Source organism: Vibrio sp. ZF 223, assembly GCF_003050585.1.
Lineage (GTDB): Bacteria > Pseudomonadota > Gammaproteobacteria > Enterobacterales > Vibrionaceae > Vibrio > Vibrio crassostreae.
In genome coordinates this window covers 1-57,671 of the sequence record NZ_PIGB01000017.1, presented here as the reverse complement: position 1 = coordinate 57,671, position 57,671 = coordinate 1, and the positions used below count along the sequence as shown (strand labels likewise).

Below are 57,671 nucleotides of genomic sequence, written 5' to 3'. Positions count from 1 at the left end.
TTAAAACACGGTGCTGACGTCACCAGTGTATGGAACTCACCATCTTCTCCACATGGGTCGACGTGACTTGGCAAACTGTCTATTAGTTCAGGCGTGTATTCTTTCCCGCAATAGCTCATATCTAGTGCATCTCTATCAACTGTGACGAGTAAGGTTTCGATTCCTCTGTTTATTATCTCACTAGCAAGAGCCTGGCTACTCTCTCCCATTAGTGGAAACACACACTCCCAGCCAGCCGGTTCTATATAGCTTTTTCTATAGTCGGCAATGCCATTGCAAAACATATCGCCAAATGCGACCGCATCAATTGATAAGCAAGACCCTTCCAATGCTGAGACAATCGTACTTTGGTAAATCTCATTGCTCGGGAACACTTCAGGAAGCTCTATGGTGATGAGTGGCAAACCGATTAATTGTGCCTGCATGGCAACGACATCAATAGGAGTTACCTGGAAAGGGACTTCATCTCCAACATAGGTAGTATAAAGAGCAACAACTTCATACTCAGCACTCTCAAGCAAACGCTCTAGGGTTAAGGTAGAGTCTTTACCTGATGACCAGCTTATGACGACTTTCTTTTTCATTGATATACCCAATAAGAAAAACCGCCCGAAGGCGGTTTAGGTGTAAATTAGAATTGGTAAGTAGCATTTACGTAATATGTACGCTCTGGTGATGGGTATCCACCAGCAGTCTCGTACTCTTCGTCAGTTAAGTTATCCACTCGACCATTTAAAGTAAGGTTTTCATTCGCATAGTAATTCACCGAAACATCAAACAGACTATACGCTGCAAGATCTTCAGAGAAGTCCGGTCTCTCACCTACATATTGGTAGCCTAGCGAAACATCAACCTCATCGAAACTAGCCACTGCATTATACTTGTAAATCTTCTTAGCTCTGCGTATCAATTGATCACCAGATTGATCTTCTGGGTCTTGAAAGTTAGCGCTCACTTGATGATTAATAAAGCTAGTATCAAATCCAACGACCATTTCCACACCACGTAGTTGGCTTTCGCCATCGGTATTGTAGTACTTGCTTGTCGCGTAGTTGTAATCAATTAAGTCTTCGACGTTCGTGTCATAGCCAGTAATCGACCAATCAACATCCTTGATTAAGCCACCAAAAGTCAGCTCGAATGAATCTGCCTTTTCAGCTTCTAACTGTGCATTACCGTAGTAGCTGTATAGTTGATATAAGTTAGGTGCCTTGAAGGATGTGCCATAAGCTGCTTTCACGACAAGCCACTCAGCATAACGATAGCCTAACCCTGTGTTGTAAGTGGTTTCGGTACCAAACTGTTCATTGTCATCCACACGGACGCTCAGCTCGCCAAACACTTTATCCGCATCTGCATTTAATGCAGCGAAGTACGCAACATTCGTTCTGTCGTATTCAGTATTCGAAGGCTTAACAATATAAGCCTCATCACGCCAATCTACACCGCCACTAAGAGTCAGTGCCGAAGTTAGTTTGTATGAATTAACCCATTGAACATTTAACTGTTCAAGTTCATCAGATGTTGCTGACGCCGAGTTCTTGCCTAAAGACTGTTCGTAGTTCCAGTTATCTTGATTCTGATAGTTAACTAGGAAATCAGACTTAAGTTCACTGCCACTATATTTAACACCAGTAGCAAAGGTAGAATTTTGAACTTCAGCTTCTTTGTAAGAATGGACTGGGTTACCGGTATTAAAATCAACATACGAACCATCATATTGAGAAATGGTTTCAAACATGCGGAAGTTCGCAAAGCCACTCCACTGTTGGTCGAAGTTATGTACGTACCCAATCAAAGCATTACGTGATTCAAACCCATGACGGTCGCCATCGTTTACTCCGGGCATGGGGTGAACGTTATAGCCTTCATCAGAATCGTAACCAACCGATACATTCAAATGACCATTTTCGCCAACTTTGGTACCACTAACAAAACTTAACTCTTCATAATCACGGCTGCCTAATCCCGCACTCACTACCGTTTCTTCATTGTCAGAACTGGCAACTGTAATGATATTAATCACACCACCAATAGCTTCTGAACCATACATAGCAGCACGAGCGCCTCGTACATACTCGACTCGTTCAACAAATGTGATTGGCAGCTGGCTGAAATCGACACCACCTTTTGCAGCGCGAGCAAAACGAATGCCGTCAATTAACACAAGAACCTGATCAGAGTTAGCACCTCGAACAAAGATCGAAGCTTGCTGGCCTCTACCACCATTCTGTGTAACTTGAATGCCCGTTAATCGTTTGAATACATCAGTTAGTGACTTAGCTTGAATACGAGCTATATCTTGACGTGTCACAACCTCAACTTGAGCGACAACACTTTCGGTGCTTTGCTCAAAACGGTTAGCCGTAACCACCATGGTTTCGTCGGCAGAAGCTTGTTGGGCGTGTAAATTGGAGATAGGTGAAAGCAGCGATGCTACAGCAACCGCTAAAAGGGATTTGTTCATGTTGTGATCCTAAATCGCGTAAAGTCCTACCAAACCACATCTTATGGCTTGGCCGCTGGCAGGTATTCGGACTCAAGAGCACAACCTTATGGTTACCTTGTATTCGACTTCCCACAAAAAGCTATTTGCAGTGTCTTATGAATACTCGTTCTCTTATACCGCTGCGCGTCAGTTCTGGGTTCGCACCAGATTCCCTCTTCAGCCATCTATACATCTAAATGGCACCAGCTTGCCGAAGATAGTATTGACCTCTGAATCATTTGTCTAGTCTAAGATAGTTATAAGCTATAGTTTTCATGGCCTATTTACACTGATTGGCTCTCAACACTGGACAAGCGCCTGTGATTGAATAAAATCTGCGCTCTTGATTTAAAAGCACGACAGCAAAAGGCATAACAATGGCGAATTTAGATGTAAACCCGCAACGCTACCAAGAACAACTGGCAGAAAAGACTGAGCGTCTTACTGAAATGTTCTCAGAATATAATGTGCCTGAGCTGGAAGTGTATGAATCTCCAGAACAACACTACCGCATGCGTGCTGAGTTCCGTGTGTGGCATGAAGGTGACGATATGTATTACGTCATGTTCAACCAAGAGACTAAAGAAAAATATCGCGTAGACCAGTTCCCTGCTGCTAGCCGTCTAATCAATGACTTGATGCCTCTATTAGCGGATGCAATGAAGGACAACCACTCTCTACGCCACAAACTATTCCAAGTAGATTTCCTTTCTACATTAAGCGGCGAGATTTTGGTGTCACTACTTTACCACCGTCAATTAAGCGAACAGTGGATTCAAGATGCTAAAGTACTTAAGCAGCAATTAAACGATGAAGGTTTTAACCTAAACCTGATTGGTCGTGCGCGTAAGATGAAAATCGTACTGGACCGTGACTACGTTATTGAAAAGCTTGACGTGAATGGCGATAGCTACATCTACCAACAAGTAGAGAACAGCTTTACTCAACCAAACGGAAAAGTAGCAGAGAAAATGTTGGAATGGGCTGTCGACTGTACTCAAGACAGCAAAGGCGACTTGCTTGAGCTTTACTGTGGTAACGGTAACTTCTCATTAGCGCTGGCACAAAACTTCGAGCGTGTACTGGCAACAGAACTGGCGAAGCCATCAGTGGAATCTGCGCAATACAACATTGCAGCGAACAAGATTGATAATGTTCAGATTATTCGTATGTCTGCGGAAGACTTTACCGTAGCAATGGAAGGCAAGCGTGAATTCCGTCGTCTACAGCAAGCGAACATCGATCTTAAGAGCTACAACTGCAACACTATCTTTGTTGATCCACCGCGTTCAGGTATGGATGTAGATACTTGTAAGATGGTTCAAGGCTACGAGCGTATCATGTACATCTCTTGTAACCCTGAAACGTTGAAAGAGAACCTAGAGATCCTAAGCGAAACACACAATATCACTCGTTTTGCTCTGTTTGACCAGTTCCCTTACACCCACCACATGGAAGCGGGTGTATTCTTAGAGCGCAAAGCATAAGTCTCGCTTTCTCGGTCTAAGGCAAACAGCAAATACAAAAAAACGAGCCCATTGGCTCGTTTTTTTAATTTCTAAATCAGCTTAAGCCGTTTTGCCGATAAAGCCGAGTTTCTTACCTACCCATGCAAGAAGCAACATCGCGACAATAATCGCAAAGAAGTTTGAGCCAGCATCAGGGTGTTGTGCCTTCACGAAAGCCGAGTGACCAAATGCACCCACGAAGAAACAAGCTAAACCTACTAATGGAATATCTTCAGATACTGGGTTAGTTAGGTATTCTTGGTAAAGCGCTTGTACAGCCAAAACTAAAGCGATAAGCGGAAAAATAGAGAAGCCCACTTCGCTCATTGTTACCCAAGATAACAATGCATCACCACACACACCGGCTACAACAGCAAGTACGAGTGTCTTTCTTTCAGAACCACGGTTTACAGTATTATTTTCATTCGACATTATTCAATCCCGCCTTTTAATCGGTTACGTTCACGTTCTTTACGATACCAAAAAGCTCCTTTGGCCATCATTCGCAATTGCATGATCAAGCGTTCAGCCAATTCATCTCGCTGACGTCGATCTAAATCTAATGCTTCTGCCCCTGAGTTGAAGACTAAGATGACCGAGGCTTCAGCTTGAGTGAAAGCTTCGTCCCTTGTCATGCCAGTCGTTATCAAATATTCGGTTAACTCAGCAGAGAAGTGCTGTATCTCACGAGCTACCGCTGCACGAAACTCAAATGAAGTTCCTGAGCGCTCTCGCAATAACAGTCTGAATACGTTAGGGCTGCTTTCAATGAATTCCATAAAGGTTTCAACCGATGTACGAATCACACTGCCTTCTTTTACTATGCGCTGCCTAGCTTGACGCATTAACTGGCGCAACAGTAAGCCACCTTCATCAACCATGGTTAAGCCAAGCTCATCCATGTCTTTGAAGTGACGATAAAAGGAAGTCGGTGCTATTCCAGCCTCACGAGCGACTTCTCTCAAGCTTAGATTGGAAAAACTACGATCAGCGCTGAGTTGGCTAAATGCAGCATCGATTAAGCTGCGACGAGTTTTTTCTTTTTGCTGTGCGCGAATGCCCATTGGTTTCATACTTTATCAATTTCTTCTTTTACAGCCTAAACAGGCATGTCTAATACTCTGTTCAATATAACGCGAATCACTTATTTATATAAGGCACTCTGGTTATATAAGACACTAAACATACCTCTTTGTTCACGTACCGAAGTAAATACGTTCAAAGAAAAAATTTCAATATCCACACTGTCATTTGGAGACATACGACATACCAAATATTATTTTTTCGATAACACTGCGTGATCCCACCGACTCTCTGATGCCCTTTTCATGTACCAAAGAACAGAATCAGTTAAAATCTCGCTAAAGCAATGTTAATTAAATATAACAAGGAAGATATCTATGCCGCACTCCAACCACTTTGATGTAATCGTAATTGGTAGTGGCCCCGGAGGAGAAGGGGCAGCGATGGGATTAACCAAAGCCGGGTTGAACGTTGCAATCATTGAGAAAGAGAGCAGTGTTGGTGGTGGTTGTACTCACTGGGGAACCATTCCTTCCAAAGCACTGCGTCATGCCGTAAGCCGTATTATCGAATTCAACAACAATCCACTGTTTTGTCAGAACAACAAAAGCATTCACTCAACGTTTTCCAACATTTTGGGTCATGCTAAATCCGTAATCGACAAGCAGACTCGATTACGCCAAGGCTTCTACGACCGTAACCAATGCACACTAGTATTTGGTACGGCGCGCTTCATTGATACCAACACTGTCTCAGTAATGCAAAGCGATGGCACTGAAGAACATTACAGTGCAGACAAATTTGTTATCGCTACGGGTTCTCGTCCTTACCAACCAGATAATGTCGATTTCCTGCATGAACGTATTTACGACAGCGACTCGATTCTTTCTCTTAAACACGACCCGCAACACATCATCATCTATGGTGCTGGCGTTATTGGTTGTGAATACGCGTCGATTTTCCGCGGTTTAGGCGTAAAAACCGATCTTATCAATACTCGTGATCGTCTGTTGTCATTTCTAGACAATGAAACCTCAGATGCACTTTCTTATCACTTCTGGAACAGTGGCGTCGTGATTCGTAACGATGAAACCTTTGAGAAAATTGAAGGCACTGATGATGGCGTGATTATTCACTTAGAATCTGGCAAAAAGATGCGTGCTGATTGCCTGCTGTATGCTAATGGTCGAACGGGTAATACCGATAAACTGAACCTTGGCGCTGTTGGCTTAGAAGCGGACTCGCGTGGGCAAGTCTCAGTAAATACTAATTACCAAACCAATATTGACCATGTTTACGCTGTCGGTGATGTGATTGGCTACCCTAGCCTAGCGAGCGCGGCTTATGACCAAGGTCGATTTGTTGCCCAAGCTATTGTCAAAGGCGAAGCTGAAGGTCACCTAATTGAAGACATTCCAACCGGCATCTACACCATCCCTGAGATCAGCTCAGTAGGTAAAACCGAGCAAGAGCTTACCGCAGCTAAAGTACCGTACGAAGTGGGACGTTCTTCATTCAAACACTTAGCTCGAGCTCAAATCGCCGGTAAAGATATTGGTAGCTTGAAGATCCTATTCCACCGTGAAACCAAAGAGATTTTGGGTATCCACGTGTTTGGTGAGCGTGCCGCTGAAATCATCCATATCGGCCAAGCGATTATGGAGCAGAAAGGTGAAGCAAATACCATCGAGTACTTTGTAAATACCACCTTTAACTATCCAACGATGGCAGAGGCTTATCGTGTTGCCGCTCTTAACGGCCTTAACCGTTTGTTCTAAATAAAGAACTAACAGGAGTATTTGACCACCCTTAGGCTAAATACATAGACAGCAAGCCATGAGCTTGCTGTTTTCATTTAAGCCATTGAAAAATATAGCAACTAAAGTAATTAGATCATGATGTTCTAAATGCCATTTAGTCTGTACATCTTCTATTTGTACCCGTTAGAACTAAGCGAGGAATTCGCCCTTCTTCCACTGAGAAACAAATAACACACCAAGACCAATACCACGCATTGCCATAAAACTCAGCATCGCAAGCCACAGAGAATGATTTTCTAAACTGGACGCTAGGAAGAAAATAGCAAAGAAGCTGCAGGTCGCGACAAACATACTATTACGCATGTCCTTGCCTTTAGTTGCTCCAACAAAAATACCATCGAGTAAGAAGCACCACATTGAAACCAGTGGCATTGCGATCAACCAAGGTAGGTACACCTCAGCTTGGCTTTTTACATCTGGGATTGTCGTGATCATATTAATCAAGCTAGAGCCAGCGATTGCGAACACTATGGTCAACACCAAACAAATATTAAAGCTCCAGAAGAAAGTACCAATCAACGACTGATTTAACTCATCTTTATCTTTCGCTCCTATCGCCTTACCGACCATCGCTTCCATCGCGTAAGCAAAGCCATCCATCCCATAAGAGATGATCATCAAAAAGCTCATCAATACCGCATTAGCCGCCACGACATCATCGCCAAAGCTTGCTCCTTGGAAAGTCATGAAAGTGAAAGTAGCTTGCAGGCACAATGAACGGAGAAAGATATCGCGATTCAATTTTACGAAACGACTCAAGCCTTGACTGGTTTTCTTAAGCAAATCCCATGGCGAAGGCAGTTGTCTCTTAATCCAGATTCGATAAACACAAATCAAGCCAAATGTTAGACCGGCATAATCGGCCATTACAGACGCCAATGCTGCACCTTCCACTTGCCACCCTAAACCGATAACAAAAACGATATCCAAAACGATATTGGTGATATTGGTGATGATCACCATCCACATTGGCGCTTTGGCATTTTGGGTTCCAAGTAGCCAACCTAGAATCACAAAGTTAGTGAGCGCAGCAGGTGCACTCCAAGCGCGAATTGAGAAATATTGCTGACCATAGTGCTTAACTTGCTCACTGGCGCTACTCAATGAGAAAACTAAATCGGCGACTAGACTGTGTAAAAGCAAGAAGACACCAGCAAACCCTAAGGCCATGGTCACGCCTTGCACGAAGACTAAGCCAAGTTGCTTTCCATCATTCGCACCATAAGATTGTGCGGCTAGCCCTGTTGTCGACATGCGTAAGAAACCGAGCAGCCAAAAGGTCACGCTGATCATTGTGCCACCTAATGCCACACCACCGAGATACCAAGAATGCTCTAAGTGACCGATAACCGCCGCATCGACTAAGCCCAGCAGTGGAACAGTAATATTAGAGAGAACCATCGGGATCGCGAGCAACAGCACTTTTTTGTGCATCGCCTGATTGGATAGAGTTTGAAAAATAGTTTGGGGATTAAATAGCTTCACGATCACCTCTTAGATTAGAGGCGATAGTTTAACCTAGTGGGTGGGCTTTCACTATGTTGTGGAATTTTACTTATACCGGCTATGTACTCAATTACTCGAAATACAGAACCACTAGGTTTACCACTTAACGAGTACTAACTGCGGCGTTAAACGTTTTTTGACCTGAGAGATCTTACAAAGAAGTCGCTGCCACAATTTCCAACGATTGCATTGCTGGTCTAGTGGAGAAAACGCTTTTACCCATTGCGTCCATGGCAGCCAATTAAGAACGCTGTCTACCGGAGAAGATAGGCCATGCGCATACTTTCCAGAACCGAGCTTTTGCCCAAGAGCGCTAGAGCTTTTATCTCCAGCTAATACTAAACACGCATGTGCATGAGTAAAGTAGCGGCTGAGAGACTGAATAAAGTTCGCCGTCTGTTGTTCATTACAATCCAGCAAAGCATGTTCACATACCACCATCACCGACGCTTGCTCTGGGATGTTAAGTTCATCTAACCAAGTTAAGTCATCAACAGAGCCACACTCCAAACGATAGCGTTCATTTTTGTGGAACAAACGTTGTCGCCAAAGCAGATTCTCGGTCACATCGAGCTCAACCCAATGACAGCGGCCATTATCTAAACGGTAGAAACGGGTGTCGAGCCCAGCCCCAACATTGATGATCCAAGCATCTGGGTTGTGAGATAGAAATTGTTGAACTTGAGAGTCACAAAGTTGAGTCAGTGTTGCGTAGAGAAGTTGTTGCTGATCGAGCTCACCAGTAAGACATTCTGGTGCGAGCTGGCAACGCTTGCAGGCTTGAGCTGCGATAGGATCATAAACGAGACCGTCATCGGCTAGGCTTTCACGACTACGAAACCAAAGATGTTGAACGAGATTGGTCGGAACTTGGAATTCTTGGTGTGCAGACCCTTGTTCAGAAGAAGCCTTTTGAACAGAGGAGCGCGGCTTACGAGCAAGCAGCTTCATTTGAGGTTTGGTTGGGTTTGGCATCATCATCTTCCTTGTATCTCGACAAAGAAGATGATAATGAATATCAATTACAATAACAAGTTATTGAGAATGAATATCAATAATCTATTTGTAATGGCTACATCCAGTCGGTGTTACGAATGATACCAACCGCAAGGCCTTCAATAGACAAGTGTTGAGATTCAAGATCGACATGGATTGGAGAAAATTCTTCATTTTCAGCATGTAACAGAACCGTTGAACCTTTACGTTCTAGGCGCTTTACCGTTACATCATCATCGACACGAGCCACGACAACCTGACCATCACGAACATCTTGAGTTTTATGAACAGCCAATAAATCACCATCCATAATACCGATGTCTTTCATACTTTCGCCATTCACACGAAGTAAGAAGTCAGCTTGTGGTTTAAACATGCCTGGGTCAACTTGGTAATGCATTTCTACATGCTCTTGAGCCAGAATAGGCTCACCTGCGGCAACCTGACCTATTAATGGTAAACCTTGCTCTTCGTTTGCTGCATCTTCAAGCAAAATACGAATACCGCGAGACGCACCCGGGATAATCTCAATCGCTTCTTTACGAGCAAGAGCTTTCAAATGTTCTTCTGCAGCATTAGCAGAACGGAAGCCTAGTTCACGCGCGATTTCTGCACGTGTCGGTGGCATACCGGAATCTTCGATCTTACCTTTAATAAGGTCAAAGACTTGTTGCTGGCGGGGCGTTAACGGCTTCATGATTCACCTGTCTTTTTATACAGTTGACTGTGAGTATATCCAGTAACTGAACAAAAGCAAAGCAATTGGTTGTTTTTAGTTCATTTTTAACGAATTACAAAAACAAGATATCAAGCCACACATAACCTGCTAGTGCTAAACAGATGAAAACCGCCGCCGAACCGACATCTTTTGCCATCCCAGAAAGCTCATGATGTTCACTTCCGATTCGGTCGACTACCGCTTCAATCGCGGTATTGATTAGCTCAACAACCATCACTAGCACCACCGATGAGATCATCAAGATTCGCTCAACTTGGCTTACATCTAAGTAAAATGCCAACGGAATAAGCACCGCCGCCATGAACACTTCTTGTCGAAATGCAGCCTCGTTTTTAAACGAACTCGTAATGCCTTGCCATGAAAAGCCTGCTGCTTTGATGATGCGTTTGAATCCGGTGTTTGATTTTTTGGTCATTTTTAACCCTATACTCAATCAGTCGATGAATGATTTTCCACAAACTTAACGGCAATATGACTATTTCCATTAAAAGGTTAGACCAGTTTCTGGTATTCTTGCATCGATTAAATTTACGCCTAGGCTTATCCCTATTTCACTCATAGGATTTATCCTTTTTATCATAGAAATAGAGATACGCTTCAGCACATTGAAATAACTATTGAGGCAGTGAACCTATATGTCTTCTGGACAATCTTTTTCACGTTCATTAATGAAGCTACCTTTATCCCTATTGGTAAAGGGCACATCAATTCCTTCAAACCCTGTTGAGGATTTGAACATTGATTTGAGCAAACCGATTGTATACGCCTTACCGTTTCGCTCAAGCGTAGACATTCTTACATTGCAAAAACATGCACTTGAATTAGGCCTACCTGATCCGTTGAGCAAGCTTGAAATCAACGGCAAATCACTGCAACGCTACGTTTTCATCTCTTCTCGCAAAACTCTGCTGCAAGACGATGATTATGTACCAAGCTCTTCAATTGAAGTGTTCTCTGAATTGCTTTCACTGCACGCTGACGACTCTGAACTCGATGTTCAAGTTATCCCTGCTACAGTGCTGTGGGGACGTAAGCCTGGTAAAGAGAATAACCAGAAGCCTTACCTACAGGCAATGAACGGCTTAGAGAAATCAAAAGCTGTATTGCTAGCCGGTCGTGACTGTCTGGTTCGTTTCAGCCCAGTGGTTTCTCTACGCTACATGGCTAACTCGCACGGCACCGACAGCACCATCGCGCACAAATTGGCGCGCGTGGCACGTATTCACTTCTCTCGCCAAAAGCTTGCTGCATCAGGTCCTAACCTGCCAAGCCGCCAAGCTCTGTTTGATCGCCTATTAAAATCAGAAGCGATCAAGAAAGCGATTGAAGACGAAGCACAAGCAAAGAACATCTCGATCGAGAAAGCGAGCAAAGAAGCTCAAGACATCATGGACGAGATTGCTGCGAACTTCTCTTATTCGCTGATCAAGCGTGGTGAGAAGATTCTCGGTTGGCTATGGAATAAGCTGTACCAAGGCCTGCATATCAGCAACGCTTCAACGGTTCGTAAGTTGGCTCAAGATGGTCACGAGATTGTTTACGTGCCTTGTCACCGTAGCCACATGGACTACTTGCTGCTTTCTTATGTGCTTTACCACGAAGGCATGGTGCCTCCGCACATCGCTGCGGGTATCAACCTGAACTTCTTCCCTGCCGGTCCTATTTTCCGTCATGGTGGTGCGTTCTTTATTCGTCGTAGCTTCAAAGGCAACAAGCTGTACTCGACGATTTTCCGTGAATACCTAGCGGAATTGTTCGCTAAAGGTTACTCCGTAGAGTACTTCAGTGAAGGTGGTCGTTCTCGTACAGGTCGTCTATTGCAAGCGAAAACGGGCATGCTAGCGATGACAATCCAAGCAATGCTGCGCGGTATGAACCGTCCGGTGACTTTGGTTCCTGTGTACATTGGCTACGAGCACGTTATGGAAGTAGCGACTTACGCGAAAGAGCTTCGAGGTAAGCGTAAAGAGAAAGAAAACGCGAGCTTGGTGATTCGTACCATTCGTAAGCTGCGTAACTTTGGTAAAGGCTACGTGAACTTCGGTGAGCCGATTCAACTGAACCAATACCTGAATGAGCACTCACCAGAGTGGACCAAAGACATCGATCCAATGGGCACCAGCAAGCCACAATGGATGAACCCAGTGGTTAATGACTTAGCGACCAAAATGATGACGCACATTAACGATGCGGCAGCAACCAATGCCCTGACCCTTTGTGCAACGGCACTATTGGCTTCAAGACAGCGCGCATTGTCTCGTGACTCTTTGGTTTCTCAGATCAATTGCTACCTGTCTCTGCTTAAGAACGTTCCATATTCGGCAACGTTCACAGTGCCAAAAGACAGCGCTGAAGAATTGGTAAAACATGCTGAATCACTTAACAAGTTCTTGATTGAATCAGACTCAATGGGCGACATCATTTCACTAGACCGTCACCAGTCAATTCTGATGACCTACTACAGAAACAACATCATTCACTTGTTTGCTCTGCCATCGTTAATTGCACAGATGACCATTCGTCAGCGCGGTTTATCGATTGACGCGATTCAAGAGAACGTTGCTGCTATCTACCCGTTCTTGAAGAAAGAGCTATTCCTAAGCTACGAAGAAGATAAGCTTGAAGGCGTGGTTTCTAACATCATTGAAGAGCTGGTTAACCAAGGTATGCTTGTGATTTCTGATGACGAAGTCACCATCAACCAATCAAACAGCCAAGCACTGATGCTATTAGGTCGTACGATTTCAGAGACGCTACAGCGCTACTCGATTGCTCTAAACCTGTTGGCAGAGAATCCTGACCTGGATAAATCCGATCTTGAACAGAAGAGCCAAGACATTGCACAGCGACTTGGTCGTCTACAAGGCATCAATGCACCAGAGTTCTTCGATAAAGGCGTGTTTGCATCGATGTTTGCAACTCTGAAACAGCAGCAATATCTGGATAACGATGGTAACTGTGATTTAGAAAAGACTCAGCAATTCGCTAAGCTTCTCTACTCAATGCTTTACCCAGAAGTACGTTTGACGATTCAAGAGAGTATCCACCAAGCAGAGTAACAATCCGTTTGGCGTCGCTTTCATAGCAAAGCGAAACACGATCAAAAAAGGCACCCACTGGGTGCCTTTTTCTTTAGCGTTCGTTAACTCGAAAAGCTGATGCTTACCAGAAGGTAATGAATAAGCCTACAGTCACTGCCATTCCAACATAATTATTGTTGAGAAATGCTTGGAAACAAAGGTCTCGATCACGGTGGCGCATCAGGTGTTGTTGATACACAAACAAGCTTCCCGCTACCAACAATGCCCAATAGAAGGTATCACCTAGTTGGTAATGCATGCCTAACGCAATCAGCATCGCTAGGGTGACGAGTTGCAAAGAGCCAACAATCAGTTTATCGAAGCGACCAAATAAAATCGCCGTCGATTTAATACCAATCTTCAGGTCGTCATCTCGATCAACCATCGCATATTGCGTGTCGTAAGCAATCGTCCACAACGCATTAATCACGAATATAAACCACACAATGCTTGGCAGTTCATTGGTTTGTGCCGCCCAAGCCATTGGTATCGCCCAACTAAACGCTAAGCCGAGAAACAACTGTGGAAGATGCGTAAAACGCTTCATGAAAGGGTAAATGAACGCCAGACCAACACCAATAAATGAGAGCTTAATGGTCAGTGGATTCATGGTCAGTACCAGCAAGAAGGAAACCACGGCTAGCACTAAAAAGAGCAGAATCGCTTCCTTACTGGAAACCAAACCTGAAGGTAATGGACGCTGCTTGGTACGTTTAACATGACCATCTACTTTACGGTCAGCAAAGTCATTGATCACACAGCCAGCCGAACGCATCAACACCACACCGAGTACGAAAACAACCAAGACATCAAAATCAGGCATACCTTGTGCGGCGATAATCAGTGACCACAAGGTCGGCCAAAGAAGTAACAGGGTACCAATCGGGCGATTCATTCGCGTTAATTGCCAATACGCCTTCGCTTTGGTGGCAAGCATTTACACACTCTCCTTAGAGTAAATGGGTGATGTTGGTAAAAACAGTTCAGCCACAAGCATCGGTTTATGGTTCATCCATAATCGAGAACGACGTGCGAGTAATTGCTCATCGCCCACGATAACCCAACCGACTTGCAGCGCATCTCGCTCCACGTTCTCAGCACTGAAAACGGTCAATCCAAGCGGGACATTACCTTGTTGAGAAAGGTCAGAGTGCTGATGATCTTCTAGCGTGACTCGGGGAATCAAGGTTCGACCTAACACCCACGGTTCATCATCACCCTTTAAAATCACTTTACGCAGTAAGCAATCAAACGATGATAAAAGATGTTCCTCGTCTTGTTGTAGTCTTGAGCGTTCTACAACTTGATTATGAAGCAACTCAACAGACAGGTGCTGACAGCTCTTACCCAACTTGCGGGAAAGAGAACCTTGCTCCATAAGCCACTCTTTGGTGGTTTCATTAGGAAAATCAAATGTTTCTGTACTTTGCCAATCTACATTCATTAACGAATTAAGATACAGCGATATTGGCTGATTCATACTAGTATTCAATAGGTGACTTTACACGTACAATAAAGCTTCAACTTTCGAACAAAATTAAAGCGCTCTTCGAATTGTAAACGTATTTAGATTTAGACCGCTCATTGTAACAAGACTAATGCGTTTCGAATATCGCGAATAAACTAAAGAAAAGTCACAAATATGCACAAACGTTATGTAGCCCAAATAATTCTTGCGATTACCCTACTCTTTTCAGCATCAAGTTTCGCTGAAGAGGAATTGGCACCCAAACTAGCCTACTTCACGCTAGAGCCAGACCTGACCACCAATTTTTACACTAAAGGTAAAAAACTGGGCTACATTCAGGTTCGCCTCGATATTATGGTTGCGAACAGCAATGACCTAGCTGCCATTGAGCATCACCAACCATTAATCCGCGATGCCGTGATTGAATTACTTGGTAAACAAAACGAAGAAACGATTAAGTCTCTGTCTGGTCGTGAAGATTTGAGAAAGACTTTGGTTGAACACCTCAACAAGATTCTTCTGCCTGAGACGGGCAAAACCCTGATTGCTGACTTACTGTTTACCAAATACCTTTATCAGTAATGATGTAAAAACGAATCCTAATAAAAAAGCGGCTCATCTGGCCGCTTTTTTGTATCTATCGATTCTCGGTAACTAACGCGCTAGCTTGTTGCCGATTTCGGCGCTTTCATTGAATCTATAAAGCCGATAATCACACCTGCGACTAAACCTGCCAAATGAGCGGTATTAGCGATGGCCATAAATGGCTGCATGTACCCAAGAACTAACCACACCAACATAAAGCCAACGATCTGCCTTGGGATACCTAAACCGAGTTGCGGCGCCTTTGCTCCGACAACCCATAAGTAACCAACCAAGGCATACACTACTCCAGATAAACCACCGAAGTTCGCCCCTTCGACCCAGTATTGTCCGGCACCAGAAAGCGCTGAAGATACGGCAAAGATCTGAAGTAACTTAAGACCACCTAACTTTTTCTCAATATCTCCGCCCAGTTGCCACCACCACAAGATGTTGAATGCGATGTGCATAACCGAGAAATGCAAAACAGCATGACTGAGCCAGCGCCATAATTGCCATTGCTGCCCATCAACCGCAGGGAAATGTAAGGCGTTAAAAATCGCCTGCCCGAAACCTATCTGCTGCAGAGCAAAAATCACCACACATACCAGCATGATACTGAGTGTCACAGGGCCTGCTTTGGCTTTTATCATGCCCATGAAGCTTGGTATGTGATAATGAAAGTTGCTCTTCCTGGTCTCTGCCATGTCCCAAGACGCCGCTTGATAGCGCTTATGATTGGGTTCCGACAAGAAGCGATTGAGCTCAGCTTCGGTTTCAACTTGAAATTGACCATCAATAAGCCAAAGCGCAAAACGCCCTTCCCCCTCAGGAGACATCTGAATAGGGATCTGACGAGACGCCATATAATCAATAAATGCTTGAGCAAGACGTGGGTTGTCTAACACCATCAATCTAATCATTGGTACTTCCTATTCATACTATGAGAGATGCTTGGAGCGATAAAGGTAATTAACCAGCAATCACAGGAAGTTCAGCACGGTGCCAAGCTTCGAAACCGCCATCTACACTATATACCTCTTCAAAGCCTTGGTTCACTAAATATTGTGCTGCACCTTGGCTGCTAATACCGTGGTAACACATCACCAAGATAGGTTGTTCGAACTCAACCTCATCCATGAACGACACCATCGTATCGTTAGTCAGGTGGTAGGCTGTTTGTGAGTGGGCAACCGCAAAAGACTGCGGGTCACGTATATCGACAAGTCGAGCGTTGCCTTGTTCAATGAGGGCTTGAGCGCCTTTAACATCGATATGTTTAAACTGGTCCATGACTTTCTCTTTTATACTGATTTACTTTGCTGCCATTGTAACCTATCCCAAGGCTAACATTCACATCCACTTAATAAGGTTATCCACCAGCGATCACTTTTACACCTTTTGTGGATAAATCTGTGAATTGCGTGAATAAAGTGCCTTTTTAAAAATAGATCCACAACATGTAGTAAGGATCCTGATCTAACTGTGGGTTAACTGAAAAATATCCCCACTCGAAAAACCCCGTCAAAGCCTTACTACACCCTGCTTTTAGACAGCTGACGAATAAACTTCTCACAGAGTTATCCACAAAATCATTTTGCAAATTTCGATCGCAAAAGTTGAGAAATCGATCCAAAATAAAAAGGCCGAGATCTCTCGATCTCGGCCTTTTCAAAATTCAGTTATTTGCTAGCTCTGAAGCTAATAGAAACTAGATGCTATTAGAAATCGCCAACGGCTTGCTTCAATTTCTTCATCGCATTCTTTTCTAACTGGCGAACACGCTCTGCAGAAATGCTGTAGGTATCCGCTAAGTCTTGCAGGGTTGCTTTGTTGTCGTCTAACCAACGTGAGCGAACAATGTGTTGGCTACGCTCGTCTAAGCTTGCTAGTGCGAGTCCTAGGCGATTATTGGTGTGTGACTCCCAGTTAGCCGCTTCTATCGTTTCAGCAACGTCTGATGCTTTGTCTTCTAGGTAGTAAACTGGAGCTGTGTAAGCAGAACCGCCGTCGTCATCGTCCATGGGCGCTTCAAACGTCGCGTCTTGTGCCGCTAAGCGAGATTCCATTTCACGAACTTCAGAAGGCTCAACGCCCAGTTCACGAGCAACTGTCTCAACTTCACCGTTATTAAACCAACCTAAACGCTTTTTAGACTTACGAAGATTAAAGAACAGTTTACGCTGTGCCTTAGTTGTCGCAATTTTAACGATGCGCCAGTTACGCAGAACGTATTCATGAATTTCAGCTTTGATCCAGTGAACTGCGAAAGAAACCAATCGAACACCAACTTCTGGATTGAAGCGCTTAACAGCCTTCATCAAGCCGATGTTACCTTCTTGGACGAGATCAGCCATTGGCAGCCCGTAGCCAGAGTAGCCTCTTGCGACGTGCACCACGAATCGTAGGTGGGAAAGGATCAAGCCTTTCGCAGCATCGATCTCACCTTTGTAATGTAATCGCTCTGCAAGTCCACGTTCCTCTTCAGGTGTCAGCATTGGGTAGCTGTTCGCTGAGCGGATATAGCTATCTAAACTATCTTGTGTGACTAAAGCCATTTGATACGCTTGGTTTGCCATTCGGTTCCTCATCAATCTCTGATCTGGAGTAATACATCTATTAAAACCCGACAATCTTGAACCTAAAATGAACAGGTTTCAAGGAGGGGGAAGTAATTATGCATAATCAATTCGTCTATACAAGGCAAAAACTGGTTAAGAAGTGCCTATTTTTCGTCTAAATATGACTCTATTCACCTAAACTGGTTCAATTTCTTTTAGGTGACGCTGTGCAGAAAGCTTCGCAGCCACACTACCAAGCAGAGTTCCGACGATCAAAAGCAGTAAAGATTCATCCCAGCTCAGGCCAATTAAGCGGAAGTGGCTGTCATACAACTGAGCCAAGTCATCCACTGCACTGTTCAGTAATACGGTAATTAATGCCGTCATTACCCAAGCGCTAATCGAACCTAATACGCCAAACCACATCCCAGCATAAAGGTATGGTCGAAGAATGTAGCTGTCGGTCGCACCAATCAGCTTCATGGTTTGAATCTCTTCTTTATGCGCCAACACATTAAATCGTAGTGTATTGCCGATAATCAGAAATACCGCGCCCAACATCAATACCGTTAAGGTAATCACGATGACAGCCGCGAGTGCTTTGATCGCATCTAATCGAGCTAACCAATCTTCATCTAGGCGAACATCGGTTACTAATTCTTGTTGTTTAACTGTGCCTGCCAGTTCTTTAATTAAGGTATCGCTGTGTACGCTTGGCGTAATCACCAGCACACCTGGCAGTGAATAATCATCTAGGATAGTTAGGGCGTCTTCAAAACCAGAATACTGGCTGAGGTCTGCAAGCCCTTGCTGCGGAGATATGTACTCCACCAGCTCAACTTGATCCCAACTTTCGATTTCATCCTTGAGCACCATTACTCGTGGCTCAGGAATACCATCCTCTACATAAGCACTTATTTGTGACGGGCTAGTGACATCTTGCGCTACTTCACCCACATTTTTACCCAACAGGTACAAACAAGCTGGCATCGCCAACGCCATAGAGATCACCGCAAGGGTCAGCAAGTTGCCTAACGGGCGCTGCCACATTTGCGAGAACGATGACTTGGCTTGTTTCCAGTGAACAACAAAGAAGCCGTCGCTTGAAGCGCGGTTTGCTGCTCGATTAGATTGAGGTTTTTTGATGCGCTTATTCGCGGCCATAGTCTTCAACCTCACTCAAAAATCCTTGGTTTAATTCAAGATGGCGGTACTGAGGGCGAGTGTTCACTAACCCGATATCGTGCGTCGCTAGGATGATCGTCACACCTGCGCGGTTGAACTCTTCAAATAATCGCAACACACGGTTAGATAATTCAGGGTCTAGGTTACCCGTCGGCTCATCCGCAAGCAGTAGGGTTGGACGGTTCACCACAGCCCGAGCAATGCCCACACGTTGCTGTTCACCACCAGAAAGCTGGCTTGGCAAACAACGGGCTTTATCTAATAAGCCTGTCTTATCCAACGCAGCACTGACTCGGCGTTTTATTTCGTTTTCAGAAATAGATTCAATACGCATAGGCAGAGCGACGTTATCGAAAATCGAACGGTCCATCAGCAGGCGATGGTCTTGAAAAACAATCCCAATATTACGGCGTAAGAAAGGGATGTCTTTGGCTGGGATACGAGTGATATCGTGATCGTTGAACCAGACACGTCCATCGGTTGGACGCTCTATCGCGCAGATCAACTTCAGCAAGGTACTTTTACCAGCCCCAGAGTGCCCACCCAAAAAAGCCATCTCTCCACGTTTCAGGTGAAAGTCCACTTTTTGGAGCGCTTGTCTTCCACCTCGGTAGGCTTTACTCACTTGCTGAAATTTGATCACCGAAAATTCCTCTTACGATCACTAATATCAAATTTAAAAACGGTAGCAGATTAAGGATAAACCACTTTGCTACTCGCGTTACTCTTCGCGGCTAAATAGTGCTTCAATGAAGTCTTTAGATTCAAATGGGCGCAGGTCATCAATACCTTCACCCACACCAATGTAGCGGATTGGAATCTGGAACTGGTCAGCAATTGAGAAAATTACGCCACCTTTCGCCGTACCATCTAACTTAGTCAGTGTAATACCGGTTACTGGAGCCACTTCACTGAATAGTTTCGCTTGGCTGATAGCATTCTGACCCGTACCGGCATCGAGCGTTAGCATGATTTCGTGTGGTGCAGAGTCATCAATCTTCTTCATTACACGAACAATCTTACGCAGCTCTTCCATCAAGTTGCTCTTGTTCTGCAAACGACCCGCTGTATCGGCAATCACAACATCAACGCCACGTGCTTTCGCTGCTTCAATCGCATCGTAGATAACAGACGCACTATCCGCACCTGTGTGCTGAGCGATAACCGGCACATCATTACGCTGACCCCAAACCTGAAGCTGTTCAACGGCTGCAGCACGGAAGGTATCACCCGCCGCTAGCATCACTTTCTTGCCTTCATTTTGGAATTGTTTTGCCAGTTTACCGATCGTAGTTGTCTTACCTACACCGTTCACACCAACCATTAAGATAACGTAAGGTGTTTTAGTGGTATCAACAACCAGTGGCTGTTCTACTTGGCTTAAGATGTCTGCCATCTCTTCTTTGAGCAGACCATAAAGCGCTTCACCGTCTTTTAGGTCATTGCGAGATGCTTTTTCTGTCAGGTTTTCAATGATCTTAACCGTGGTATTCATACCCACATCAGCGATCAGAAGTTGCTCTTCTAGCTCTTCAAACAGATCTTCATCGATTTGCTTGCCTTTGAACAGACCGAAGAAACCGGCGCCGATGTTTGCTTTAGTGCGGCTTAGGCTGCGCTTAAGGCGAGCAAAGAAGCTTTCTGTTGGCTTCTCTTGTACTTCTTCAACCTTAGCTTGAGGAACAACCACTTCTTCCTGTTCTGCTTCTGCTTCTGCTTCTGCTGCGACAGGTTGCTGTTCTTGTTGAGCTTCTTCAAGCGCTTGCTCAGATGCAGTTGGCTTAGCGACTTCAGCTTCAGGCGCGACCTGTTCAGCCTCAACTTGTGATTCAACTTCAGTTTGATCTTCAACGCTTTCTACGTTCGCTTCATTCTGAGTTTTTGGGCTTTGTTCTTCTTCACCAAAACCAAGCCACGATAATAATCCGCGCTTCTTTTTTTCCGTCATCAGAGGAGTTTCCTAGATCTACTAATTAGCTGTATTGACTTAATACACGTCGACTCTTTGCTATTGTTATACAATACAAGCTTGTACAAACGAATAGTAAAGAAAAATGACAAAGCAGTGATAAGTTTGCTTTTAGCTTGATACACTTTGTCATTGCAAATTTATTTAATACACGAACCCACTTAAATTGGGCTCGGTATAGTATCACTTTATTAGCGGTCAAAAAATCTATGGTAAGACGTCGCCAGCAAAACACATCACAAAAAAAGCCATCCGGAGGCTTTGTTCGAATTATTAGTGGCTCATGGAGAGGTAGAAAACTGCCCGTCCATGATTTAGAAGGATTACGCCCAACCATTGACCGAGTAAAAGAGACACTCTTTAACTGGGTGGCTCAAGATATCCCACATTCAACTTGCTTGGATGTATTTGCCGGTTCTGGCGGTTTAGGTTTTGAAGCAGCTTCTCGCCAAGCAAAAATGGTGACGCTGCTCGAAATGAACCAAAAGGCTGCTAAACAACTTTCTGATAACGCGAAAGAGCTCAAAGCAGACAACATCAATGTTGTAAATACTGACGCTATCTCTTTCCTTAAGAAGCCAGGCACCCCTTACGATATGGTTTTCCTTGATCCACCATTTCGTAAAGGCTTATTGGCAGAAACAGTACAACTGCTTGAGAGTAACGGTTGGCTTGCAGACGATGCCATCATTTACGTCGAGACAGAGAAAGAGCTGAAACTCGAAGCTATGCCAGAGAACTGGGAGTTGCATCGCGATAAGACTACCGGACAGTCAAGTTACCGACTGTTCAATCGAATCACTGAAGAATAGGAGTTATTGAATGAAGTTCTTGCTTCCACTAGCAAAAGCAGCCATCGCCTTTGTTTGGTTTATCTTAATCGTAAATATTTTCTACCCGTTCCCGGGTAATGCGGCGATTGCGCTTTATATCATGACAGCGTTCTTGTTCTTCATGCACGGCCTGCAGATGCTGATTTTTATCGGTGCTTTCGGCGACAAGATCGAAATGTCACGTTGGGAGAAGTGGTCAATATTGATTTTCGGTGTCTTTGCCCTACTCGATATCCGACGCAAGCACATGATGTAATCAAGCTTAAGCTCAGATATAAAACGCTTAGCTACAGAAAACATCATGACAGAAACAGTAGAGACAAAAACGCCGCTCATTTGAGCGGCGTTTTTTTATTCAGCGATGATACTGATGTTAACCCATGTAGCCTTTCACACCATCTAGGAACATTTGCGTCGACAGCATAACCAGCAACAAGCCCATCAAGCGTTCGATGGCTTTAAGGCCTCTCTCACCCAACACTCGCAGGAAGAAGCCATTAAACATCAGAATGAAGAAGGTAGCGCCCCAAGCCAACATCACCGCGGCTGAAAGCTCTAACATGTTGTCAGGGTGCTGTGTCGACAACAGAATTAATGCCGCAATCACTGAAGGGCCAGCAATCATTGGGATCGCCATCGGCACAATAAACGGTTCTTCACCCGCCGCGAGGCCAGTAATACTACCCACACTTGGGAAAATCATCTTAATCGCGATGATGAACAGAATAATACCGCCAGAGATACTCAAGGTTTCAGGCTGCACATGCAGGAAGTTCATAATGCTTTGACCAGCAAACAAGAACAACAGCAGGATAATCAGCGCAAACATCAGTTCACGAACAAGAACAATACGACGACGCTTCGGATCAATATGCTTAAGGATAGAGAGCACGATTGGTAGATTGCCAAGCGGGTCCATAATAAGAAACAGCATGGTTGCTGCAGATAAAATTTCCATAAGTTTGTCTCGAAAAGCGTAAGTGCGCGGAGTATAGCAGCCTCAACATTGATTTTCGAACGCAGTAATAAAAGGATTAACTTATCTAATTAGAAGGGAATTTTGCGAGAGCAAATAGAAAAGTAGAAAGGAGAAAAGTAAAAAGAGAATTTAAAGAGTGAAGCCGAAACATAGCATCCACTCTTCTTAATCTATAAAAGCCAAAAGGCTCTGAAACCAAGTCACTGGGAGTTAGTGGTTACACACACGTTCGCGATTAGTGCAAAGCTTGTCATCAATAACTACGACCTTTTCCATCTTCAGGAAAAACTTCAGCAATCCATCTAAATCCAGGCCGTTCAGCTTACAGGTATGGAAACGAGCTTCTGCGCCATAAGTTTGAGCAAGCTCTTGCGTCAACTCTTCACAAGTCAGTGGCTTTTCACTCAGTAGGTTTAAAACGTTGTGTGCATGAATTTCGGTAGTCATAACTCTATCTCATGTTTAATGAAGTAGACGTAGATTACCTACTTTCATCTTAGCTGCCTTGATGTAGCTCAGAGTTAAGCTAGCTCTACCCTAAATGGTAAGGGAAGCAACAATGAGAGCGTGAGCCAGAAAGTAACTGCCCGTCACCCAAAAGTAGGCACCCTTAATGGGGCTACGATAGAAGTTTAGCGCGTATGCTAATGCAGAAAGCAGCAACACGGCACAACCAGCAAAACCCACCGCATGCGACAGTTGAGGATCAAGCAACCAGAGCTCACCAGAAGCCCATGCAAGCTGAATAAGCACGATACCCATGATAACCACAGGAAAGACGAGTTTGTCTAAGCGAGGCAGAAGTAAGAAGAAAGCAACGACACAAGCCGCTAACAGGAGTGCGAACAACCACCAGACCATTTCTCCTGATAGCTGTAACCAAAATGCTTTGCTGTAACAGAGCTGAGCCAGCAAGAAGCAAACAAAATGCAGAGGACGTTTTTGAGTAACAGTATGTAAGACATCTGCGATCGCAGAAACCGCCAACCCAGCAACGACCCAATAGGTAAAATCAGCAACGACAGATTGAGTTAAAGCAATGGTCGCTAATAATACAAAGGTAAAAACCTTATACGATAAGGCCTGACCGATATGTCCATGCTTCGTTCCTGCTATTGCTCCGATACCAGACAAGGAAACCGCCAACCAACTCCACATACCATTTGCCCTATTGCTTTAAATCGTCGCCAGTCTAGGCACACGAGTGTTGATGTAAAGCCTCAGCCCCTCAAAATTGGATCTTGATTACGCTTCCACTAAAAAGAGTCTCTTTAGATTGAAGTCGTAACAATTACCACAGTGACAATGACTATTCGTTTAAAACTAGAGCAAATCATCATAAAACCTATTCAAACTGGCATTAGAGTCGCCATACTTGAATTTTGGTCAATTCTAACCTATTGGCTCCATAAAAACTGGCCAAATTCCGGCAAATACCACACTTAAAAAATTAAAATCAATACATTTAAAGCAAACAATAACAATAACTTAAACAAACAAACTCAAGCTTAATAGGGAAATAAAAACTCCGACCAACCCTAGACTTGTAAAGTAGCCAGTTTTCTTTTTTAGAACCCAGTTTTGTCAGGTTATTTCAAGCCCCCGGTAAAAACCGCCACAAAAACCAAGTCGAAAACTTAAAAAATCAACCAAAACAAACCTAGCCACCGCCAACCCTTATTAATACAGTTTAACAACCTTTAACAATATAAATTACACAAAACAACCATTTAAAAACAACAGGTTAAACCAAATTAGAACAAACATAAATCACAACGAACAAAATAAGAACACACCATAAAACACAGTTAAATACACTCAAACAAGCAAAAAACTCATAGTTTTCTACTACTTTTAAAGCTTTCGAAAGTAATTATTGATCTAAAGCCATAAGTAGTGCTATTCTTTAAAACATAGCGAGAGACAACCAAATTTAGGAGTAGTGTTATGATTTCATCTTCGCAAAGACAAGGACTTGTAATGATCGCGGTAGTTGTAGGTCTAATGACACTACCGATGATGTACTAAGCAAGTTACAGATAAAAAAAGGGACGCCATGAGCGTCCCTTTTTTTGTTCAATTTTTTCATTTCGAAAACAGATGCAGTGTTAGCACATCCCAGTTCGCATAATAGAAACCTGCGGCAGCCAAAGTCATTGCCATCATTAGTAAGATCGCAACTCGCCAAATAAAACGACCACTACGTGGAGTCAGCTCCTTCTCACAGTCGTTACACATCATGATGAACTTATGTTGGTCTTCCAACTTAGCCTCATGTTCATTGACTACCTTGTTACGACACGTTGCGATATAACGCAGCTTGCTCACCATATCGTGCGGTAGCCTTTCTTCACAGCTTGTTACAAGCTCATGCAATCCTTCGCCTTCGGCATGATATTGAAGCCTCAATAATTTCTCTATATTGCGAGTTCTTGTCACCACTTTTTCAATATCGGTCATCTTGGCCCTCCCACTCCACACTATAATTCTAGTCGAGCATTTCCCTATTCTTATACAAAATCACTGTTATTTACGAGAGAAAGAGACAATAAATAACAATGCTTTATCCCAAACTGGCCATTAAATGTGATGTCCGCCGAAAAATAATCAGCTTGGCTTACAACAGTTCACGAATAACGGCTTTAAACACATATCCCTATTGCCTGAAAGACTAGAATAACCATCACGACTACATGGAGGTTATATGCCTAATTCACTCTTTTTTGCCATTTTTGCACTCGCTGCTCTAGCGGCTTGGGTATTTATTGGTTTCTATCGAAAACACTCGCAAGGTGAAAATGCGCCAGAGAAGAAAGTGAATGTCACTGTGTTAGACAAACAATCCATCGACCTTCCTGACGCAGAACCTGGCCAAGAAGATCAAGAGTACTGGATTTACGTTCAACGTGGTGTGGTTGGTCCGAAACGCGAATTCCAAGTCGGAATCCACTATTTCCACGCCCTTAACCCCGGCGACAAAGGAACCTTAACCTACCAAGGCGATAAGTTCTTACACTTTGCGTTGAAACGCTAATCGTAAGCCGCTTCAACGATTCATCAAAAACCGACCACCAGCGATAATAACTAATGGCTTTAGTATTAACGACTAAGGCAATAACCAACGCGTTTTCTCAGACTTAGATACCATCCAGCTCATCCAAAGCGCACCTGCGCCACTGATCACAATCCATAATGGGATAACCCACGCAGGGTGTCCCTGGTACCAACCAAACTCTTTCATTGGCCACAAGAAGATAGGATGCAGCAGGTAGATACCTAAACTGTGCTTACTGATAAAGCCAACCACTTGGTTACTTTTCTCAGATAATCCTTCTCCGTAATAACGACACAGCATAAACACCATGCTCGCTGCTAATACCGTATTCAACGTCTTGTAAGATAACCAGCGCCCCACCGTGTACTCTTCTGCTACCAAGCTTGCATCAACTACCATGTAAACCGTGGTTAGTAACGCTAACCCACCCAGTAACACACTCACGCCGACTGTCACCTTGTTAAGTGGCACAATCTTATACAGCAAGTATCCCAATGGTAAGTAACCGGTGTACAGCCACAATTCGTGGCTCCAAGGACCGTCGATTCTCAGTAAGAACAGTAATGTTGTGAGCAGCCATACCGCCGTAAAGGCATAGACCGATCTATCACCGTACTTTCTGACCATGATCTGCAAGAACGGAATCACAAAGTAGAGCGGGATAAAGTAATAGAAGAAACCGAGGTGGTAATAGGTGTAATGATGATAGCTATTGAGCAACACGTCCCAACTGACGTCGGCATCAAAGCCCATCGCAGACCAACCAGATAGGTAGGTATAGAAAAGCGACCAAACGATGAAAGGTATCAATACTTTGCCTAGGCGTCGCTTGAGGTAGTACTTAGCGTCAAACGGGCGCTGATCGCTTAACATCAAAGCACCCGTTATCAATATAAAGACAGGTACAGCCCAGCGGCTGAAGCCATTGACGCTGATTGCTGTTAACCATTCGCCGAAAGGAACGGTTCCTAACTCATTGCGATAAGGCGCCAAAACATGAATCGCGATAACCGCTACGGCCGCGACACATCGTGCTAAATCAAAAAAGAGAATTCGCTGCTTCATGTAAATGCCTGATTAATATTCAATCATTCTACTATAGCAATAAAAAAGCTGACCGGAATAAATACCAAGTCAGCTTAGTGTTAAAGGAGATGCTTATCGCGAATTTAGCTCATGCGGCTGAAGCTTATGCTGCTGAGATTTGCGGTATCCTAGGTAAACGCAGAGAGATCACCGTCGTTATCGCTAAGAATGCGAAGGAAACCCACAAACACGCAGACAAACCTGCCATTTGGAATACCAAGCCCGACAATATCGTGCCAATCAAACGGCCCATCGCATTTGCCATGTAGTAGAAACCGACATCAAGAGAAACGCCATCGCCTTTCGCATAACTCACAATCAAATATGAGTGAAGTGATGAGTTCACCGCAAAGATAGCACCAAACACCATCAAACCACCCACGATAACTAGCTCTGGTTGCCAACCAATCTGTACCGCATAAGCAATGGCAGCGGTCACGATAGCCAACGCACCAGCCCATAACAGCGCGGCATGCCCATCTGGCACCTTACCCTGAGCTTTACCCGTAATCTTCGGCGCTATGCCTTGTACAAAGCCATAAGCGATAGTCCAAGCCGCTAAGAAACCGCCAACCCATGAGTGATCCCAACCAAACACGCTGCCGAGATAAATTGGCAAAGCAATCACAAACCACACATCACGAGCACCAAACAAGAACATGCGAGCTGCAGATAGGATGTTGATGGATTCAGATTTAGAGAAGATCTGTTTGAACTTAGGCTTGGTTTTCGCTTTACCCATGTCCGCTTCTAAGCTCAGCACACTGCCAATGAAGACCAAAGTCAGCACAGCTGCCATCGCAAGCACTGCATATTGGAAGCCAATCGTTGAAAGCAGTAAACCGCCAATAAAGAAGCCTGCACCTTTCAGGGCATTCTTAGAGCCTGTCAGAATTGCAATCCACTTATACAGCGCGCCTTGCTGCTCATCCGGCACTAAGGTCTTAATTGAGCTCTTGGCGCTCATCTTATTGAGGTCTTTAGCGATACCAGACAAGGCCTGCGCCGCCATTACCCAAGGAATAGTCAACATCGCCGTTGGCACCGCGAGCATACCCAAGGCGACAACTTGCATCCCCAAACCAATGTTCATGGTCTTATTGAGGCCAAGACGTGCGCCCAACCAACCACCGATTAGGTTCGTCACCACACCAAAGAATTCATAGAAAAGGAACAGCGAGGCGATCTCTAACGAACTGTAGCCAAGGTCGTAAAAATACAAGACCACCAGCATACGAAGTGCACCATCAGTAATGGTGAAGTTCCAGTAGTTGAAGGTCACCAACATGTATTGGCGAACGCTCTTACTTAGATTTGAAAACATAATGCTATCTCTGCAACCAAAACAAAAAGAGCTTTTGGATCATGATAAGTTCAACACTCCAGATACCAAAAGCTCCCTGTCTAACACTGATGACTATTAGCTATTCGCTACGCCATTAATGTACTCAACCTGGATAGATTTAGTGAAGGCACCTGGACGCAGTGCCTGAACTTCTTGAACGATCTTATCGAGGTCCCAGCCTTTTTCTAAAAGCAGATGAGCTGCGAATAAACCTGTACGGCCAGAACCGCCCATGCAGTGCATCGCTACCTTACCGCCATTATCCACAACTTGATGTAGCTCTGGGCTTGCTGCTTGCCACTTCTGCGCAAAGTCAGCACCCGGTGCACAATCATCTTCGATTTCAATTTGGAACCATTGCATGCCTAGTGCTTGTGCTTTCTCACCTAGCTCAGAAACATTCTTGCTCGCCAGTTCTTCACTGTCTAAAGCCGTCACAATCGCTTCTACGCCTTGCGCTTTAAGTTGAGCTAGAGATGCATCGAGGTCAGCTTCCTTAGTGCCTGGGCACGGAGTAAGCACTAACGCACCAGTTTCTAAATCTAGTTGCCATGTTGGATGTGTCATTGTGTATTCTCTTAAATTCTTATAGAACCAATACTCAAAATAATTGGAGTTGCAGGTAGCCAACCTTTTCCCTAAAAAGGAGTGAAGTTCAGCCCTATGAGCATAGGGGCTCTATGTGATTAGGGCGGCCGGCGTTCCGGTGAACTTACGCAGTTAACAACGCTGCAGCTTCAAGTATGAAGAGTATTATGCAAGGCCGACTGTACGTACTAGCTCAGCCGTACGTGTCGCGTAACCCATTTCGTTATCGTACCAAGCGTAGATCTTAACCATGCGCTTACCCACTAACATAGTTGATAGTGCATCTACGATGGTTGAGCGTTGGTCGCCTTTGTAATCGATAGAAACCAGCGGACGCTCTTCAAAGCCAAGAATGCCTTTCAGTTCGTTCTCAGACGCTTCTTTTAGCATCGCGTTAACTTCTTCTGCTGTGGTGTCTTGCTTCACTTCGAAGATGATGTCAGTCAGAGAAGCGTTCGCTAGTGGTACACGAACCGCGTGGCCGTTAATACGGTTTTCAAGCTCAGGGAAGATCTCAACGATCGCTTTAGCACTGCCCGTTGTTGTAGGAATAAGGCTCATGCCACATGCACGTGCACGACGTAAGTCCTTGTGGGGTGCATCTAGAATAGTTTGCGTGTTGGTTAGATCGTGAATCGTTGTGAATGACGCATTCTCGATACCAAGCTTCTCGTTGATCACTTTAACCACTGGCGCGATACAGTTTGTTGTACAAGACGCTGCGGTTACGATTTTGTGTACTGCTGGGTCGAAGATATTGTCGTTCACACCAACAACAATGTTTGCGATGCCTTCTTCTTTCACTGGCGCCGATACCACAACACGCTTCACGCCCTGCTCTAGGTATTTGTTTAGGAAAGATGTCTTACGGTGAACACCTGTCGCTTCGATAACCACATCACAGCCAGACCAATCGATCGCATCGATGTCGCGCTCTTGTGTGGTCTTGATGCGCTGGCCATTAATGATCATCTCATCGCCTTCTGCAGTTACTTCGTGGTGAAAGCGACCTTGAACTGAATCGAACTCTAGAAGATGTGCTAACGTTGCGGTATCGCCCGCGACATCATTAATTTGTACAAACTCTAGCTCTGCCCAGTCGAATGCTGCGCGAAGTGCTAGACGGCCAATACGACCAAAACCATTAATACCTACTTTAACTGTCATCGTATGCTCTCTCAGCTAGTGGTGAATCTAAAAATATTCAATTAAACGCAACATTGAGGGCGTGAAGTCATTTCTTCTAAGCGATCAATGTCTTGTTGGTATTCAGTTTTCAAACAGTTCGATGCGATAAGGTCATCAATTAACTTTAGCATCCAACCCGGTAAATCTTGTGACAGGCGGTAAAACACCCACTGCCCTTGGCGAACGTCAGTCAAAATGCCGTTGGAGCGCAACTGCGCAAGGTGGCGTGAAACCTTTGGCTGACTTTCTTGTAATGCCTGAGTCAACTCACCAACAGAGAGGCACTCTTGGCGCACAATCATCATTAAGCAACGCACTCGCGTTTCATCAGACAGTAATTTAAAGAATTGGTGAGGAAGCATAATTACATACTCATATATGGATATGCGTATATATTAGTTGTAAAAAAACGCACGTCAAGGCGTGCGTTTCAATTGTCATAAAAGTTTAACGAATAAACATCAGAGCTTGTTGGTCACGGTATGACTCCAACGGCGAGCTTCAGTAAGCTCCGTTTTGACCTGATCCACGCTTAACCCTAAATCAGCGCAGTGCTCATCAATCTGTTGCCAATCAGCATGTTCAAAGCTCTCTTCAAGCGCGAGTAAGGTACCGTATGGTCCTTCTCTACGAAGCAGAGCCACCTTGATACTTTTACACAAAGGCAGTTGCTCAACTAAATTCTCTAACGATAGGTCGAGCAATGCATCCAGCAACGAGAACAAACCGATCATAAAGGCTTGCTCAGTGTGCCCTTCAAACGCTTGGTAACGAGACATACGCTGACAAAATTGCGCTCGCTGTAAAGACAAGCCATACAACTCTTTCGGCTTTTTATCAGAAACATAAGACGCTACCGCCAGCGAAACAAACATTTTCAGCTTCTCTTGCCCCAAGTAAACCAAGGCCTGACGGAATGACGAAATAGTTACCTCAAGACGAGGCGACATGGTGTTTACAAAGCGCAGTAGCTTATAAGACAAAGCGACATCCTTTGCGACGATGCTCTCGACACGCTGAAAGTCGACATCCGGCTTGCACACTTCTTGGAACAGCTCCATGGCAATCACTTGTTCAGGGCTGATGTACTTGGTCTTGATGATTTCCGGTTTGCTAAAGAAGTAGCCTTGGAAGAACTTAAAACCCGCCTCTTTCGCTTGCTGGAATTCTTGTTCGTTTTCGACTCGTTCAGCAAGAAAGCTAAATTTCTTCCCTTGATGCGCCCTAACCAAATTACACGCCTCATCTAAGCCCATCTGCATGATATCGAGCTTAACAATATGCGTATATCTGAGGAAACGTTCCCATTCTGGAGTCGAAGTAAAATCATCTAGGGCGATCATGTAGCCCGCTTGGTAGAGCTCTTTAACGGCTTCTAATAACTCGTCGGTCGGTTGGCAGGTTTCAAGGATCTCAACCACCACCTTGTCTTTCGGCAAGCTCAGTGGCAGCCGACGAATCAGGCTTTGATACGGGAAGTTAATAAAGCAGCGTGAAGAAGGGATCGAAGGGTTCAGCCCGACCGACAAGAAATTCTCAACAATCAGACGATACGTTGCTCGATTAGACTCTATATGCGCTGGATAGGCATTCCTTTCTCCGTCACGAAACAGCAGCTCATAACCAAGCGTGTTTTTGTTTCGGTTTAAGATAGGTTGTCGAGCAACGTAGGTAGCGGTCATTTCTTGATAACTCTAATTGGTTGAACTATAACTCTATTGCTTTCACTAGGCTTTAGCGGCAGCCAGCAATGCGCCGCAGCCCATGAACATACCACCAAAGATTTTATTTATCTTACCCATTATGCGATCTGAACGAATAAAACGTCCCATTTGTGACGCTAATGAGGTGTAACCCAACATAACAACGCTATCAATGAATACCGTCGTCACACCTAGCACTAATAACTGTGGTGCTTGCGGTTGTGTTGGATCGATAAATTGAGGGAACAGAGCCACCAAAAACACGATAGATTTAGGGTTGGTAAGGTTGATCAGCACCGCATTTCTTAGCAGCTTGCCACTCGATAACGTTGAGCTCTCTTCAGAAGCCACTAGGCTAGAGTTATCACGCCACTTTTGAATACCCAACCAAAGAAGATACACCACACCCACCCATTTGATGATGGTGAACGCCAATGCAGATTGAGCGACTAACGCACCAATACCCGCGCCCACCAGCATGATGTGAAATGCAAGGCCAAGCTGCAAACCTACGATCGACGCGAGTGACTTCTTAGTGCCATAACTTAGGCCATTACTGATTGAGTTAACGGTACCTGAGCCCGGAGCCAAACTGAACAAAATCGCCGTGACGACATAAGCAAGCCAAACATGAGTATCCATTTGCATTTCCTTACTAGTTCTTTAATCTAACAACATTAGTAGCGATAAAGCTCTCACATGCACCAGTTCAGGTAATTTCCCATGGAAAACCACAGCGCCGCCCCGTTTTCGTACACGCAAGAACCTCAATTCGAGCAAGCGATTAAACACCCGATCCCCACCCTTTGGCAACAACGAAAAGATGGGTATGTAACATCATCCGGTAAAAAGAGGCTGTACTGGTGTAGCCTTACTTCAGAGGCGCATACCAAGGCGATTGTTATTTCAAATGGCCGTATCGAGTGCTGCCAAAAATACCAAGAACTCTTTTATGATTTCTATCAACAAGGCTATGACGTTTATTCATTTGACCACCAAGGTCAAGGCCAGTCTGAACGTATGGTAACAGACTCTGACATCGGTCACATTCATGAGTTTGATGATTATGCATCTGACATGTCTGACGTCATTGCCAGTTTTGATCTCAGTAAGTATTCCAATCGCTATCTGCTCGCGCATTCAATGGGCAGTACCATCGCGACTCGCTACCTACAAACTCATCCAGACCATCCGTTTGATAAGGTCACTCTGTGTGCGCCGATGTTTGGCATCAACACTGAATGGTACCTAAAACCTATCGCGATGATTGTTGGACAAGTGCTTACCGCATATCACGCCAAGCCAGTTTACGCGCCGGGGCAGCAAGCGTATTACTCGAAGCCTTTCGAAAACAACTTACTGAGCCACAGCAAGGTTCGCTATCAGTGGTTCCGTCGCTTATATGACGAGTCACCCTCTTTGCAGGTGGGTGGGCCAAGTACGCGCTGGGTATGGCAAGGATTAATGGCAGCCAAGCAAGCGATTCAACAAACTCGCCAAATCAAAATCCCTCTACTATTGATTCAAGCTGGGGAAGAGAAGATTGTCAGTAACGATGCTCAAGTGAAGTTCATCAATAAGCTGAAGAAAACCAACTCGGATTGCCAATTTAAGGTCATCGAAGGTTCTAGACATGAGGTGTTGTTTGAGAAAGATGAGTATCGTAATCCAACATTGGGGGCTATTACTCAGTTTTTTGCTTAGCGTTAGCGTGACAACAAGAAAAGTAACGGACAGCAGAGAGAGTCGCTAAAGAGGAAGAGAAGTAAGTGAGCTTTGCCCTCTTTTCTTGCATGAATTTGGCATACAATTTCTACCTAGAGATATTGTAGTTAAAACGATTCTAGCGTTGGCTAGCGTCAATATTGATTCAGCATTTTGCAATGAGGGTTAAATGAGTATTCCTGCACTTAAAGATTCCGTGAAAATTGTCGCTTCTGATTTAGATGGTACGCTTTTGGCTCCCAACCATCAGCTAAGCGACTTTACCAAGTTGACGCTAAAGAAATTACACGACCAAGGTTATACCTTCATCTTCGCTACGGGTCGTCACCACGTCGATGTGGCGGGTATTCGTCAGATTGCAGGCATTCCGGCGTACATGATCACATCAAACGGTGCACGTGTGCATGACCAGAACGATCAATTGATGTATAGCCAGAACGTACCTCAGGAACTCGTTCAGCCTGTTATTGATATCGTTCGCCAAGATCCAAACCTCTTTATTCACATGTACCAGAATGAAGATTGGCTACTAGACCGTGAAGATGAAATGCTGGCTAAGTTCCACAGTGAATCTGGCTTTAGTTACAAACGCTTTGAAGCTGACAACGCACCAAGCGAAGGCATCGCGAAAGTCTTCTTCACACACCCAGATCAGGATCACGAATATCTCGTCACGTTTGAACAAAAGCTAAGAGATGCTTTTGGCGACAAACTGAACATCGCCTTCTCTACACCTTGGTGCTTAGAAGTGATGGCTGCTGAAGTATCTAAAGGCCACGCCTTAGACGCTGTTGCGAAATCATTGAACCTGACACTGGATAACTGTGTTGCCTTTGGTGATGGTATGAACGACGCTGAAATGCTGGCGATGGCGGGTAAAGGCCTAATCATGGGCACATCACATGAAAAAGTGATGAAAGCTCTGCCAGACAATGAAGTGATTGGCAGCAACGCAGATGATGCCGTTGCTCACTACTTAGAAAAGAACCTACTCTAAGCAGTCCCAATAAAACATAAAGGCAGCCAACTGGCTGCCTTTTTTGAACCTTACGTAAAAAGCTCTCTCTAACGCTATCGAGAACCTAGCACTTCTTTGCTTAAGATGCTCTGCCACTCCTGCACTGTAACAGGCATGATGGACAAGCGATTACCGCGCTTCACCAATGGCATTTCTGATAGCTCTGGCATTGCTTTCAATGTTGCTAAGGGAATCAAACGCTCAGTCACTCGTACAAACTCGACATCAACCATTATCCAACGTGGGTTATCGGGTGAAGACTTAGGATCGTAGTAATCACTCTCAGGATCGAATTGAAAGTGGTCTGGGTAGGCTTCTCTGGTTACTTTAGCGATCCCCGCTACGCCAACTTTTTTACATGATGAGTGGTATATCATCACCAGATCGCCAAGCTTGACGTCATCACGCATCATGTTTCGAGCCTGATAGTTGCGTACACCCTCCCAACAAGAGGTTTTTTGTACTCTAAGAGTCTGAATAGAAAAGGTGTCAGGTTCTGTTTTAAATAACCAATATGCCATAATAAATCCAATTAACGGTTGCTCCGAGGAAGATATAACATGAAGGTAATGAAAAACCCAGTGACATGGTTAGTCGCATTCGCGCTACAAGGTTGTGTAACGGCGCCAGATACGCAGCAACAACCTGAAGTTCCACCAGCAACCTTGGACGAGCCACTGAGCATTCAACCGCAAACCTTCATCATGCGTGGTCAGGTTGTGGTTGGCCATGAGAGCCGAACCTTTACCCCTTGCGGTAGCCAGCAACAATACTGGTTAGACTTATCGCCAGAGCTAGCACTCGAGGCTCAAGGCTTAGCGACCAGACCTTATCAAGCCTTGTATGGTGAGCTCATCGGTCACCTAACGGTACCAAGCCAAACTGGATACAATGCCGACTTCACCGCACGCTTCGTGGTTGACCAAGTCAATATCCTCACTGCAGAGAACCCTGATCGTTGTGACCAACCTTTGCGCTCTACTCGTGTGTTCGGCAATGAACCATTCTGGTCAGCGACTTTTGATAAAGATCAGCTGAAATACACCAAGATGGGCGAACAGCCACAGATCCTCAGCATTGAATCCAGCCGCACCACTCCAAGCACTCGTGACTACCAACTAGAAGGTCAATCAGCGCAAGGCGAACTCAACCTGATCAAAGAAAGCTGTAGCGACGGCATGAGCGACTCTATCTATGGCTGGGAAGCCAAGCTCAACTTCAACGACAGCAGCTACAATGGCTGTGCGACGCTCTCTAACCAAGATCCAACGCTGGACTGGAGCGGACTCTACTTCGCTAGCTCAACGCAAAACTCAGGGTTCTCTATCAACCTTGAACTCAACGATGACCACAGTGCTATCACGACTTATTCATACAGCAATGGAGACCCTTCTATTGTTGAGCAAGGCTTCTGGCAACAACTGAACCAAAATCAGGTACAAGTGGTGATGACTCGCCATCAGCAACAGTATTTGATCTCCGAGCGTATCTTCACACTCGATAATGGCAAGCTGGTCGCTGAAAAAGAGAAAGTGGGCAACGTGGTCTATCCGATTGCCAATGGCGGTCTGGTGCTATTCGAAGCTAAGAGTGCGCAAGCGCAAGTAAACACCATCACTAACGTTGATCTAAACGCAAAGCAGGTGAACTCCAGCGATCAACTTGATCCAAAAGTCGACCAAGCGATCCGCGAGTATTTTAAGATCAACAACAGCTCACCTGACGATACCAAGTACCGCTGGTTAACCTACGACCTCAACGGTGACGGCAAAGAAGAGCTGTTCGCCCAACTCGATTGGTGTGGTTCTGGTGGCTGTACACTGCTGATTTTCGAAAACCATCAAGATAACTGGCGCTTCAATAGCCGAGTGACACTGGTTAAGGGCGACATACGCTTAGGTAAATCGCAAAACCACGGCTGGCAGGATCTGATCTTCAATGTCAGTGGCGGCGGTACTACACCTGCAAAACACACCCTGTCATACTCAGGTGTCAGCTACCCGCTAAACCCAAGTGTTGCTCCAGTTGCAGATGATGCTGATATCAGCGACGTGGTTTTGTTTGCTGATGGTATCTCACCCGCACAAAGTGGAGTGAAGCTGTAAACATGAGTAACCAACAAGCTTGCCCTGGTTGTGGCTTCACTCACCAATGTATTTGTCACTTGATACCTAGTGTCAAAAGCCAAATCGATCTTGTGCTGCTCACTCATGAGAATGAACTGTCACGCGATACCAACACCGGAAAGCTGCTTCAGCAATCCCTTGAGCAGTGTCAGTCCATTGTATGGCAAAGGAAAACACCACCAGCGGAGCTAATCGCGCTGCTTGAAGATGAAACACGACAACCGTTTCTTTTATTCCCAAGTGATCAAAGTATCGAGTGCCAGCAAGCCGTGATGACCCAAGCCCAGCGTCGTAAGCCGCTATTCATCATCTTGGATGGCACATGGCAAGAAGCGAAGAAGATGCTTAACAAGAGCTCGTGGTTACAAGCTGTACCACAAGTTCACCTCGACATCACCAGCGAATCCTCTTACACCTTGCGCCGAAATCAAGACAGCGGCCACTTGTGTACTTGTGAAGTGGGTATTGAGTTACTCAAATCTTTAGGTGACAGCGAGTCAGCCAAGCTCATTGATGACTACTACCAGCATTATCTAAAAGTCTTCCATGCCGACAAGTGTGGCCACGCCCTCAAATAGACCAAGCAGGCGCGCGCGAGGCAATAAACACATTTCAGGACAAGACCGATACTAAAAACAAAAAGGGTGAGCCATAAGCTCACCCTTTTTACATCGTACTTTAGTTATTGAGCCAACCAGTGTTTCACGTGAAACGCTCGCTCCATCAAAACAAACGCTGAGGTTGACCAAAGTAATAGCCTTGCAGGTAATCGACCCCCATGTCTTCGGCAATACGACACACCTGCTCATTATGAACGAACTCAGCCACCGTCTTAGCATTCAGAATCTGGCATAAGCTCACTAACTGCTGAGCGATCTTGCGTTGCTTTTTATCTTTATCAATATTGCGAATCAAACTGCCATCAAGCTTGATCACCTGTGGTTCTAGCTTCAATATCTCATCAATGTTCGAATAGCCCGAACCAAAGTCATCAACAATAATATTCACACCAAGATCGCGGAAGTGGTTACACACCTCGATCAAGCGACCGTAATCCTGAATTTGTTCCGTTTCTAGCACCTCCAAGCCAATACGCTGTGGGTGACTGATTTTCTTGATGGCTTGCTCAAGGTGAAGAATGGTTTTCTCATTGCTGAAATCTTGTGGTGCTAAATTAATTGAGAACGAATCGGTTCGCTGACTCATAAAATCGAAGGTGCGCGTTATCATCTGACGACTGAGGCGTGTATAGAGATGGGTTCCTTCAATGATTGGTAAGAACTTACCCGGTGCAATCAGCTGACCGTCCTCTTCAATTCGAACCAAACACTCGTGGCTCTCTACCTGATGACTGTGTGCTGAGACAATCGGTTGAGAACACGCCACAATATTCTGATTAAGCACAGCGCGACTCACGCACGACAGCCAACCAAGTTGTTCTTGGCGATGCTTCTCCAATTGAATGAGTGCCTTGGCGCTCACTAAGTGTTTGTTTTGGCTGACGGCGCTACGCCGCGCATCAATCGCCTTCAACAATAAGTCATCAATAGAGGTAGTCGGGAAATCTCGACGGCTGGCAATACCCGCACAGATAGACACCGACAAGTAATCAATATCGGGTAAACCGGTCGGCTCAAAATTCACATGCTCGGTTTGATCAGCAAATTCCGAGAATCGCTGGTGGATATGTTCTTGGCTCGCCCAACTATCAAACACCACCGCCCACTCACCAATACCGATACTGTAGAGCTGACAGCCCTCATCAAAGAACTGCCACAGCGCCTTTTGAAAGTACTCACTCAAATCATGCAGAAGCTTGTCACCCACTCGATAGCCGTACTTCTCATTGATCTGACCAAAGGTCGTGACCTTCAAAGCTAGCAAGTGGCTATCACTGCTCATTTTCGACAGCTTCTCACGCAACACACTTCGATTGGGTAAGCCAGTACGGTGATCAATTCGGTAGCTTGCCGTCAATGCAGTGGCTTGCTGCTGAATCTTACTCGCCATACTGTTATTCATATCATCGACATCAAGCAGTGCATTTCGAATCAAGGAAAACAGAGGGGATATATTGGTCGCGGGTTGTGTCTCTAATGGCAATACCACCTTACCCTCGCCTTCTCTAAGCGCAAGGTAAGTGAGGCTATGGTGCAAGATTCGCTGTTGGCTATTCTCTTGATAAAGTTCTCCCATGCAGTAAACGCCATAGCTGTCGGCCAATTTTTGGAAAACCTCTACCTCTTGGTTGCCATCGATAAAGTCGATGCGAGATGTGCAGTTGTAAATGAAGAACTGTTCTGGCCTATGAGAGGCGATCTGCTGCACGCCAAGTCGTATTTGCTCTAGGGTCAATGATGGATGGTCATAACAAAACCGGACCTCATCGCCCACTTGGAACTGGCCGCTGAATTCTATCTCTCCACTTTCCGCTACCTTGAGCGGTAAGTGAATGTTTTGCTCTTTCGGCTCACCGACCATCAACGGAAAGTTATGCAGTTGCTCAAAAGGCACTTCGAAGCCATCAGCGAGGTAACGATTGTAGAGTTCGCGAACAGGCATGCCATCCAATTCCAGCAACCGGTTATCTTGAGCACCTGTCACTCGGAAAGTCCGACCAATCGGATTCCACTCAGTGTAATAACCTTTAGCGATGGAGAGTTCGACACTGTGCAGCGCCAACATCACATAGGCATTTTCATAGCAAATGCCGTCTAACATCACCCATCGCCCATTATCTGTGATGGTCGATGCACCACCACAGATAGGTAATGAATACCTCGACTGCTCAAATGCTGAAAATAGATCTCGGTTATTTATCTGCAAGCGGTCTGCGAAACAAATGATGCTTTGAGTATTATCATTGCACTCAAGCTGTTGCCACATAGCGTGGCTATCAGACAATGGTTGTTCGCTATATTCGACAACACCACAGGAGTAAGACGTCGTGTCAAAGCGGGTAACAATCAGATAAAGACCTTGGTGTAGGATGACACCTTGGCTAATGTAATGGTTAGCGCTGCAACCAATCAGTTTGGCATTGGGGAATGTCGATTGAATCACTTGGCAGGCAGCCAAAACAGAACCTTTCTCGAAAGACGAAAACACCTGAATCAGTAGGCTTTCATGTTGATGAAAATCTATCTTTTCCAATTCAAGTTGGGTTTGCTCAATGTCTTGTATCAGGAGAGAAGTCGACTGCATATTCACATTAATCGTTACGTTAATGATCTGTTATTGTGCTTATTATAGATAAGGCTTGCACGGAATACTTACGATCGTGCTATGAATAATGTGACCTTAGTAAGACATCATTCATTCCGCCAAAAAGCAGTCATTAATGGCGGCGCAGTACTTTTATCGTCAGTAGTTATACTGATACTGGAAGCTTTAACAGCTAAAACAGTCGCTTAGGCTCACCGAAGTAGTAACCCTGCAGATAATCGACACCCATTTGTTCTGCTATCTCACAAACTTGTTGGTTGTGGACAAATTCAGCGACCGTTTTGGCATTGAACACTTGGCATAAGCGAACCAACTGAGAGGCGATATTTCTTTGTTTTTGGTCTTTATCGATATTACGAATCAAGCTCCCGTCGAGCTTAATGATCTGCGGCTCAAGCTTAATGATTTCATCGATATTGGAATAACCAGAACCAAAATCATCAACAATGATTCTCGCCCCGAGTGCACGGAAGTGATCACACACTTCAATCATGCGACCATAATCTTTAATCTGTTCTGACTCGAGAACCTCTAAACCGAGTCGAGTGGGATCGTTCATGCCACTGATCGCAGCCTCGAGCACCTCAAGCGTCTTGTCGCTCAACAAATCTTGTGGGGATAGATTGATAGAAAATGAGCTCTGCTTATCCGCCATGTAGCCGATAGTACTCTTAATCATGTGTCGACTAAGGCGCGTATATAGGTGCGTATCAGCAATGATAGGTAAGAACTTTCCTGGTGGTACAATCGTGCCGTCCGACTCCATGATTCTGACTAAACACTCTTGGCCAATCATTTCGTGCGTACCCGATTCCACAATCGGCTGTGAGTAGGTGATGATGTTCTGATCTAAAATCGCACGACTTACACAGCTCAACCAACCGAGTTGCTCTTTGCGGTCTTCTTCGCTCACCTGGATGTCTTTGGCATTGGTGATGTGAGTATTGTTCCGCACCCCATAACGTCGAGCTTCGATCGCTTTCAATAAGATTTCGTCACCGCTGTCGGTTAAGAAATCACAACGACTGGCAAAGCCGCCACACAAAGAAACTGACAGGTAATCAATATCAGCCAAACCATACGGCTCAAAGTTAATGTGTTCGATGTCATCCGCGAACTCAACGAAACCTTCTTTTATTCTCGCACTACCAACACTGGCATTAAAGATAATCGCCCACTCTCCGACACCAATACTGAACAGCTCAACCTTCACGCGAGGCTCTTTCACGACACGAAGCTGCAATCGTTCGATAAAGTGATTAGACAGATCAAGCAGTAACTGGTCACCCACTTGGTAGCCGTATTTTTCATTAACTTGATGGAAGTTCGTTAGCTTTAACGTGAGTAAGTGTTCACTAAATAGAATCGTATTGAGGCGTTCTTTTAATACGATACGATTCGGCAAGCCAGTGCGTGAGTCAATGCGATAGCTCTCGGTTAAACGACGCGCTTGTTGATGGAGCTTCTTTTCCATCTGAGTATTCATACTGTCGAGATCAGCGACTGCATTTCTGACCAGGTTAAGTAATGGCGACACTGTTGAGCCACACTGAAAGTCTTCACAATGAAACTCTTTGATCTCGTCAGACTCGCGCATAGCAATATAAGTCAGGCTGTGATGCAGTATTTCTTGACGGTCTTCATTACGGTATAGCTCCCCCATACAGTAGGCACCACACGTGTTCACTATCCCTTCAAATGGCTTGAGCTCAAGTTTACTGTCGATAAACTCAAGTCGAGATACACAGTTATAGATGATCACCGATTCAGGCTGATGCATCGCAAGCATCTCGGCACCATGACGTACCTTTTCAGCGGTCAAAGAGGGGTGGTTATAACAAAACTGCGCCTCTTCACCAACATGCCAAGGGCTATCAAACTCGATACTGCCATCATCATTAATACGCAGAGGCGTCGAGATACCCTTCTTTCTGCCAAGCTCTCGATAAAGCGGAAAGCTCATCAGTTGACTAAAAGGAAGGTCTTTGCCATCCGCAAGGTAATGTTTGAATACCTCAATAGCCGGCTTGTCATTCAACGCGTATAAGCGATTTCCAACTGCGTGTGTGACTCGTAGCTTCATCCCAATCGGGTTCCACTCAGAGTACGCGTCCGACCAAACCTTCAATCTTGGGTTAGTCAGAGCCACCGCAACACAGGCGTGCTGGTAGGTTTGCTCGTTATACATAACCCAACGGCCAAATTCATTCTCATGACACAGTCCACCAGCGATCGGCAAGGCGTAAGGCAAATTCTCAAAAGCGCTATAGATAGGGTAATCACGCCCTTCTACCTGATCACATAGGCTGATAACGGTTTTGGTGTCTTTGGTTAGGCCTAGCTGAGAAGCAAGCGCTTGGCTGTCTTGAGTTGGATTGCCAGTAAACGGCTGAACCGCAGAGGTTAGATGGGTTTCGTTAAACTCACTGATGATGACTAAAGTACATGTACTCTCAAGACAGTTGTCACAGATAACATGACGAGCACTCTGACCGATTAGCGTCGCATTGTTTAAGCGATTGAGGGCAACACTCGCGATTTGACGAGCCAGATCTGAAGATTGAGCTGAGAAGATTTGAATAAGGTACTGTTTGCTGTCACACCATTCTCGCTGATCAAATTGAGCTCTAAATAACGCCTCAGTATTTGCGAGAAATGTAAATGTTTGCATGCCAACCCTTGTTCAAAATCGAGTGAAGTAACAACCCGCAACCACTGCTATGACTGAAATGAATCGCTAAAAAGTAGTCGCCAATTATCCTAACCTAATCAGGCTTTTATAGGCGACTAATGTAACAATTCACTATCATAAATGCGACACAATAAGCCTACCTAGCCATTAAATTAGTCGCATAAGATCGCTAAGTTGGTCTATTTCAACATCAGGAAGCAGGCTCGCCTTCGGGGAGTGGTATAAATTGGAACCAGTGTCATTAAACCAGCATGCTTGGAAGCCATTTTGCTTGGCTCCGTAGACATCCGTTTTGAGGTGATCACCAACATGAAGAATATTCTCAGCATTACAATCTAGGTGCTGCTGAGCTTTTTCAAACATATCTGGGTAAGGTTTAGCTCTGCCATCAGGGCCGGCTTTAAGGATTAACTGAAAATACAGCCCTAAGCCAATTTTGTGCGGGTCGACATTGCCATTAGTAATTGCAACTAGAGGAATACGTTGGCTAAGCTCAGTCATCACTCGATGTGTTTCGTCAGGCACATCGACTTGATTACGCAACCACAAGGCATGCTCAATGCCTTCTCGAGCCGCTTGCTCTGCTTGCTGCTGAGAATAACCCAATTGCAGCAAACCACTCTTAATCTGAGTTTCACGCCACACGGTGACATCATGTTTCAAAGCTGGGTTTTCAGATGCGACTTGCTGCTTAATGCCCTGCCACTCTTCGAGCGATAAGGAAGCCGACACTGGGTGCTTTTGATAAAGCCACTGTGCCATCTCCTTCTCAACCTTCATGATCACAGGCCAGTTGTCATACAGGGTGTCATCCAAGTCAAAGGTCATGGCTTTGATGGGCTTTAACCCTCGATAAATTCGCATAATAAACCCTTAAATCTAGTCTTTGTTCTTCTTACGCGCTCTCGGGTGAGCCTGATCATAAGCTTGTGCTAAGTGTTGGAAATCTAAGTGGGTATACACTTGGGTCGTCGAGATGTTTTCATGGCCAAGCAATTCTTGAACAGCACGAAGGTTTTGGCTCGATTCCAGCACATGCGTTGCAAAGGAGTGACGCAGTTTATGCGGGCTGATGTGGCTCGCGACAGATTGCTTCTTGCCCCACTCTTCCATACGTTTTTGCACGCTTCGATGAGAAATACGAGTCCCGAGCTTAGAGACAAACAGTGCGGTTTCACCCGGTGAAGCCAACTCACCACGGACTTTGAGCCATTTATCGACCCACTCTTTAGCTAAACCAGAAAAAGGCGCTTTGCGTTCTTTGTCGCCTTTACCAATCACTCGAATTTCGCCTTGTCGACCCAACACATCTTTCAGGTTGATGCCGACCAGTTCTGCCAATCGTAACCCCGCACCATACATCACCTCCATCATCGCCCGGTCACGAATCGACAATGGATCGTCCTCATTCACATCAAGCAGTTGACCGACTTCATCGACATCGAGGTTTTTAGGCAAAGGGCGTTGCTTGCGAGGTGCAGAGACACCTTTGGCTGGATTGGCGGTCATTTCGCCACGCAACACAAGGAAATCAAAGAAGCTGCGCAGTGACGACAAGCGAGTTGCGATGCTGCTCGCTTTCATTCCCTCACGCATACCTTTACTGGCAAGTTGTCTTACCCACGCCGCATCGACCTGGCCCCAATCCTTTAGCCCTAGCGTGACTAAATGACCGGCCATGGTTTCAAGTTGTTGTTTGTAATTACGTTGGGTGTGTAAGCTGAGTCCCTTCTCGCTTCTGAGATATTCATAGAAGCGAGAAAGTGGCTTTTGAAGGCTGTTAGGAAGAGGTATTTTGGGCTCTAGGCTCATTATTTATCTGCCAAGGTAAGGTGTCCGCCAAATGAGCGACAACAAGTGCTAAATGGCGTAAAAAGAGCGTATCCATATGGGGTTGGAAATGTCCGCCATCTTCACTAGAAAAGGCGAGCAAGCCCAATGGAGACTGCTTAGCAAGCGGTAGTACTACATAAGAGCCTAGCTCTGGAACTGGATAATCACCAAACAAATCGTGTCTATCGGCTTTTCTCAGGCGTCCTAGATAAGCATCTTTGCCATTAAAATGGTTAAGCGAAAACTTCGAGTAACCCTCGGCACTAAGTTGATAAAAACCCGGTTGCGAAAGAATTCGAACATGCGCTTTAAGCCCAAGATCTAACGCTTTTTGTTCAACGGCTTTTATCACCTGCATGAAGTCACTGCATTTCAGCACTTGCGCTTGCAGATCCATAAACTCATAGAAGGTTTTATCGTTATTTGCCGCCAACGACATCAAGCCAGTGATCTCTTCTTCAAGCTCTTCGATTCGATGACGCTGGCGTTTAAGCTGAACCTCAACCAGAGAAACAGCGCCCTGCTCAACGTTATTGATAGCAAGGCGATCAACCAAATCTTTTCGGTCTTGGAAAAAATCTGGGTTATCACGTAAATATTCCGCGACCACTTCTGCGGTGAGTGCGTCGGCTTCAACGTAAGACAAAACCTATCCTTTATATTTTATGAATCGATTGGTTATAAATCATTATTAGCAAGAAAGTTGACCATCAAACACATGCGTCGCTGGGCCCGTCATATACAGAGGTTTTCCCGGGCCTTGCCAGCTAATGTGTAAGTCACCGCCAGGTAGACGAACTTTTACATTCTCAGCCAATAAGCCTTGAGTAATGCCTACCGCAACCGCGCCACATGCACCGCTGCCACATGCTTGAGTTTCACCAGCACCACGTTCATAAACACGTAAGCGAACCTCTTCACGGTTAACCACTTGCATAAAGCCAGCATTAACACGTTCAGGGAAACGTTCATGTGATTCAAGAAGCGGGCCTAAGGTATCCACATCAGCCGTGTCGACGTCATCAACAACAGTCACCACATGCGGGTTACCCATGCTTACTGCACCACAGAATAAAGTGTGTACATCCGTTCTTAGGATATACGTCTTCTCTGGCTGCTTCGCCTTAAATGGAATCTTGCCAGGTTCGAACTCAGGAATGCCCATGTTCACCGTGATCAGGTCATTCTCTTCAATCTTGAGAACCATTTTACCTTTCTTGGTACTCACGTTGATGCTGTACTTATTCGTTAAGCCTTTCATGCGAACGAATCGTGCAAAACAACGAGCGCCATTACCACACTGCTCCACTTCACTGCCATCCGCATTAAATATGCGGTAATGGAAATCAGTTTCTGGATCATAGGGAGCCTCAACCACAAGTAGCTGGTCAAAGCCCACACCAGTGTGACGATCCGCCAAACGACGGATCAAATCTGGAGAAAAGAAAATATTTTGAGTAATGCAGTCCACGACCATGAAATCATTGCCCAAACCATGCATTTTAGAAAAGTGGAAGTGCATAACGCTTAAAATTACTCCGGAAGAATGTTTTCAAGTTCCCACAGACTCGTAAGCTCTTCACGCTGACGAACCAAATGAGTTTTATCGCCATCCACCATCACTTCAGCCGCACGCGAACGAGTGTTGTAGTTAGATGACATCGCGAAGCCATAAGCACCCGCAGAACGAACCGCTAGCAGATCACCTTCTTCAAGAACAAGGTCACGATCTTTACCTAGGAAATCGCCTGTCTCGCAAATTGGGCCAACCAAATCGTAAGTCACCGCTTCACCCTGACGCGGGCTCACAGGAACAATATCCTGCCAAGCTTGGTAAAGTGCTGGGCGCATTAGGTCGTTCATTGCTGCATCTATGATGGCAAAGTTCTTGTGCTCTGTTGGCTTGAGGAACTCAACTTTCGTTAATAGTACACCAGCGTTAGCAGCAATCGCTCTTCCAGGCTCGAAAATCAGCTCTAGATCAGAATGATTGTCTAAACGAGCCAATAGTGCTTTTGCGTAATCTGAAGGTTGTGGTGGTAATTCATCACGATATACCACACCCAAACCACCACCAACATCAAGGTGCTTAATGTTAATACCATCAGCACGTAGTTGGTCGATCAGAGCAAGCAAACGGTCAGTCGCATCAATGAAAGGTTCGATATCCGTTAACTGAGAACCGATGTGGCAATCAATACCATGGATAGACAAGTTATCGAGTGTTTGTGCAAACGCATAGACAGCAGGAGCACGGTCGAAAGCAATACCAAACTTGTTATCACGCAGACCTGTAGAAATATAAGGGTGAGTGTTGGCATCAACATCTGGGTTGATACGCAGTGAAATCGGTGCTTTAACACCAAGCTCACCAGCCACTTTATTCAGTCGCTCAAGTTCTGGCTCAGACTCAACGTTGAAACACTTAATGTTCAACTCAAGCGCACGCTTCATTTCAGCAGCTGTTTTACCGACACCAGAGAATACAACTTTAGCTGGATCGCCACCGGCAGCAACCACACGCTCTAGCTCACCGCCTGAAACGATATCGAAACCTGACCCCAAACGAGCCAAAGTGTTTAATACGCCAAGGTTTGAGTTAGCTTTAACGGCATAACACACCAAGTGTGGATGCTCACCAACCGATGAATCAAACGCATTCCAGTGGCGTTCTAATGTTGCACGAGAATATATATACAGCGGTGTACCATATTGCTCTGCTAATTGTGAAAGTGCGACGTCCTCAGCCCAAAGCTGGCCATCTTCCTGATAGTTGAAGTAATCCAAAGTTCTTATCCCTTATAAATAACGATTTCTGCGTGCTTCACTTATTGTGATTGTTCAGTCTGCTGAACTTCATCAGGATCGTATAACGGACCCGTTTGACCACAACCAGAAAGTCCAATAACGGACACCATAAACAGAGCGGTAATTAATTTTTTCATTTTGCATATCGTGATTATTAACTCAATGCCCCCTATAATCGCACCACACTCAGGAAAAGCAATAGGATAGAAAGGATGAACGAGACTGAATTTCATCAACTGGTCGATATACAGATGCAAAACATCGAAGAAGCTATCGATGAATCAGAGGCAGATATTGATTACGAAGTGACTGGTAACGTAATGACACTCGAGTTTGAGAACCGCAGCCAAATCATTATCAACCGCCAAGAACCAATGAAAGAAATCTGGTTAGCGTCTAAATCTGGTGGCTTTCACTTCAAGCTAGTTGACGACAAGTGGACATGTTCAAAGACGGGCATGGAGCTGTTTGAGATGGTGAAAGAAGAATGCGTGAAGCATGCAGGTGAAGAGATCGATTGGGTCTAATCATTTGTAAGCAAAACTAAAAAGGAGTGAATCAATCACTCCTTTTTTAATATCAATCAGTCTTAATAAGCCTAGATGTTGACTATCTTTGAACTCCGAGAAGCTAACGTCGCATCGTTACGGTAAGGCACAACGTAGGAGCTACCCTCTTCAGGGTGAACAATCTGGTAGTACTGAGGTAAATTAAAGTTAATCAACTTAGACGACATCTTCGACTCATCTTTTACCGACGTATAGAAAGAGTTCACACTCGCGATCATCTCATCTTTTTCGCCGCTGTACTGGTGATACACCTCTACCTGATTCGACTCATCCAATACATAAATATTGAAACCTTTATCGGTATCTTCAAAGAAGAACTGAATTAAGCCCTCACTCGCAAAACCATCCACCACTTCTGGCAGTTGATACTCTTGCTCTTTATCGAGCATCAGTAAAGGCGACCCCTTCAGCTTGTTGGTTGAGATACTACGGTAGAAGTCGACCGAGTTTTCCAACATCTGAACCGACACACCACGGCGCTCAAAAAACAGGCCAAACATCTTATTCGCTAAGCGAATGGCTTTAAAGCGACGGCGCTTCTCTGGTTCAATCGGTTTCAATCTTAGGTCGATACACTCGGCAAGCAGTTGATACACCATGTTACGCATCACACCGCGCAGGTTTTTGCTGTAACAGAACACATCGACCGACTCTGGCGGCAACGCATCTTGGTGCATTTTGCCAAGTACCGTCTTAAGCGCATCCAGCATCGCCGTATCACCTTGGAAATGCAGCGTACGTACTTCATGCCAAGAGTTACGATAAACCAAATCAACACTACCGACTAAACTCTTACCTTCTTCACCAAAGCTGAAGATATCCGCATTCTTGAGATCCACTTTTAATGCACGACCACTTAATTCAGAAGTCGGGTCATTTTCAAAGTTGATGAACATCGCCAACTGGCTAATCTCACATGGGCTAGCCAGGGCCTGCATACTTGGGCGACGCTTACGTAAAGAGAAGGTATTACGCAGATCACTCACCATTTGATAGAACTTATCGATATCAATATGGGCATCACGCACCACAGAGTGCAGACGTGTCGACTCAGTAATCAAGCCATTAAAGAATGACCAAGCAACCAACTTACTCAAGTACTCATGGTGTTCCAGAGAAGGCTGACCAAGAATACGATGCGCTACCAGTGGCTGTTTATACAAGTACCAACCGGCTTTATTCGACTGACCCTGACGAACTTCGATGAAGCTCAAGTCGGGTTCATGCAGATCAGGAGAGATTTGTGGGTTCAGTAGCGTCACTTTACCAGGCAAGACCTCAAATGCAGCGTAAAGTTTACGTGCCAAGATACTGATATCTTGTGGGCTGATGGCTGAAGTGATGTCATTACGACGCGCAAATTGAATCAGGTTGCGGTAGCTCAGCATCAAGGCATCAAGCAGTGCATGGTGCACCACTTTAACCTGTTCAACCTTCCAGTTACGGCGGTTATCGAGCTCAGCAATGATTTCCTGTCCCCAATTCCAAGACTTAGTCATCTCGGTTAGGGCTTCACGACGCCATGCAACAGAACCAATGCCAGCTTCGCGTGACAACTTCTCGTGAGTCTTTAAGTAGAAACAACGTCTTACCAAATCCAATCGAGTGTGGTCATTGATACGCTCTAGGTAGCGCGTCACCTTCTCTAGCATCAGATAGTAGCTATCCATACCATACAGATCAGGTGCATCCGCAAAGAAACGGCGCTTGGTATCAATACTCAACAATTGAGTATTTGGGTATTCCCATGAATAAGCTTCTAACAAGATCGCCTTTAACACCGATTTATACGGTGAGTCGATACTCTTGTAGAGCTGCCACAGGTTAGAACCAAAGTACTCTTCAGCGGGAATACGATTCAGCTTACCGAAATCGATCCACTGTGAGCAGTCAAGATAGCCATCCTGACATAAGCCTTGAACATACTCGTCGTAACACTCTTCCATTTCTGGAGGAATGATTTGCCACAACAAGCGCTGGCCAGCCAAACGAACCGCAGAACGATAGAACTCATCAAGCAATAACAAGTGCTGCGAAGAGCCACAGTTATCACCGGTCATCTCTTCTGAATGGTTCGAACGAAAACGCTCTTCATCCATCAAGAAGAAGTTAGCTTCAACCCCTAAGGTTTCAGCCCAATCGGTAATCAGCAGACATTTGTTGGTTAGGCTGTCGCGAGATGCGCCATCCATATCTGGAGACACACATACCCAGATATCAAGATCACTTGAAGTGCTTTGACCAATAGAAGAAGTACTACCCATGGTGTACAAGCCAAGGATGGCAGGTTCAGCAGCCTCGGTAAGTTTACCACCCAGCGTTAATTCGGTATCAGAGACAAATTGCTTTTGGAATTCATTAAGCGTGAAGCTACGAATTCCAAAAGGAACTTGTTGGTCGTAATAACCAGGCATCATCGGGTGATTAAAGTGAAGCAGTGCGGGAATAAGGTTGAAAACTCGCTGGCCTTGCACATTCATCAACGCCAACGCACGATCAATGCGCTGCTGATTTAGATTGTCTAATCGTTGAATCAAAGTTTGAGTGTAAGCCTGCAAGGTAAGTCCTTGGTTTGAGGTTAAGTGCAGTTCTGTCTAGTTACTGAACGAAAGCAGCAACAAAACGTGATCAATTTAACACTTTTAGCCTTAATGGTAAAGCAAAGGAACCTGTCATACTGGTCAATTCCTTGATGACAGAAAGTTAAACTCCCGGCGCCGTAGTGTCCTCTTTATTGACTATTTCTAATAATAGCCCATGTTTCAAATGAGATACCAATCACACTATTTTGGTGAACTAATGAAAATCTCTGAGCTATCAAAGTATCAAATGATCAAACAGTAAGAATTCTCGCCTCATAATGGTAGGATTAGGCTATTACAGAACCTATATCGGAACCACCATGACAAATTCAGCACCAATCCGTATCGCGACCAGAAAAAGCCCTCTTGCCCTTTGGCAGGCATACTTTGTAAGGGATGCACTGCAAGCTGCTCACCCTGGTTTAGAGGTTGAGTTGGTAACTATGGTGACCAAAGGTGACATCATCCTCGACACTCCTCTTGCTAAAGTGGGCGGTAAAGGACTGTTCGTTAAAGAACTTGAAGTAGCAATGCTAGAAGGTCGTGCTGACCTAGCCGTTCACTCAATGAAAGATGTACCTGTCGACTTTCCTGAAGGTCTAGGTCTGGTAACGATTTGTGAGCGTGAAGATCCACGTGACGCATTCGTATCAAACACTTACAACAATATTGATGAGCTACCACAAGGTGCTGTCGTTGGTACATGCAGCCTGCGTCGTCAGTGTCAATTACTTGAGTCTCGCCCCGACTTAATCATCAAGGAGCTACGCGGCAACGTGGGGACTCGTCTAGGTAAACTCGATGATGGTCAATACGATGCGATCGTGCTGGCTGCTGCTGGCCTTAAGCGTTTAGAGCTAGAAGAGCGTATTCGTAGCTTCATCGAACCAGAACAATCTCTACCAGCTGTAGGCCAAGGCGCTGTTGGTATTGAATGTCGTCTTGATGATGAACGTCTGATTAAGCTTCTTGAACCATTGAATCATAAAGATACAGCTGATCGCGTACTATGCGAACGTGCAATGAACCTAACTCTGGAAGGTGGCTGCCAGGTGCCTATCGGTAGCTACTCACTATTAGACGGCGACAATATCTGGTTGCGTGCTCTTGTCGGTGAACCAGACGGTTCTAAAATGGTTCGCGGCGAGATCTCTGGTTCACGTAAAGATGCTGAAGCGCTTGGCGTGACTCTAGCAAATCAATTGCTGGATGACGGTGCAAGAGAAATTTTAACCAAGCTCTACGCTGACCAAGAATAATCATGACAGTGTTGGTGACTCGCCCCGGTTCAGAGGGGCAATCGCTTTGCCAACAACTAGCGGATGAAGGGATTCAAGCAATCCATCATCCGCTGATTCGTATCGTTGATAATCCAAACTCTGCGGATTTAAGCACCCAGCTTAATAACAGCGATATCATCATCGCCGTCAGTCACCACGCCGTGACCGCGGCTCAAAACATCCTTTCAAAAACCTCATCCATTTGGCCTACTTCGCCGCTTTATCTTGGCGTTGGTCAAAAAACTGCGCACGTTTTAAGCAAAGTCTGTAAACAAAAAGTAAACTACCCTCAAGTTAGTGATAGTGAACATCTTCTTAAACTTACTGAACTTAATGGCGTAGAAAATAAGTCCATTTTGATACTACGTGGTAATGGTGGGCGTGAGCTCATTAGAGATTCTCTACTCAACCGAGGTGCACAAGTCTCTTATTGTGAGACCTACCGTAGAGAATATATTCCCATTAGCGACCACAATACCTATCAAACATGGATAAACAAAAAAACGTCCAAAGTTGTCATCACTAGTCAGGAACAATTGGAGTATCTCTGCTCAATTACCCCTGATGAGTATTTGACTTGGCTTTCAACAAGACACCTATTTGTCCCAAGTCAGCGCATAGTAGAACGAGCACAACAACTCGGCTTCTCGAACGTGACCAATACTCACAGTGCTACGAACCAAATATTACTGGCTGCTCTCCGGCCCTAGCTAGAACAGGAAATAAGCATGACAAGCAAAAAAAATAACGAGCATATTGAACCTGAAAAGAAACAAGACACTCAGCCAGTAGTTATTGAAAACGAAAAAGCTGACTCTACAGAGACAAAACAGCCTGAACAGAAGCTTGATCCCTCTGCGTCAAAGACCGCTAAAAATGAGCAGCCTCAAGCTGAACATAAAGAGCAAATAGAGAAAGCAGAAAAGCAAGGTAAGCGCGGTGTCAAACTAGGCGCTATTGCGATCGCTATTTCGATTATTTTCAGTGGGGGTATCGCATTTCAAATGCAGCAAAAGAGCGCTGAGTATTCAGCTCAAATCGCCGCTCTTCAAGCACAGCTTCAAAATACCCAATCTGCAGTAAATAAAGACCTACAAACCATCAAGCAAGAGACTATCCAAGAAGCGTCACACGCGGTGGAGAAAACTCAGGTCGTACAGTCTCAACAGCAGAAGAGTATTCAAAGCCTGCAGTTAGCAGTGGCTGACGTTAAAGGTCGCCGCCCGAATGACTGGTTACTTGCCGAAGCCGATTACCTTGTGAAACTAGCAGGACGTAAACTGTTCCTAGAGCATGATGCCGTTAGCGCAACCAAGTTAATGGAAAGTGCCGATCAACGTATCGCAGCACTGAACGACCCTAGCTTAGTGTCACTGCGTCAATCAATGACCAATGACATTACTAAACTTCGCACCATTCCTCTGATCGACCGTGACGGTTTAGTTCTCCGCATCACAAGTCTGCAACAGCAAGTCGATACGCTTCCGCTTGCCAATGCGATTCTTCCTGAAGCCGCAGTTGTTGAGAAAAAAGCAGTATCGCAAGATATTAATGATTGGCAGAACAACCTGATGACGTCGATGAAAGACTTCTCAGAAAACTTCATCACATTCCGCAGTCGTGATGGCGAAGTTATCCCTCTACTATCACCAGAACAGCACTTCTACCTGCGTGAAAACATCAAAGGTAAATTAGAAACCGCGATTCGCGCGGTCTACAAAGAGCAAGGTGAACTCTATAGTGCAGCTCTTAATACCGCTAGCGAGTGGTCGAAAGCGTACCTAAACCAAGATAACAACTCAGTGATTGAATTTGAGAAAGCGATTAAACAGTTAAGTGAACAGAACATCTCTGTGAAATACCCTGTAAAGCTTGAATCTCAAAATGAGTTGTCAGATGTGATACGTGATCGTCTACGTCGTGAAGTCACCGTTATGACCACGGAGGAAAAATAATGATTCGTTGGATTTTTCTTTTTCTCGTTCTAGGTGCTGGGTTAATTGTTGGTACTCAGTTCTCAGGTCAACAAGGCTACGTTCTGATCTCAATTGCGAATAAGACCATTGAGATGAGCGTGACAACACTGGTTATCTTCGTTATTGCTCTTCTAGCGGCTCTATTCGGCTTAGAGTACCTATTTAAAAAGCTTATGCACGCAAGCTCAACAACTTGGAATTGGTTCAGTGTTCGTAAGCTGAAACGCTCTCGTCGTTATACCAATGAGGGCATCATCAAACTTCTTGAAGGTGACTGGAAAGGCGCAGAGAAAAAGGTAACGCGTTGGGCTAACCATCACGACATGCCTCTACTTTGTTATTTAGTCGCTTCTCAAGCGGCTCACGAACAGGGTAATACGAAAGAGCGTGATAAGTACATCGAGCTTGCTAGCCAGCAGGACGACTCTCTACTGGCTGTTGAGCTAACTAAAGCAAAACAACAGATCAGTGAGTCGAACTACGAAGCCGCATTCGATACACTTTCGACCTTAAAAGGTACATACCCTAATAACACCGCTGTACTTGGCCTATTAAAAGCCACCTACATGCAGCTTAAACTCTGGCAGCCATTACTAGAGTTAACGCCTAAGCTAGCTAAAAACAAGCTTCTTACGGCTGATGAGCAAGTTGAGTTAGAACAAAAAGCACAATGCGGCTTGCTTCACGATGTGGCACAGCAGCAAGGTAGCGAAGGTTTAATCAGCCATTGGAACAAGCTTTCAAGAAAGCAGAAACAAAGCTCTCACCTTGTTTCCTGCTTTGTGAAGCAACTGATCGCTCGTAAAGCTGACTCAGAAGCCTTCACTGTGATCAAAGAGAACATTGCGAAGAGTGGTTCAAATGAGCTCTACATGTTGCTTCCAGAGCTTAACCTTGCCGATCACCACCCAGTCGTTGTGATGCTAGAGCGCGCCATCAGTAAAGATGGTGGCAATGCCGAAGCACACAGCGCATTGGCTCAGTTCTACCTAAGAGAACAGAAGTGGTCAGAAGCACAAACCCACTTCGAGAAAGCACTAGCACTTCGCTCAAACGTATCAGATTACGGATACTTATCTGATGCACTAGAAAAGCAAAACTTAACGAAGGCTGCTCACGAAGTTTCTCGCAAGGCACTCGCTCTCGTTCAACCAGCTTAAACTGTTACAACTATCATGAAGCCGATGCCAAGCATCGGCTTTTTTGTATCTACTGTTTACCTTGGATAACTTCCTCAGTACCAATAAGAAAACACTAGAGATGGTAGTAAAGGTCTTCCATCCAGATCCCTTCTCCACACCCAGCTTATTGCTGACCGAAGCACCGTCCATTTTTAATAAGGCCTGCCTAGCTCGGAACAATCCATAAGTCACACATCTTGATCATTGGATTTCAAATGCTATTAATGCTTTATAAGTACTGATTTTAAGTCATGAGGTTAAATCCTCATGAAATCACCCGCAAGGTTTCCTAAAAAACACTGAGGGATACTTTAGAGCTATCCGTATGTAGTTTTAGCCAATTATAAAACAAGCTGTTTAGAATCCATTTGAGCTGACTGACAATCTTTATATAGATTTTTGAAGGAATAATGATCAGATAACTTGGTTGGATTTGTACCGAGAGAAAGTAAAGACGTTTCGCAGTAGTTGTCATTTGATAGAGATTAGCTCTAGATTACAGTGGGCTTAGCAACTGGAATCATTAGATGAAAATTACATTTAAGTAATGTACCTCTAAGTATTGGATCTCGTAAATCTGGCCTACCTCCGTAACCAACCTATTGGTTTAAGATTGAAGAAGTGAATGTATAGCAGCGGAGTTTCAGACTCTAGACGAAATCAATTCTGAGACACAGCAAAACTCCGAAGTTTAAAGCGCGGCTTAATCATCACTCAACAGAAGTAATTAAGAAGCCACCGCTACTTAGAAAACCCCTGCTAACTTATTGATTAAAAATAATTTGTCATGTTAGAGCCCATAAGCGCGAAGCCCGGCTATTGCTAACACAGCTTTCTAATCAATCGTCGATTCAACGATTACTAACCAAAACAACCTTTTACGGAAATCAAAACAACCTTTTACGGAAATCAAAACCAAGAGTTAAAACTCATAACCCAGAAACGACGAAAGCCTAGTCGTCAGACTAGGCTTTCTAATAAGTAACGGAATGGACGGGATTGTGGGCTTCTGGCAAACCCTTTGTGGAACTCATTCGGCCGAAGGGCAAAACACTTTTCTTTAAATGTAAAAAAGCCCTGCTATTTCTAGCAGGGCTTTTCTAATAAGTGGCGGAGTGGACGGGACTCGAACCCGCGACCCCCGGCGTGACAGGCCGGTATTCTAACCAACTGAACTACCACTCCGCAGTGGTCAACTCACTAAGTGAGCGTCCATATCTCCAGGTTGGTCAACCTAAAGATTTAATTTAAAGCCTGGCGATGTCCTACTCTCACATGGGGAAGCCCCACACTACCATCGGCGCTATTGTGTTTCACTTCTGAGTTCGGCATGGAATCAGGTGGGTCCACAATGCTATGGTCGCCAAGCAAATTTTGCTTTTACTTTCAGTTTTTAAAAAACTGAAGGCAAATAATCTGGAAAGCTGTTTTTGTTCTCTTCAAACTCATTCAAGCGTTTGGTATTTCTTTGAGTCCACAAAACCCCTTGGGTGTTGTATGGTTAAGCCTCACGGGCAATTAGTACAGGTTAGCTCAATGCCTCGCAGCACTTACACACCCTGCCTATCAACGTCGTAGTCTACGACAACCCTTTAGGACGCTTAAAGCGCCAGGGAAAACTCATCTCAAGGCTCGCTTCCCGCTTAGATGCTTTCAGCGGTTATCGATTCCGAACTTAGCTACCGGGCAATGCCATTGGCATGACAACCCGAACACCAGAGGTTCGTCCACTCCGGTCCTCTCGTACTAGGAGCAGCCCCTTTCAATTTTCCAACGCCCACGGCAGATAGGGACCGAACTGTCTCACGACGTTCTAAACCCAGCTCGCGTACCACTTTAAATGGCGAACAGCCATACCCTTGGGACCGACTTCAGCCCCAGGATGTGATGAGCCGACATCGAGGTGCCAAACACCGCCGTCGATATGAACTCTTGGGCGGTATCAGCCTGTTATCCCCGGAGTACCTTTTATCCGTTGAGCGATGGCCCTTCCATTCAGAACCACCGGATCACTATGACCTGCTTTCGCACCTGCTCGAATTGTCATTCTCGCAGTCAAGCGGGCTTATGCCATTGCACTAACCACACGATGTCCAACCGTGTTTAGCCCACCTTCGTGCTCCTCCGTTACTCTTTGGGAGGAGACCGCCCCAGTCAAACTACCCACCAGGCACTGTCCGTAATCCCGATTCAGGGACCAACGTTAGAACATCAAAACTACAAGGGTGGTATTTCAAGGACGACTCCACCACATCTAGCGACGCGGTTTCAAAGTCTCCCACCTATCCTACACATGTAGGTTCAATGTTCAGTGCCAAGCTGTAGTAAAGGTTCACGGGGTCTTTCCGTCTAGCCGCGGGTACACTGCATCTTCACAGCGATTTCAATTTCACTGAGTCTCGGGTGGAGACAGCGTGGCCATCATTACGCCATTCGTGCAGGTCGGAACTTACCCGACAAGGAATTTCGCTACCTTAGGACCGTTATAGTTACGGCCGCCGTTTACCGGGGCTTCGATCAAGAGCTTCGACCGAAGTCTAACCCCATCAATTAACCTTCCGGCACCGGGCAGGCGTCACACCGTATACGTCATCTTACGATTTTGCACAGTGCTGTGTTTTTAATAAACAGTTGCAGCCACCTGGTATCTGCGACTCTCGTCTGCTCCATCCGCAAGGGACTTCACTGATAAGAGCGTACCTTCTCCCGAAGTTACGGTACCATTTTGCCTAGTTCCTTCACCCGAGTTCTCTCAAGCGCCTTGGTATTCTCTACCCGACCACCTGTGTCGGTTTGGGGTACGATTCCTTACAATCTGAAGCTTAGAGGCTTTTCCTGGAAGCATGGCATCAATGACTTCACTACCGTAGTAGCTCGACATCGTATCTCAGCGTTAGTAGCGGTCCGGATTTACCTAAACCACCCGCCTACGTACTTGAACCTGGACAACCGTC

Annotated in this window: 53 protein-coding genes, 1 tRNA gene, 2 rRNA genes and 1 riboswitch (1 of these 57 running past the window's edge); of the genes, 16 read left to right on the top strand and 40 right to left on the bottom strand. The window is 45.1% G+C overall.

All coding sequences use genetic code 11. The features are described from left to right. On the bottom strand, window positions 1-584 hold the 5' portion of the coding sequence (locus CWO13_RS22640) for an ATPase (protein WP_048662903.1). The gene continues 82 nt to the left of window position 1, outside the view; 584 of the gene's 666 nt are visible here — the first part of the coding sequence; the start codon lies at window positions 582-584; its stop codon lies off the left edge, out of view. Window positions 585-631: 47 nt separating this feature from the next. After that, the gene (gene btuB, locus CWO13_RS22635) at window positions 632-2,467 is read right to left on the bottom strand and encodes a TonB-dependent vitamin B12 receptor (protein ID WP_108083489.1); all 1,836 of its coding nucleotides are present in this window, start codon (window positions 2,465-2,467) and stop codon (window positions 632-634) included. 40 nt (window positions 2,468-2,507) lie between these two features. After that, a riboswitch (cobalamin riboswitch) is annotated at window positions 2,508-2,711 on the bottom strand. 154 nt (window positions 2,712-2,865) lie between these two features. Between btuB and trmA the strand changes: the two genes are divergently transcribed. Further along, window positions 2,866-3,975 (top strand): tRNA (uridine(54)-C5)-methyltransferase TrmA, encoded by a 1,110-nt coding sequence (gene trmA, locus CWO13_RS22630; RefSeq protein WP_108083488.1) that lies wholly within the window; start codon window positions 2,866-2,868, stop codon window positions 3,973-3,975. A gap of 81 nt (window positions 3,976-4,056) precedes the next feature. Here the strand turns inward: trmA and CWO13_RS22625 are convergent, their stop codons facing one another. Both CWO13_RS22625 and fabR read right to left on the bottom strand, forming a co-directional pair. Then, a complete protein-coding gene (locus CWO13_RS22625; RefSeq protein WP_004736696.1) occupies window positions 4,057-4,428 on the bottom strand; it encodes a YijD family membrane protein in 372 nt (123 codons plus the stop codon). After that, complete coding sequence (fabR, locus tag CWO13_RS22620; RefSeq protein ID WP_010438693.1) at window positions 4,428-5,069, bottom strand: HTH-type transcriptional repressor FabR; 642 nt, start codon at window positions 5,067-5,069, stop codon at window positions 4,428-4,430. The genes CWO13_RS22625 and fabR overlap by 1 nt, the downstream gene beginning before the upstream one ends. Window positions 5,070-5,396: 327 nt before the next feature. On the opposite strand from fabR, the gene sthA reads away from it, so the two are divergent. Further along, window positions 5,397-6,797, top strand: a complete 1,401-nt coding sequence (gene sthA / locus CWO13_RS22610; protein ID WP_102431404.1) for a Si-specific NAD(P)(+) transhydrogenase — start codon at window positions 5,397-5,399, stop codon at window positions 6,795-6,797. Window positions 6,798-6,968: 171 nt separating this feature from the next. On the opposite strand, the gene dinF is transcribed toward sthA, so the two are convergent. The 4 genes from dinF to CWO13_RS22585 form a co-directional block, all read right to left on the bottom strand. Continuing rightward, window positions 6,969-8,324, bottom strand: a complete 1,356-nt coding sequence (gene dinF, locus CWO13_RS22605; RefSeq protein ID WP_170960930.1) for an MATE family efflux transporter DinF — start codon at window positions 8,322-8,324, stop codon at window positions 6,969-6,971. A gap of 117 nt (window positions 8,325-8,441) precedes the next feature. Continuing rightward, the gene (locus tag CWO13_RS22600) at window positions 8,442-9,320 is read right to left on the bottom strand and encodes a class I SAM-dependent methyltransferase (protein ID WP_107899491.1); all 879 of its coding nucleotides are present in this window, start codon (window positions 9,318-9,320) and stop codon (window positions 8,442-8,444) included. A 97-nt stretch (window positions 9,321-9,417) separates the two neighbouring features. After that, window positions 9,418-10,038, bottom strand: a complete 621-nt coding sequence (lexA, locus tag CWO13_RS22595; protein ID WP_019820514.1) for a transcriptional repressor LexA — start codon at window positions 10,036-10,038, stop codon at window positions 9,418-9,420. A gap of 94 nt (window positions 10,039-10,132) precedes the next feature. Continuing rightward, window positions 10,133-10,495 (bottom strand): diacylglycerol kinase, encoded by a 363-nt coding sequence (locus tag CWO13_RS22585; RefSeq protein WP_102319726.1) that lies wholly within the window; start codon window positions 10,493-10,495, stop codon window positions 10,133-10,135. Window positions 10,496-10,715: 220 nt separating this feature from the next. Between CWO13_RS22585 and plsB the strand changes: the two genes are divergently transcribed. Continuing rightward, window positions 10,716-13,139 (top strand): glycerol-3-phosphate 1-O-acyltransferase PlsB, encoded by a 2,424-nt coding sequence (gene plsB / locus CWO13_RS22580; protein WP_102319725.1) that lies wholly within the window; start codon window positions 10,716-10,718, stop codon window positions 13,137-13,139. A gap of 103 nt (window positions 13,140-13,242) precedes the next feature. Here the strand turns inward: plsB and ubiA are convergent, their stop codons facing one another. Together ubiA and CWO13_RS22570 are read right to left on the bottom strand one after the other, a co-directional pair. After that, window positions 13,243-14,097, bottom strand: coding sequence for a 4-hydroxybenzoate octaprenyltransferase (gene ubiA, locus CWO13_RS22575; protein WP_048658874.1), 855 nt, complete (start codon window positions 14,095-14,097; stop codon window positions 13,243-13,245). Further along, window positions 14,098-14,640: a chorismate lyase gene (locus CWO13_RS22570; protein WP_170960874.1), complete on the bottom strand. Its 543-nt coding sequence runs from the start codon at window positions 14,638-14,640 to the stop codon at window positions 14,098-14,100. Between the two features lie 162 nt (window positions 14,641-14,802). On the opposite strand from CWO13_RS22570, the gene CWO13_RS22565 reads away from it, so the two are divergent. Further along, entirely contained in the window at window positions 14,803-15,210 is a 408-nt protein-coding gene (locus CWO13_RS22565; protein ID WP_048662879.1) for a flagellar basal body-associated protein FliL, read from the top strand. A gap of 80 nt (window positions 15,211-15,290) precedes the next feature. Here CWO13_RS22565 and glpG read toward each other — a convergent pair whose 3' ends face one another. The 6 genes from glpG to ftsY form a co-directional block, all read right to left on the bottom strand. After that, window positions 15,291-16,133, bottom strand: a complete 843-nt coding sequence (glpG, locus tag CWO13_RS22560; RefSeq protein WP_102478818.1) for a rhomboid family intramembrane serine protease GlpG — start codon at window positions 16,131-16,133, stop codon at window positions 15,291-15,293. Window positions 16,134-16,182: 49 nt separating this feature from the next. Next, window positions 16,183-16,503 carry a thiosulfate sulfurtransferase GlpE gene (gene glpE, locus CWO13_RS22555; protein WP_048658877.1) on the bottom strand — a complete coding sequence of 107 codons (321 nt, stop codon included), beginning with the start codon at window positions 16,501-16,503 and terminating at the stop codon, window positions 16,183-16,185. Window positions 16,504-16,931: 428 nt separating this feature from the next. Then, window positions 16,932-17,789, bottom strand: coding sequence for an RNA polymerase sigma factor RpoH (gene rpoH, locus CWO13_RS22545; protein ID WP_108083487.1), 858 nt, complete (start codon window positions 17,787-17,789; stop codon window positions 16,932-16,934). 177 nt (window positions 17,790-17,966) lie between these two features. Beyond that, window positions 17,967-18,935: a permease-like cell division protein FtsX gene (gene ftsX, locus CWO13_RS22540; protein ID WP_017061038.1), complete on the bottom strand. Its 969-nt coding sequence runs from the start codon at window positions 18,933-18,935 to the stop codon at window positions 17,967-17,969. Further along, complete coding sequence (gene ftsE, locus CWO13_RS22535) at window positions 18,922-19,599, bottom strand: cell division ATP-binding protein FtsE (RefSeq protein ID WP_004736585.1); 678 nt, start codon at window positions 19,597-19,599, stop codon at window positions 18,922-18,924. Before ftsE ends, ftsX begins: the two co-directional genes overlap by 14 nt. A 78-nt stretch (window positions 19,600-19,677) precedes the next feature. Continuing rightward, entirely contained in the window at window positions 19,678-20,904 is a 1,227-nt protein-coding gene (ftsY, locus tag CWO13_RS22530; RefSeq protein ID WP_102530370.1) for a signal recognition particle-docking protein FtsY, read from the bottom strand. A gap of 230 nt (window positions 20,905-21,134) precedes the next feature. On the opposite strand from ftsY, the gene rsmD reads away from it, so the two are divergent. Both rsmD and CWO13_RS22520 read left to right on the top strand, forming a co-directional pair. Next, complete coding sequence (gene rsmD, locus CWO13_RS22525) at window positions 21,135-21,737, top strand: 16S rRNA (guanine(966)-N(2))-methyltransferase RsmD (RefSeq protein ID WP_048658879.1); 603 nt, start codon at window positions 21,135-21,137, stop codon at window positions 21,735-21,737. Window positions 21,738-21,747: 10 nt separating this feature from the next. Continuing rightward, window positions 21,748-22,014, top strand: a complete 267-nt coding sequence (locus CWO13_RS22520; protein WP_016784000.1) for a DUF1145 domain-containing protein — start codon at window positions 21,748-21,750, stop codon at window positions 22,012-22,014. 117 nt (window positions 22,015-22,131) lie between these two features. Here CWO13_RS22520 and CWO13_RS22515 read toward each other — a convergent pair whose 3' ends face one another. The 4 genes from CWO13_RS22515 to CWO13_RS22495 form a co-directional block, all read right to left on the bottom strand. Then, window positions 22,132-22,716, bottom strand: coding sequence for a YhgN family NAAT transporter (locus CWO13_RS22515; RefSeq protein ID WP_108083486.1), 585 nt, complete (start codon window positions 22,714-22,716; stop codon window positions 22,132-22,134). Window positions 22,717-22,947: 231 nt separating this feature from the next. Beyond that, window positions 22,948-23,184 carry a YecH family metal-binding protein gene (locus CWO13_RS22510; RefSeq protein ID WP_102432594.1) on the bottom strand — a complete coding sequence of 79 codons (237 nt, stop codon included), beginning with the start codon at window positions 23,182-23,184 and terminating at the stop codon, window positions 22,948-22,950. A 90-nt stretch (window positions 23,185-23,274) separates the two neighbouring features. After that, window positions 23,275-23,895, bottom strand: a complete 621-nt coding sequence (locus tag CWO13_RS22505; protein ID WP_048658881.1) for a lysoplasmalogenase — start codon at window positions 23,893-23,895, stop codon at window positions 23,275-23,277. Between the two features lie 927 nt (window positions 23,896-24,822). Beyond that, on the bottom strand, window positions 24,823-25,197 hold the full coding sequence (locus CWO13_RS22495; RefSeq protein ID WP_004736595.1) for a hypothetical protein: 375 nt from the start codon (window positions 25,195-25,197) through the stop codon (window positions 24,823-24,825). Between the two features lie 244 nt (window positions 25,198-25,441). Between CWO13_RS22495 and CWO13_RS22490 the strand changes: the two genes are divergently transcribed. Further along, entirely contained in the window at window positions 25,442-25,771 is a 330-nt protein-coding gene (locus CWO13_RS22490; protein WP_017061032.1) for a DUF2500 domain-containing protein, read from the top strand. 72 nt (window positions 25,772-25,843) lie between these two features. Here CWO13_RS22490 and CWO13_RS22485 read toward each other — a convergent pair whose 3' ends face one another. The 7 genes from CWO13_RS22485 to rhtB all read right to left on the bottom strand — a co-directional run bounded on the left by CWO13_RS22485 (window position 25,844) and on the right by rhtB (window position 32,344). Next, window positions 25,844-26,857, bottom strand: a complete 1,014-nt coding sequence (locus CWO13_RS22485; protein WP_102478821.1) for an acyltransferase — start codon at window positions 26,855-26,857, stop codon at window positions 25,844-25,846. A 124-nt stretch (window positions 26,858-26,981) separates the two neighbouring features. Continuing rightward, entirely contained in the window at window positions 26,982-28,202 is a 1,221-nt protein-coding gene (gene arsJ / locus CWO13_RS22480) for an organoarsenical effux MFS transporter ArsJ (RefSeq protein ID WP_048658883.1), read from the bottom strand. A 96-nt stretch (window positions 28,203-28,298) separates the two neighbouring features. Then, window positions 28,299-28,790 (bottom strand): cyclin-dependent kinase inhibitor 3 family protein, encoded by a 492-nt coding sequence (locus CWO13_RS22475; protein ID WP_108083485.1) that lies wholly within the window; start codon window positions 28,788-28,790, stop codon window positions 28,299-28,301. A 186-nt stretch (window positions 28,791-28,976) separates the two neighbouring features. Continuing rightward, window positions 28,977-29,978: an ArsJ-associated glyceraldehyde-3-phosphate dehydrogenase gene (locus tag CWO13_RS22470; RefSeq protein WP_108083484.1), complete on the bottom strand. Its 1,002-nt coding sequence runs from the start codon at window positions 29,976-29,978 to the stop codon at window positions 28,977-28,979. A 41-nt stretch (window positions 29,979-30,019) separates the two neighbouring features. Further along, window positions 30,020-30,361 carry an ArsR/SmtB family transcription factor gene (locus CWO13_RS22465; protein WP_102432591.1) on the bottom strand — a complete coding sequence of 114 codons (342 nt, stop codon included), beginning with the start codon at window positions 30,359-30,361 and terminating at the stop codon, window positions 30,020-30,022. Between the two features lie 99 nt (window positions 30,362-30,460). Beyond that, window positions 30,461-31,681 carry an EAL and HDOD domain-containing protein gene (locus CWO13_RS22460; RefSeq protein ID WP_048662873.1) on the bottom strand — a complete coding sequence of 407 codons (1,221 nt, stop codon included), beginning with the start codon at window positions 31,679-31,681 and terminating at the stop codon, window positions 30,461-30,463. Between the two features lie 45 nt (window positions 31,682-31,726). After that, window positions 31,727-32,344 (bottom strand): homoserine/homoserine lactone efflux protein, encoded by a 618-nt coding sequence (rhtB, locus tag CWO13_RS22455; protein ID WP_108021120.1) that lies wholly within the window; start codon window positions 32,342-32,344, stop codon window positions 31,727-31,729. A gap of 81 nt (window positions 32,345-32,425) precedes the next feature. Between rhtB and CWO13_RS22450 the strand changes: the two genes are divergently transcribed. Together CWO13_RS22450 and CWO13_RS22445 are read left to right on the top strand one after the other, a co-directional pair. After that, entirely contained in the window at window positions 32,426-33,406 is a 981-nt protein-coding gene (locus tag CWO13_RS22450; RefSeq protein ID WP_048662871.1) for an alpha/beta fold hydrolase, read from the top strand. A gap of 190 nt (window positions 33,407-33,596) precedes the next feature. Next, window positions 33,597-34,424 carry a Cof-type HAD-IIB family hydrolase gene (locus CWO13_RS22445; protein WP_102432589.1) on the top strand — a complete coding sequence of 276 codons (828 nt, stop codon included), beginning with the start codon at window positions 33,597-33,599 and terminating at the stop codon, window positions 34,422-34,424. Between the two features lie 74 nt (window positions 34,425-34,498). On the opposite strand, the gene CWO13_RS22440 is transcribed toward CWO13_RS22445, so the two are convergent. Further along, complete coding sequence (locus CWO13_RS22440) at window positions 34,499-34,966, bottom strand: EVE domain-containing protein (RefSeq protein WP_108083483.1); 468 nt, start codon at window positions 34,964-34,966, stop codon at window positions 34,499-34,501. Between the two features lie 39 nt (window positions 34,967-35,005). Here CWO13_RS22440 and CWO13_RS22435 point away from each other — a divergent pair, with 39 nt between their 5' ends. Next, on the top strand, window positions 35,006-36,550 hold the full coding sequence (locus CWO13_RS22435; RefSeq protein WP_108083482.1) for a COG3650 family protein: 1,545 nt from the start codon (window positions 35,006-35,008) through the stop codon (window positions 36,548-36,550). A 2-nt stretch (window positions 36,551-36,552) separates the two neighbouring features. Continuing rightward, window positions 36,553-37,149, top strand: coding sequence for a tRNA-uridine aminocarboxypropyltransferase (locus CWO13_RS22430; RefSeq protein WP_048662867.1), 597 nt, complete (start codon window positions 36,553-36,555; stop codon window positions 37,147-37,149). Window positions 37,150-37,294: 145 nt separating this feature from the next. Here CWO13_RS22430 and CWO13_RS22425 read toward each other — a convergent pair whose 3' ends face one another. From CWO13_RS22425 to lptM, 8 genes are all read right to left on the bottom strand, one after another. After that, window positions 37,295-39,775 (bottom strand): bifunctional diguanylate cyclase/phosphodiesterase, encoded by a 2,481-nt coding sequence (locus CWO13_RS22425; protein WP_108021116.1) that lies wholly within the window; start codon window positions 39,773-39,775, stop codon window positions 37,295-37,297. 193 nt (window positions 39,776-39,968) lie between these two features. Beyond that, window positions 39,969-42,467, bottom strand: a complete 2,499-nt coding sequence (locus tag CWO13_RS22420; RefSeq protein ID WP_102432585.1) for a bifunctional diguanylate cyclase/phosphodiesterase — start codon at window positions 42,465-42,467, stop codon at window positions 39,969-39,971. Between the two features lie 168 nt (window positions 42,468-42,635). Continuing rightward, window positions 42,636-43,352, bottom strand: a complete 717-nt coding sequence (yigB, locus tag CWO13_RS22415; protein WP_102432584.1) for a 5-amino-6-(5-phospho-D-ribitylamino)uracil phosphatase YigB — start codon at window positions 43,350-43,352, stop codon at window positions 42,636-42,638. A 15-nt stretch (window positions 43,353-43,367) separates the two neighbouring features. Then, window positions 43,368-44,300 carry a tyrosine recombinase XerC gene (gene xerC / locus CWO13_RS22410; RefSeq protein WP_017061015.1) on the bottom strand — a complete coding sequence of 311 codons (933 nt, stop codon included), beginning with the start codon at window positions 44,298-44,300 and terminating at the stop codon, window positions 43,368-43,370. Next, window positions 44,269-44,967 carry a DUF484 family protein gene (locus CWO13_RS22405; RefSeq protein ID WP_048662863.1) on the bottom strand — a complete coding sequence of 233 codons (699 nt, stop codon included), beginning with the start codon at window positions 44,965-44,967 and terminating at the stop codon, window positions 44,269-44,271. The genes xerC and CWO13_RS22405 overlap by 32 nt, the downstream gene beginning before the upstream one ends. A gap of 45 nt (window positions 44,968-45,012) precedes the next feature. After that, complete coding sequence (dapF, locus tag CWO13_RS22400) at window positions 45,013-45,843, bottom strand: diaminopimelate epimerase (RefSeq protein WP_048662862.1); 831 nt, start codon at window positions 45,841-45,843, stop codon at window positions 45,013-45,015. A gap of 11 nt (window positions 45,844-45,854) precedes the next feature. Continuing rightward, window positions 45,855-47,108, bottom strand: a complete 1,254-nt coding sequence (gene lysA / locus CWO13_RS22395) for a diaminopimelate decarboxylase (protein ID WP_102432583.1) — start codon at window positions 47,106-47,108, stop codon at window positions 45,855-45,857. A 41-nt stretch (window positions 47,109-47,149) separates the two neighbouring features. Continuing rightward, window positions 47,150-47,266: an LPS translocon maturation chaperone LptM gene (gene lptM, locus CWO13_RS23825; RefSeq protein WP_407829960.1), complete on the bottom strand. Its 117-nt coding sequence runs from the start codon at window positions 47,264-47,266 to the stop codon at window positions 47,150-47,152. 75 nt (window positions 47,267-47,341) lie between these two features. Between lptM and cyaY the strand changes: the two genes are divergently transcribed. Then, window positions 47,342-47,656, top strand: coding sequence for an iron donor protein CyaY (gene cyaY / locus CWO13_RS22385; protein WP_048658898.1), 315 nt, complete (start codon window positions 47,342-47,344; stop codon window positions 47,654-47,656). 71 nt (window positions 47,657-47,727) lie between these two features. Here cyaY and CWO13_RS22380 read toward each other — a convergent pair whose 3' ends face one another. Beyond that, the gene (locus tag CWO13_RS22380; protein ID WP_048658899.1) at window positions 47,728-50,256 is read right to left on the bottom strand and encodes a class I adenylate cyclase; all 2,529 of its coding nucleotides are present in this window, start codon (window positions 50,254-50,256) and stop codon (window positions 47,728-47,730) included. A 344-nt stretch (window positions 50,257-50,600) separates the two neighbouring features. Between CWO13_RS22380 and hemC the strand changes: the two genes are divergently transcribed. From hemC to CWO13_RS22360, 4 genes are read left to right on the top strand one after another with little or no spacing between them, the layout of a single operon-like run. Continuing rightward, window positions 50,601-51,539 (top strand): hydroxymethylbilane synthase, encoded by a 939-nt coding sequence (gene hemC / locus CWO13_RS22375; RefSeq protein WP_108083481.1) that lies wholly within the window; start codon window positions 50,601-50,603, stop codon window positions 51,537-51,539. Window positions 51,540-51,541: 2 nt separating this feature from the next. Further along, window positions 51,542-52,270, top strand: a complete 729-nt coding sequence (locus CWO13_RS22370; protein ID WP_108083480.1) for a uroporphyrinogen-III synthase — start codon at window positions 51,542-51,544, stop codon at window positions 52,268-52,270. 18 nt (window positions 52,271-52,288) lie between these two features. After that, window positions 52,289-53,515, top strand: a complete 1,227-nt coding sequence (locus tag CWO13_RS22365; protein ID WP_108083479.1) for a uroporphyrinogen-III C-methyltransferase — start codon at window positions 52,289-52,291, stop codon at window positions 53,513-53,515. Further along, window positions 53,515-54,696, top strand: a complete 1,182-nt coding sequence (locus tag CWO13_RS22360) for a heme biosynthesis protein HemY (RefSeq protein WP_108083478.1) — start codon at window positions 53,515-53,517, stop codon at window positions 54,694-54,696. Before CWO13_RS22365 ends, CWO13_RS22360 begins: the two co-directional genes overlap by 1 nt. Window positions 54,697-55,825: 1,129 nt before the next feature. Here the strand turns inward: CWO13_RS22360 and CWO13_RS22355 are convergent. The 3 genes from CWO13_RS22355 to CWO13_RS22345 all read right to left on the bottom strand — a co-directional run. Continuing rightward, window positions 55,826-55,902, bottom strand: a tRNA-Asp gene (locus CWO13_RS22355). Between the two features lie 67 nt (window positions 55,903-55,969). Further along, window positions 55,970-56,085: ribosomal RNA gene (rrf, locus tag CWO13_RS22350) — 5S ribosomal RNA — on the bottom strand. 129 nt (window positions 56,086-56,214) lie between these two features. Further along, window positions 56,215-57,671 (bottom strand): 23S ribosomal RNA (locus CWO13_RS22345); the annotation flags it as partial.

Bases quoted from the DNA above. Each gene is read 5' to 3' on its own strand.
- yigB (WP_102432584.1), bottom strand. From the start codon at position 43,352: ATGCGAATTTATCGAGGGTTAAAGCCCATCAAAGCCATGACCTTTGAC.
- ftsX (WP_017061038.1), bottom strand. From the start codon at position 18,935: ATGGCCGCGAATAAGCGCATCAAAAAACCTCAATCTAATCGAGCAGCA.
- CWO13_RS22600 (WP_107899491.1), bottom strand. From the start codon at position 9,320: ATGCCAAACCCAACCAAACCTCAAATGAAGCTGCTTGCTCGTAAGCCG.
- ubiA (WP_048658874.1), bottom strand. From the start codon at position 14,097: ATGCTTGCCACCAAAGCGAAGGCGTATTGGCAATTAACGCGAATGAAT.
- lexA (WP_019820514.1), bottom strand. From the start codon at position 10,038: ATGAAGCCGTTAACGCCCCGCCAGCAACAAGTCTTTGACCTTATTAAA.
- CWO13_RS22515 (WP_108083486.1), bottom strand. From the start codon at position 22,716: ATGGAAATTTTATCTGCAGCAACCATGCTGTTTCTTATTATGGACCCG.
- fabR (WP_010438693.1), bottom strand. From the start codon at position 5,069: ATGAAACCAATGGGCATTCGCGCACAGCAAAAAGAAAAAACTCGTCGC.
- CWO13_RS22440 (WP_108083483.1), bottom strand. From the start codon at position 34,966: ATGGCATATTGGTTATTTAAAACAGAACCTGACACCTTTTCTATTCAG.
- lptM (WP_407829960.1), bottom strand. From the start codon at position 47,266: ATGAAAAAATTAATTACCGCTCTGTTTATGGTGTCCGTTATTGGACTT.
- CWO13_RS22360 (WP_108083478.1), top strand. From the start codon at position 53,515: ATGATTCGTTGGATTTTTCTTTTTCTCGTTCTAGGTGCTGGGTTAATT.
- CWO13_RS22425 (WP_108021116.1), bottom strand. From the start codon at position 39,775: ATGCAGTCGACTTCTCTCCTGATACAAGACATTGAGCAAACCCAACTT.
- rhtB (WP_108021120.1), bottom strand. From the start codon at position 32,344: ATGGATACTCATGTTTGGCTTGCTTATGTCGTCACGGCGATTTTGTTC.
- CWO13_RS22495 (WP_004736595.1), bottom strand. From the start codon at position 25,197: ATGACCGATATTGAAAAAGTGGTGACAAGAACTCGCAATATAGAGAAA.
- rpoH (WP_108083487.1), bottom strand. From the start codon at position 17,789: ATGGCAAACCAAGCGTATCAAATGGCTTTAGTCACACAAGATAGTTTA.
- CWO13_RS22570 (WP_170960874.1), bottom strand. From the start codon at position 14,640: ATGAATCAGCCAATATCGCTGTATCTTAATTCGTTAATGAATGTAGAT.
- hemC (WP_108083481.1), top strand. From the start codon at position 50,601: ATGACAAATTCAGCACCAATCCGTATCGCGACCAGAAAAAGCCCTCTT.
- CWO13_RS22475 (WP_108083485.1), bottom strand. From the start codon at position 28,790: ATGACACATCCAACATGGCAACTAGATTTAGAAACTGGTGCGTTAGTG.
- trmA (WP_108083488.1), top strand. From the start codon at position 2,866: ATGGCGAATTTAGATGTAAACCCGCAACGCTACCAAGAACAACTGGCA.
- CWO13_RS22435 (WP_108083482.1), top strand. From the start codon at position 35,006: ATGAAGGTAATGAAAAACCCAGTGACATGGTTAGTCGCATTCGCGCTA.
- CWO13_RS22520 (WP_016784000.1), top strand. From the start codon at position 21,748: ATGAAGTTCTTGCTTCCACTAGCAAAAGCAGCCATCGCCTTTGTTTGG.
- CWO13_RS22625 (WP_004736696.1), bottom strand. From the start codon at position 4,428: ATGTCGAATGAAAATAATACTGTAAACCGTGGTTCTGAAAGAAAGACA.
- xerC (WP_017061015.1), bottom strand. From the start codon at position 44,300: ATGAGCCTAGAGCCCAAAATACCTCTTCCTAACAGCCTTCAAAAGCCA.
- dapF (WP_048662862.1), bottom strand. From the start codon at position 45,843: ATGCACTTCCACTTTTCTAAAATGCATGGTTTGGGCAATGATTTCATG.
- CWO13_RS22420 (WP_102432585.1), bottom strand. From the start codon at position 42,467: ATGCAAACATTTACATTTCTCGCAAATACTGAGGCGTTATTTAGAGCT.
- ftsY (WP_102530370.1), bottom strand. From the start codon at position 20,904: ATGACGGAAAAAAAGAAGCGCGGATTATTATCGTGGCTTGGTTTTGGT.
- CWO13_RS22465 (WP_102432591.1), bottom strand. From the start codon at position 30,361: ATGCTTCCTCACCAATTCTTTAAATTACTGTCTGATGAAACGCGAGTG.
- CWO13_RS22470 (WP_108083484.1), bottom strand. From the start codon at position 29,978: ATGACAGTTAAAGTAGGTATTAATGGTTTTGGTCGTATTGGCCGTCTA.
- CWO13_RS22450 (WP_048662871.1), top strand. From the start codon at position 32,426: ATGGAAAACCACAGCGCCGCCCCGTTTTCGTACACGCAAGAACCTCAA.
- btuB (WP_108083489.1), bottom strand. From the start codon at position 2,467: ATGAACAAATCCCTTTTAGCGGTTGCTGTAGCATCGCTGCTTTCACCT.
- CWO13_RS22505 (WP_048658881.1), bottom strand. From the start codon at position 23,895: ATGTGGAGTTGGTTGGCGGTTTCCTTGTCTGGTATCGGAGCAATAGCA.
- CWO13_RS22490 (WP_017061032.1), top strand. From the start codon at position 25,442: ATGCCTAATTCACTCTTTTTTGCCATTTTTGCACTCGCTGCTCTAGCG.
- sthA (WP_102431404.1), top strand. From the start codon at position 5,397: ATGCCGCACTCCAACCACTTTGATGTAATCGTAATTGGTAGTGGCCCC.
- CWO13_RS22585 (WP_102319726.1), bottom strand. From the start codon at position 10,495: ATGACCAAAAAATCAAACACCGGATTCAAACGCATCATCAAAGCAGCA.
- plsB (WP_102319725.1), top strand. From the start codon at position 10,716: ATGTCTTCTGGACAATCTTTTTCACGTTCATTAATGAAGCTACCTTTA.
- cyaY (WP_048658898.1), top strand. From the start codon at position 47,342: ATGAACGAGACTGAATTTCATCAACTGGTCGATATACAGATGCAAAAC.
- arsJ (WP_048658883.1), bottom strand. From the start codon at position 28,202: ATGTTTTCAAATCTAAGTAAGAGCGTTCGCCAATACATGTTGGTGACC.
- CWO13_RS22510 (WP_102432594.1), bottom strand. From the start codon at position 23,184: ATGACTACCGAAATTCATGCACACAACGTTTTAAACCTACTGAGTGAA.
- CWO13_RS22445 (WP_102432589.1), top strand. From the start codon at position 33,597: ATGAGTATTCCTGCACTTAAAGATTCCGTGAAAATTGTCGCTTCTGAT.
- CWO13_RS22430 (WP_048662867.1), top strand. From the start codon at position 36,553: ATGAGTAACCAACAAGCTTGCCCTGGTTGTGGCTTCACTCACCAATGT.
- CWO13_RS22460 (WP_048662873.1), bottom strand. From the start codon at position 31,681: ATGACCGCTACCTACGTTGCTCGACAACCTATCTTAAACCGAAACAAA.
- CWO13_RS22565 (WP_048662879.1), top strand. From the start codon at position 14,803: ATGCACAAACGTTATGTAGCCCAAATAATTCTTGCGATTACCCTACTC.
- rsmD (WP_048658879.1), top strand. From the start codon at position 21,135: ATGGTAAGACGTCGCCAGCAAAACACATCACAAAAAAAGCCATCCGGA.
- CWO13_RS22365 (WP_108083479.1), top strand. From the start codon at position 52,289: ATGACAAGCAAAAAAAATAACGAGCATATTGAACCTGAAAAGAAACAA.
- CWO13_RS22485 (WP_102478821.1), bottom strand. From the start codon at position 26,857: ATGAAGCAGCGAATTCTCTTTTTTGATTTAGCACGATGTGTCGCGGCC.
- glpE (WP_048658877.1), bottom strand. From the start codon at position 16,503: ATGGACCAGTTTAAACATATCGATGTTAAAGGCGCTCAAGCCCTCATT.
- CWO13_RS22370 (WP_108083480.1), top strand. From the start codon at position 51,542: ATGACAGTGTTGGTGACTCGCCCCGGTTCAGAGGGGCAATCGCTTTGC.
- glpG (WP_102478818.1), bottom strand. From the start codon at position 16,133: ATGATTAGATTGATGGTGTTAGACAACCCACGTCTTGCTCAAGCATTT.